The sequence below is a fragment of the Pseudomonas peli genome (genome assembly GCF_050563605.1).
Classification (GTDB): Bacteria; Pseudomonadota; Gammaproteobacteria; order Pseudomonadales; family Pseudomonadaceae; genus Aquipseudomonas; species Aquipseudomonas peli_A.
Genome location: NZ_JBNXUH010000004.1, coordinates 1 through 57,209 on the forward strand (window position 1 = coordinate 1; position 57,209 = coordinate 57,209).

50 protein-coding genes and 1 pseudogene (1 of these 51 running past the window's edge) are annotated in these 57,209 nt (G+C 62.6%); 25 read left to right on the plus strand and 26 right to left on the minus strand.

The genetic code is table 11. The features are described 5' to 3' along the window. Nucleotides 1-134 precede the first annotated feature (134 nt). From ACQ4LH_RS05980 to ilvD, 7 genes and pseudogenes are all read left to right on the plus strand, one after another. Nucleotides 135-326: pseudogene (locus tag ACQ4LH_RS05980) on the plus strand (TOBE domain-containing protein); the annotation flags it as partial. A 26-nt stretch (nt 327-352) separates the two neighbouring features. Further along, nucleotides 353-1,426: an ABC transporter substrate-binding protein gene (locus ACQ4LH_RS05985; protein ID WP_430696376.1), complete on the plus strand. Its 1,074-nt coding sequence runs from the start codon at nt 353-355 to the stop codon at nt 1,424-1,426. A gap of 54 nt (nt 1,427-1,480) precedes the next feature. Beyond that, nucleotides 1,481-2,713, plus strand: a complete 1,233-nt coding sequence (locus tag ACQ4LH_RS05990; protein ID WP_430696377.1) for an ABC transporter permease — start codon at nt 1,481-1,483, stop codon at nt 2,711-2,713. A 10-nt stretch (nt 2,714-2,723) separates the two neighbouring features. Then, nucleotides 2,724-3,578: an ABC transporter permease gene (locus ACQ4LH_RS05995; RefSeq protein WP_430696378.1), complete on the plus strand. Its 855-nt coding sequence runs from the start codon at nt 2,724-2,726 to the stop codon at nt 3,576-3,578. Nucleotides 3,579-3,855: 277 nt separating this feature from the next. After that, nucleotides 3,856-5,202, plus strand: coding sequence for a magnesium transporter (gene mgtE / locus ACQ4LH_RS06000; RefSeq protein WP_430696379.1), 1,347 nt, complete (start codon nt 3,856-3,858; stop codon nt 5,200-5,202). Nucleotides 5,203-5,273: 71 nt separating this feature from the next. Further along, complete coding sequence (locus tag ACQ4LH_RS06005) at nt 5,274-5,966, plus strand: MgtC/SapB family protein (RefSeq protein ID WP_430696380.1); 693 nt, start codon at nt 5,274-5,276, stop codon at nt 5,964-5,966. Nucleotides 5,967-6,235: 269 nt separating this feature from the next. Further along, a complete protein-coding gene (ilvD, locus tag ACQ4LH_RS06010) occupies nt 6,236-8,083 on the plus strand; it encodes a dihydroxy-acid dehydratase (RefSeq protein ID WP_430696381.1) in 1,848 nt (615 codons plus the stop codon). Between the two features lie 50 nt (nt 8,084-8,133). Here the strand turns inward: ilvD and ACQ4LH_RS06015 are convergent, their stop codons facing one another. From ACQ4LH_RS06015 to ACQ4LH_RS06025, 3 genes are all read right to left on the minus strand, one after another. Further along, nucleotides 8,134-8,781: a YitT family protein gene (locus tag ACQ4LH_RS06015; protein ID WP_305589039.1), complete on the minus strand. Its 648-nt coding sequence runs from the start codon at nt 8,779-8,781 to the stop codon at nt 8,134-8,136. Nucleotides 8,782-8,938: 157 nt separating this feature from the next. Continuing rightward, entirely contained in the window at nt 8,939-9,451 is a 513-nt protein-coding gene (locus ACQ4LH_RS06020) for a dihydrofolate reductase (RefSeq protein ID WP_430696382.1), read from the minus strand. A gap of 71 nt (nt 9,452-9,522) precedes the next feature. Beyond that, entirely contained in the window at nt 9,523-10,698 is a 1,176-nt protein-coding gene (locus ACQ4LH_RS06025; RefSeq protein ID WP_430696383.1) for a diguanylate cyclase, read from the minus strand. A gap of 171 nt (nt 10,699-10,869) precedes the next feature. On the opposite strand from ACQ4LH_RS06025, the gene ACQ4LH_RS06030 reads away from it, so the two are divergent. Both ACQ4LH_RS06030 and ACQ4LH_RS06035 read left to right on the plus strand, forming a co-directional pair. Further along, nucleotides 10,870-12,264 (plus strand): DUF2868 domain-containing protein, encoded by a 1,395-nt coding sequence (locus ACQ4LH_RS06030; RefSeq protein WP_430696384.1) that lies wholly within the window; start codon nt 10,870-10,872, stop codon nt 12,262-12,264. Then, nucleotides 12,257-13,624: a DUF3482 domain-containing protein gene (locus ACQ4LH_RS06035; protein ID WP_430696385.1), complete on the plus strand. Its 1,368-nt coding sequence runs from the start codon at nt 12,257-12,259 to the stop codon at nt 13,622-13,624. Before ACQ4LH_RS06030 ends, ACQ4LH_RS06035 begins: the two co-directional genes overlap by 8 nt. Before the next feature lie 37 nt (nt 13,625-13,661). Here the strand turns inward: ACQ4LH_RS06035 and ACQ4LH_RS06040 are convergent, their stop codons facing one another. Genes ACQ4LH_RS06040 through ACQ4LH_RS06050 form a run of 3 tightly spaced genes read right to left on the minus strand, consistent with a single transcriptional unit; the run spans nt 13,662 to nt 16,048 of the window. Next, nucleotides 13,662-14,456, minus strand: coding sequence for a thymidylate synthase (locus ACQ4LH_RS06040; RefSeq protein WP_430696386.1), 795 nt, complete (start codon nt 14,454-14,456; stop codon nt 13,662-13,664). Next, entirely contained in the window at nt 14,453-15,256 is an 804-nt protein-coding gene (lgt, locus tag ACQ4LH_RS06045) for a prolipoprotein diacylglyceryl transferase (protein ID WP_430696387.1), read from the minus strand. The genes ACQ4LH_RS06040 and lgt overlap by 4 nt, the downstream gene beginning before the upstream one ends. A 9-nt stretch (nt 15,257-15,265) precedes the next feature. Then, nucleotides 15,266-16,048 carry a sulfite exporter TauE/SafE family protein gene (locus tag ACQ4LH_RS06050; RefSeq protein WP_430696388.1) on the minus strand — a complete coding sequence of 261 codons (783 nt, stop codon included), beginning with the start codon at nt 16,046-16,048 and terminating at the stop codon, nt 15,266-15,268. A 122-nt stretch (nt 16,049-16,170) separates the two neighbouring features. On the opposite strand from ACQ4LH_RS06050, the gene ACQ4LH_RS06055 reads away from it, so the two are divergent. Both ACQ4LH_RS06055 and ACQ4LH_RS06060 read left to right on the plus strand, forming a co-directional pair. Continuing rightward, nucleotides 16,171-16,539: a hypothetical protein gene (locus ACQ4LH_RS06055; protein WP_430696389.1), complete on the plus strand. Its 369-nt coding sequence runs from the start codon at nt 16,171-16,173 to the stop codon at nt 16,537-16,539. A gap of 3 nt (nt 16,540-16,542) precedes the next feature. Continuing rightward, entirely contained in the window at nt 16,543-17,289 is a 747-nt protein-coding gene (locus ACQ4LH_RS06060) for an NRDE family protein (protein WP_430696390.1), read from the plus strand. 6 nt (nt 17,290-17,295) lie between these two features. Here ACQ4LH_RS06060 and ACQ4LH_RS06065 read toward each other — a convergent pair whose 3' ends face one another. From ACQ4LH_RS06065 to ACQ4LH_RS06075, 3 genes are read right to left on the minus strand one after another with little or no spacing between them, the layout of a single operon-like run. Further along, complete coding sequence (locus tag ACQ4LH_RS06065) at nt 17,296-18,165, minus strand: DUF6929 family protein (protein WP_430696391.1); 870 nt, start codon at nt 18,163-18,165, stop codon at nt 17,296-17,298. A gap of 13 nt (nt 18,166-18,178) precedes the next feature. Continuing rightward, a complete protein-coding gene (gene ptsP / locus ACQ4LH_RS06070) occupies nt 18,179-20,458 on the minus strand; it encodes a phosphoenolpyruvate--protein phosphotransferase (RefSeq protein WP_275960325.1) in 2,280 nt (759 codons plus the stop codon). An 18-nt stretch (nt 20,459-20,476) separates the two neighbouring features. After that, a complete protein-coding gene (locus tag ACQ4LH_RS06075; RefSeq protein ID WP_339408998.1) occupies nt 20,477-20,956 on the minus strand; it encodes an RNA pyrophosphohydrolase in 480 nt (159 codons plus the stop codon). A gap of 155 nt (nt 20,957-21,111) precedes the next feature. Here ACQ4LH_RS06075 and ACQ4LH_RS06080 point away from each other — a divergent pair, with 155 nt between their 5' ends. Continuing rightward, nucleotides 21,112-21,765: an HAD family hydrolase gene (locus ACQ4LH_RS06080; protein ID WP_430696392.1), complete on the plus strand. Its 654-nt coding sequence runs from the start codon at nt 21,112-21,114 to the stop codon at nt 21,763-21,765. Nucleotides 21,766-21,895: 130 nt separating this feature from the next. Here the strand turns inward: ACQ4LH_RS06080 and ACQ4LH_RS06085 are convergent, their stop codons facing one another. Both ACQ4LH_RS06085 and ilvA read right to left on the minus strand, forming a co-directional pair. Further along, on the minus strand, nt 21,896-22,336 hold the full coding sequence (locus tag ACQ4LH_RS06085) for a DUF2269 family protein (RefSeq protein WP_430696393.1): 441 nt from the start codon (nt 22,334-22,336) through the stop codon (nt 21,896-21,898). 17 nt (nt 22,337-22,353) lie between these two features. Further along, on the minus strand, nt 22,354-23,868 hold the full coding sequence (gene ilvA / locus ACQ4LH_RS06090; RefSeq protein ID WP_430696394.1) for a threonine ammonia-lyase, biosynthetic: 1,515 nt from the start codon (nt 23,866-23,868) through the stop codon (nt 22,354-22,356). A 158-nt stretch (nt 23,869-24,026) separates the two neighbouring features. Between ilvA and rpiA the strand changes: the two genes are divergently transcribed. Together rpiA and ACQ4LH_RS06100 are read left to right on the plus strand one after the other, a co-directional pair. Beyond that, nucleotides 24,027-24,701, plus strand: a complete 675-nt coding sequence (gene rpiA, locus ACQ4LH_RS06095; RefSeq protein ID WP_233683340.1) for a ribose-5-phosphate isomerase RpiA — start codon at nt 24,027-24,029, stop codon at nt 24,699-24,701. Between the two features lie 116 nt (nt 24,702-24,817). Beyond that, nucleotides 24,818-26,602: a GspE/PulE family protein gene (locus tag ACQ4LH_RS06100; protein ID WP_430696395.1), complete on the plus strand. Its 1,785-nt coding sequence runs from the start codon at nt 24,818-24,820 to the stop codon at nt 26,600-26,602. A 16-nt stretch (nt 26,603-26,618) separates the two neighbouring features. On the opposite strand, the gene ACQ4LH_RS06105 is transcribed toward ACQ4LH_RS06100, so the two are convergent. Further along, nucleotides 26,619-27,338: a murein L,D-transpeptidase catalytic domain family protein gene (locus tag ACQ4LH_RS06105; protein ID WP_430696396.1), complete on the minus strand. Its 720-nt coding sequence runs from the start codon at nt 27,336-27,338 to the stop codon at nt 26,619-26,621. Nucleotides 27,339-27,447: 109 nt separating this feature from the next. On the opposite strand from ACQ4LH_RS06105, the gene ACQ4LH_RS06110 reads away from it, so the two are divergent. The 5 genes from ACQ4LH_RS06110 to ACQ4LH_RS06130 all read left to right on the plus strand — a co-directional run bounded on the left by ACQ4LH_RS06110 (nt 27,448) and on the right by ACQ4LH_RS06130 (nt 32,231). Continuing rightward, the gene (locus ACQ4LH_RS06110) at nt 27,448-29,034 is read left to right on the plus strand and encodes a L,D-transpeptidase family protein (RefSeq protein ID WP_430696397.1); all 1,587 of its coding nucleotides are present in this window, start codon (nt 27,448-27,450) and stop codon (nt 29,032-29,034) included. A 124-nt stretch (nt 29,035-29,158) separates the two neighbouring features. Then, complete coding sequence (locus ACQ4LH_RS06115; RefSeq protein WP_090250305.1) at nt 29,159-30,079, plus strand: SPFH domain-containing protein; 921 nt, start codon at nt 29,159-29,161, stop codon at nt 30,077-30,079. Between the two features lie 3 nt (nt 30,080-30,082). Further along, nucleotides 30,083-30,538, plus strand: a complete 456-nt coding sequence (locus ACQ4LH_RS06120; RefSeq protein WP_430696398.1) for an NfeD family protein — start codon at nt 30,083-30,085, stop codon at nt 30,536-30,538. Nucleotides 30,539-30,556: 18 nt separating this feature from the next. After that, nucleotides 30,557-31,840: a lipase family alpha/beta hydrolase gene (locus ACQ4LH_RS06125; protein WP_430696399.1), complete on the plus strand. Its 1,284-nt coding sequence runs from the start codon at nt 30,557-30,559 to the stop codon at nt 31,838-31,840. Between the two features lie 82 nt (nt 31,841-31,922). Then, nucleotides 31,923-32,231: an EthD family reductase gene (locus ACQ4LH_RS06130; RefSeq protein WP_430696400.1), complete on the plus strand. Its 309-nt coding sequence runs from the start codon at nt 31,923-31,925 to the stop codon at nt 32,229-32,231. Between the two features lie 85 nt (nt 32,232-32,316). Here the strand turns inward: ACQ4LH_RS06130 and ACQ4LH_RS06135 are convergent, their stop codons facing one another. From ACQ4LH_RS06135 to ACQ4LH_RS06175, 9 genes are all read right to left on the minus strand, one after another. Then, on the minus strand, nt 32,317-33,231 hold the full coding sequence (locus tag ACQ4LH_RS06135; protein WP_430696401.1) for an amino acid ABC transporter substrate-binding protein: 915 nt from the start codon (nt 33,229-33,231) through the stop codon (nt 32,317-32,319). 46 nt (nt 33,232-33,277) lie between these two features. Beyond that, entirely contained in the window at nt 33,278-34,606 is a 1,329-nt protein-coding gene (gene potE / locus ACQ4LH_RS06140; RefSeq protein ID WP_430696402.1) for a putrescine-ornithine antiporter, read from the minus strand. Nucleotides 34,607-34,686: 80 nt separating this feature from the next. Continuing rightward, nucleotides 34,687-36,987, minus strand: a complete 2,301-nt coding sequence (locus ACQ4LH_RS06145; protein WP_430696403.1) for an Orn/Lys/Arg decarboxylase N-terminal domain-containing protein — start codon at nt 36,985-36,987, stop codon at nt 34,687-34,689. Nucleotides 36,988-37,057: 70 nt separating this feature from the next. After that, entirely contained in the window at nt 37,058-39,364 is a 2,307-nt protein-coding gene (locus ACQ4LH_RS06150; protein WP_430696404.1) for an Orn/Lys/Arg decarboxylase N-terminal domain-containing protein, read from the minus strand. Between the two features lie 333 nt (nt 39,365-39,697). Then, nucleotides 39,698-40,087 carry a glycine cleavage system protein GcvH gene (gcvH, locus tag ACQ4LH_RS06155; RefSeq protein WP_430696405.1) on the minus strand — a complete coding sequence of 130 codons (390 nt, stop codon included), beginning with the start codon at nt 40,085-40,087 and terminating at the stop codon, nt 39,698-39,700. Between the two features lie 142 nt (nt 40,088-40,229). Then, nucleotides 40,230-41,312 (minus strand): glycine cleavage system aminomethyltransferase GcvT, encoded by a 1,083-nt coding sequence (gcvT, locus tag ACQ4LH_RS06160; RefSeq protein ID WP_430696406.1) that lies wholly within the window; start codon nt 41,310-41,312, stop codon nt 40,230-40,232. Between the two features lie 171 nt (nt 41,313-41,483). Continuing rightward, a complete protein-coding gene (locus tag ACQ4LH_RS06165) occupies nt 41,484-43,100 on the minus strand; it encodes an ABC transporter permease (RefSeq protein ID WP_430696407.1) in 1,617 nt (538 codons plus the stop codon). Between the two features lie 122 nt (nt 43,101-43,222). Then, nucleotides 43,223-44,224: an extracellular solute-binding protein gene (locus tag ACQ4LH_RS06170; RefSeq protein ID WP_430696408.1), complete on the minus strand. Its 1,002-nt coding sequence runs from the start codon at nt 44,222-44,224 to the stop codon at nt 43,223-43,225. Between the two features lie 110 nt (nt 44,225-44,334). After that, nucleotides 44,335-45,984: an acyl-CoA synthetase gene (locus ACQ4LH_RS06175; RefSeq protein WP_430696409.1), complete on the minus strand. Its 1,650-nt coding sequence runs from the start codon at nt 45,982-45,984 to the stop codon at nt 44,335-44,337. Nucleotides 45,985-46,228: 244 nt separating this feature from the next. On the opposite strand from ACQ4LH_RS06175, the gene ACQ4LH_RS06180 reads away from it, so the two are divergent. Further along, entirely contained in the window at nt 46,229-48,139 is a 1,911-nt protein-coding gene (locus tag ACQ4LH_RS06180; RefSeq protein WP_430696410.1) for a beta-ketoacyl synthase, read from the plus strand. A 96-nt stretch (nt 48,140-48,235) separates the two neighbouring features. Here ACQ4LH_RS06180 and cysQ read toward each other — a convergent pair whose 3' ends face one another. Together cysQ and nudE are read right to left on the minus strand one after the other, a co-directional pair. After that, nucleotides 48,236-49,057, minus strand: a complete 822-nt coding sequence (gene cysQ / locus ACQ4LH_RS06185; protein WP_430696411.1) for a 3'(2'),5'-bisphosphate nucleotidase CysQ — start codon at nt 49,055-49,057, stop codon at nt 48,236-48,238. Beyond that, a complete protein-coding gene (nudE, locus tag ACQ4LH_RS06190) occupies nt 49,054-49,620 on the minus strand; it encodes an ADP compounds hydrolase NudE (protein WP_430696412.1) in 567 nt (188 codons plus the stop codon). Before nudE ends, cysQ begins: the two co-directional genes overlap by 4 nt. A 133-nt stretch (nt 49,621-49,753) precedes the next feature. Between nudE and yrfG the strand changes: the two genes are divergently transcribed. Beyond that, nucleotides 49,754-50,416, plus strand: a complete 663-nt coding sequence (gene yrfG, locus ACQ4LH_RS06195) for a GMP/IMP nucleotidase (RefSeq protein ID WP_430696413.1) — start codon at nt 49,754-49,756, stop codon at nt 50,414-50,416. Between the two features lie 42 nt (nt 50,417-50,458). On the opposite strand, the gene lysM is transcribed toward yrfG, so the two are convergent. Further along, on the minus strand, nt 50,459-50,899 hold the full coding sequence (gene lysM, locus ACQ4LH_RS06200) for a peptidoglycan-binding protein LysM (protein WP_430696414.1): 441 nt from the start codon (nt 50,897-50,899) through the stop codon (nt 50,459-50,461). A gap of 193 nt (nt 50,900-51,092) precedes the next feature. Between lysM and ACQ4LH_RS06205 the strand changes: the two genes are divergently transcribed. The 4 genes from ACQ4LH_RS06205 to ACQ4LH_RS06220 all read left to right on the plus strand — a co-directional run bounded on the left by ACQ4LH_RS06205 (nt 51,093) and on the right by ACQ4LH_RS06220 (nt 55,866). Then, nucleotides 51,093-51,986: a LysR family transcriptional regulator gene (locus ACQ4LH_RS06205; protein ID WP_430696415.1), complete on the plus strand. Its 894-nt coding sequence runs from the start codon at nt 51,093-51,095 to the stop codon at nt 51,984-51,986. Nucleotides 51,987-52,099: 113 nt separating this feature from the next. Further along, nucleotides 52,100-52,948 (plus strand): formate dehydrogenase accessory sulfurtransferase FdhD, encoded by an 849-nt coding sequence (fdhD, locus tag ACQ4LH_RS06210; protein WP_430696547.1) that lies wholly within the window; start codon nt 52,100-52,102, stop codon nt 52,946-52,948. Further along, nucleotides 52,945-55,266 (plus strand): FdhF/YdeP family oxidoreductase, encoded by a 2,322-nt coding sequence (locus tag ACQ4LH_RS06215; RefSeq protein WP_430696417.1) that lies wholly within the window; start codon nt 52,945-52,947, stop codon nt 55,264-55,266. The genes fdhD and ACQ4LH_RS06215 overlap by 4 nt, the downstream gene beginning before the upstream one ends. A gap of 174 nt (nt 55,267-55,440) precedes the next feature. Beyond that, a complete protein-coding gene (locus ACQ4LH_RS06220) occupies nt 55,441-55,866 on the plus strand; it encodes a glycine zipper domain-containing protein (RefSeq protein WP_430696418.1) in 426 nt (141 codons plus the stop codon). 106 nt (nt 55,867-55,972) lie between these two features. On the opposite strand, the gene ACQ4LH_RS06225 is transcribed toward ACQ4LH_RS06220, so the two are convergent. After that, nucleotides 55,973-56,416, minus strand: coding sequence for an acyl-CoA thioesterase (locus ACQ4LH_RS06225; protein ID WP_430696419.1), 444 nt, complete (start codon nt 56,414-56,416; stop codon nt 55,973-55,975). A gap of 28 nt (nt 56,417-56,444) precedes the next feature. Then, nucleotides 56,445-57,209: the 3' portion of an iron-containing alcohol dehydrogenase gene (locus tag ACQ4LH_RS06230; protein ID WP_430696420.1), read on the minus strand. The gene runs 399 nt beyond the window's last position; only the last 765 of its 1,164 coding nucleotides appear in the window; its start codon lies beyond the right edge, outside the window; it ends in the stop codon at nt 56,445-56,447.

Consider the following 57,209-nt stretch of genomic DNA (forward strand, 5'->3'; position numbering starts at 1 on the left):
GGTTGTTAAAAAGAGMCGGGCAAAGGCCCAACCGCCGCGGAGGCCGCCCMCCCCCCCGGGGTGYCGNACNCCGCCGGRAAAACCCCCCCTTNCCCCCCCCCCCGNGGSCCCCSCCGNGCACNCCRGGTCNSKGGCGCTTTTNCACCCCCCGCCACTATGTCGGCGAATACATCCGCTACCACTTCGAAACCGCTGACGGCACCGAGCTGGTGGTGAAGAACATGAATGACAGCAGCGCCCCGCAACTCAGTGCCAAGGAAGAAGTCGCCCTGGCCTGGCTGCCGCAAGACAGCCAGGCCCTGGATCGCCCCGTAACAACCCCCTGACCTATAAGAAGCAATGGAGCACAGCAATGGCTAGAACACTGACTACCCGCTTTTCCACCTTCGCTTTAGCTGCCGCGCTAGGCACGGCAAGTTTCGCCGCCAGCGCCGAGGAAACCCTGACTGTAGTGTCATGGGGCGGTGCCTACGGCGCGGCCCAGCAGAAACACGTTATCGACCCGTTTATGAAAGACACCGGCAACAAGGTGCTGTTCGAGGATTACACCGGCGGTGTAGCCGAGATCAAAGCTCAGGTCGAGTCCGGTAATATCCAGTGGGACGTGGTCGACTTCGAGGTGATCGACCTTGAGCGCGCCTGCTCCGAAGGCCTGCTGGAAAGCATTCCACGCGACATCCTGCCGGCCGGTATCGACGGCGTTCCGGCTGAGAAGGACTTTATCCCCGAAGCCCTGGCCAGTGAGTGCGCGGTCGGCAACATCGTCTGGTCGGTGGTCTTCGCCTACAACGAGAAAACCATCGGCGGCACCAAGGCCGCGAGCATCACCGACTTCTTCGACACCAGCAAAATCCCTGGCAAGCGCGCCCTACGCAAACGCCCACAGGTGAACATGGAGTGGGCGCTGCTGGCTGATGGCGTACCGCCGGCTGAAGTCTACGACGTGCTGTCCACTCCAGAAGGCCAGGCCCGTGCCTTCGCCAAGTTGGACACCATCAAGAAGGACATCGTCTGGTTCGACTCCTGGTCGCAGGCCCCACAACTGCTCAACGATGGCGGCGCGGTGCTGGTGCAATCGGCCAACGGCCGCTTCTATGACGCCATCCGCCAGGAAAACAAACCTTTCGTTATCGTCTGGGACGGCCACGTCTACGACCTCGACGCCTGGGCCATCGTCAAAGGCTCGCCGAAAAAAGACCTGGCACTGAAATTCATTGCCTACGCCACTGGCTCCACCCCACTGGCCGGCATGCCGGACGTGGCCTACGGCCCGACGCGCAAATCCTCCATGCCGCTGGCCGACCAGAGCGCCACACCGCACCTGCCGACCGCTCACCTGAGCAAAGGCATCCAGGCCGGTTCGGACTTCTGGGCTGACTATGGCGAATCCCTCGGTGAGAAATTCAACGAGTGGCTGTTGAAGTAACCCGCTATGACCCCTCTCCTGCCGGAGAGGGGTCAGGATTTTCGGAGTAACGCCTTGTCCTCCCTCACGTCTACCGAAGCCAGCCAAGCCTCCAGCGCCCGCAACAAGAAGCGCCTCACGGCCTTTCTGTTTGTCGTGCCACTGCTGGTGTTTATTCTGCTGACCTTCGTCGCACCGATTGCCAGCATGCTCTGGCGCAGCGTCCACCACCCGACGGTGGCCGCCCTGATTCCGCTGACCCTGAGCGAGCTGCAACGCTGGGACGGCAAAGCGATTCCTGATGAGAAAACCCTGAGTGTGTTCGCCCAGGAGCTGCATAGCCTGGCCAAAGAGCGCCAGTCCGGCAAATTGGCCGAAGAGTTCAACCGCGCCTCGGCGGGCATGTCCAGCGTGGTCAAGGCCAGCGCGCGCAAACTCAGCCGGCTGCAAGATGCGCAATTGCAGCAAGAGGGCGCCGACATCCTGCTCAAGTCGCACCGCAACTGGAGCAAGCCGGAAATCTGGTACGCCATCCAGCGCGCGGGCAAACCCTACACCTATGACTATTACCTGACCGCGCTCGACCTGGAGCTGCACCCCGAGCAGGGCATTCAGGTGCGCGAAGACACGCAGATCTACCTGCAGCTGTACAGCAAGACCCTGACCATGGCGCTGGTCATCACCATCTTCTGCGCGCTGCTCGGCTACCCACTGGCCTACTACCTGGCCGGCCTGCCGGAGAACCGCGCCAATCTGCTGCTGGTGCTGGTGCTGCTGCCGTTTTGGACGTCGCTGCTGGTGCGCACCACGGCCTGGATCGCCCTGCTGCAGACCAACGGGGTGATCAACTCCTTCCTCCTCGGCATCGGCGTGATCGGCCAACCCATCGAGATGCTCTACACCTCGTTCGCCACCGTGGTGGCGATGACCCATATCCTGCTGCCGTTTATGATTTTGCCGCTGTACAGCGTGATGCGAGGCATCGACCCCAGTTACCTTCGCGCGGCGCTGTCGCTCGGCGCGCGGCCGATTCCGGCATTTCTGCGCATTTATTTTCCGATGACCCTGCCCGGCCTAAGCGCCGGCGCGCTGCTGGTGTTTATCATTTCCGTGGGCTACTACATCACCCCGGCACTGGTCGGCGGCACCGATGGGCAGATGATCAGCAACATCATCGCCTTCCATATGCAGCGCTCGAACAACTGGGAACTGGCCGCCGCGCTGGGCTCCCTGCTGCTCGGCCTGATTCTGCTGCTGTACTGGCTGTACGACCGTTTTGTCGGCGCCAGCAATATCAAACTGGGCTAAGGAACAGACGATGAAGATTCCCGCCTACTACGGCTTCTGGCATCACCTCGGCGCCTGGTTCTTGAAGACCAGCTCCTGGCTGGTGCTGCTGTTTCTGATCCTGCCGATCCTGGTGATCATCCCGCTGTCGTTCAACGTCGAGCCGTTCTTCAGCTTCACCGAAGGCATGCTCACCCTGCAGCCCGAGGCATACTCGCTGCGCTGGTATAGCGCCATCTTCAGCGACGACAAATGGCTGCTGGCAATCAAGAACAGCTTTCTGATCGGCATCTTCGCCACCCTGATCGCCACCGTGCTGGGCACCTGCGCCGCGGTCGGCCTGGCTCGCGACGATATGCCGATGCGCCGGCTGATCACCGCCCTGCTGCTGTCGCCGATGATCGTGCCGCTGATCATCACCGCCGCCGGGATGTTCTTCTTCTATTCGGATCTGGGTTTGGCCGGCAACTACCTCGGCGTGATCATCGCTCACGCCGCGCTGGGCACGCCGTTCGTGATCATCACCGTGACCGCCACCCTCACCGGTTTCGACTACAGCCTGGCGCGCGCTGCACTGAATCTGGGGGCTACGCCGCTGCGGGTGTTCTTTGACATCATCATGCCGCTGATCCGCCCCGGGGTGATTTCCGGCGCGCTATTCGCCTTTATCACCTCGTTCGACGAGGTCGTGGTGATCCTGTTTATGGCCGGCCCGCAGCAACGCACCATCCCCCGGCAGATGTTCTCGGGCCTGCGCGAGCAGATCAACCCGAGCATCCTGGCCATCGCCACCCTGCTGATTCTGGTGTCCATCGCCCTGCTGGTGACCATCGAACTGCTGCGCCGCCGCGCCGAGCGCATGCGTGGGATTGAGCTGATCGAGTAAACCCTACCCCGAGTCGTTCAGGCCAGCTGAACCTGACCTGAACGACTGCGCCAAAACCTCTCCAGCCGGTTGACCGGCTACCCCTCGCTGCCTACCATCGCGCCGCCGCATAAGCGGTATCAGAGATCAGACCTTAATGGACCTTCCCAGTTATTGCCCCTTAGTGGCTACAACTTGGCAACCGGCGTACCCGTCAACGGCACGTCTGCGGGCCCGTATCAGCACGTTCTGATCACGGCTCTCCAGGCACGCATGGCGTGTGCCCAGGAGAGCAACAATGAATGTCTTCACCCTTGCGCAGAACCTGCGCGTCGCCCTGCTGCAGAACGACCCAGGCAACGCCTTGGCAGCCGTGCACAGCCTGCAGCCGGCCGACCTCGCTGACACCCTCGACCTGCTGGAAACCCACCTGGCCTGGCGTATACTCGAGCAATTGCCGGCCAAGCGTCGCGCCGACGTCTTCGGCTACTGCGCCACGCCCCAACAACTGGCGCTTAGTCATCACCTGCAACGCACAGAACTGGTGGAGCTGGTCGCCGCCATGTCTGCCGACGAGCGTGCCGATCTGTTCAATCAGATGGATGACGAATTGCGCGCCACCTTGCTACCGGCCCTGGCCCAGGCTGAACGCGAAGACCTGTGCAAGCTGGCCGAATACCCCGAAGGCTGCGCAGGTGCGCTGATGACCTCGGCCTATGCCACCCTGAGCGCGGATATGCGCGCAGACCAAGCCATCGACGCCTTGCGCCTGGGTGCGCCGGATGCGGAAACCCTGTACCAGAGCTATGTCATCGACAGCCAGCGACGGCTGCTCGGCACCGTGTCACTGCGCCAGCTGATCCTCGCACCGGCCGACACACCGATCAGCCAGCTGATGGTGCGCGAGGTGATCAGCGCCCAGGTCAACACGTCCCAGGAGCAGGTGGCCAAACTGATCGAGCGCTATGACCTGCTGGCGCTACCGATCACCAATGGCGGCGCGCAACTGGTGGGTATCGTCACCTACGACGACGCCATGGATGTGGTAACCGCAGAAGCCACGGTGGACTTCCACAAAGGCGCGGGCGTCAGCACTCTGATCGGTAATCTGAAGGACGCCAGCGTCAGCCTGCTCTACCGCAAGCGGGTGTTCTGGCTGGTGCTGCTGGTATTCGGCAATCTGTTTTCCGGGGCCGGCATCGCTGCCTTTGAAGACGTGATCGCCGCCAATATTGCCCTGGTGTTCTTCCTCCCGCTGCTGGTCGACAGCGGCGGCAACGCCGGCTCGCAATCGGCCACCCTGATGGTCCGCGCCCTGGCCACTGGCGAGGTGGTGCTGCGTGACTGGCTCGGCTTGCTGCGCCGCGAATGTGTGGTGGCGTTGGCGCTGGGCATCACCATGGCTGTTGCCGTATCGCTGCTCGGCCTGCTGCGCGGCGGCCCGGAGATCGCCCTGGTGGTCGCCAGCAGCATGGTGGTGATTGTGCTGATCGGCAGCCTGATCGGCATGAGCCTGCCTTTTGTACTCAACCGCCTGGGCCTCGACCCGGCCACCGCCAGCGCCCCACTGATCACCTCAATCGCCGACGCCTCGGGCGTGCTGGTGTACTTCGCCATCGCCAGCCAGGTGCTGAGCCTGAACTGAGCCCACAGACAGCTGGCCGCAATCGGCCAGCTGTTTGCCTTGGCATGTCCTGTGGCATGCCGGAGCACGTTATGGATCACCTATTAATAGTCGCCAACCTGCTCACGGCCTTGTTGCTCGGCGCGCTGATCGGCATCGAACGGCAGTGGCGTCAGCGTCTTGCCGTGCTGCGCACCAATGCGCTGGTGGCACTGGGCGCAGCCAGCTTTACCGTGTTTGCCAGCCTCAACCCCGCAGACGCCAGCCCGTCTCGAGTCGCCGCCCAGGTGGTCTCCGGTATCGGTTTTCTCGGTGCCGGCGTGATCATGCGCGAGGGCCTGCATATTCGCGGCCTGAACACCGCGGCCACGCTCTGGTGCGCGGCCGCCGTTGGCTTGCTCGCTGGTGCCGGGCAGCTGCTGGTCGCTGCCCTGGTCAGCGCGCTGATCCTCATTGCCAATGTGCTGCTACGGCCACTGGCGGGGTTTATCAACCGCCAGCCCGAGGCGCACCGCGAAGACGATCAGCAGTATCTGATTACCGTGGTCTGCCGCGCCGAACAGGAAGCGCATATCCGCGCCCTGCTGTTACAGAGCGCCAGCGGCGGTGGATTACGCCTGCAGCGCCTGGACAGCCGCGATCTCGAAGGCGGCGACCGGGTCGAAGTCAGCGCCCTGCTGCTGTCGACACAGCGTAGCGATCAACTGCTTGAGCGCAGCGTCGGCCGCCTCAGCCTGGAACCCAGCGTCAGCGCCGCGCGCTGGCGGATCGCCGCCAGCGACTGACAAGACCCACACCGCTGGGCATACCGGCCTTCCTTGCGAGCGCGCCGAAGGATTAGAATCGGCGCTCTCCTGCCCTATCCAGGCGGACCTTGTAGCCCGGCCACGCCAGCGCCCACCCCGCGCCAGGCAGCGCCCCGGCCCGGTAAATGCGCACATGCGTTTGCCTTGGGCCTGAACCCGGCTCAACATACGCACCAACAGCCCGTTGCCCGCACAGCGCCCTCGCCTGTGCACGCGTGACCTGAATAGCCTTTGCAGGATTTATCGCCATGCCTGATTACCGCTCGAAGACCTCCACCCACGGCCGCAATATGGCCGGCGCTCGCGCCTTGTGGCGTGCCACCGGGATGAAGGACGAAGACTTCAAGAAGCCGATCATCGCCATCGCCAACTCCTTCACCCAGTTCGTGCCCGGCCACGTCCACCTGAAGGATATGGGCCAGCTGGTAGCCCGCGAGATCGAGAAACACGGCGGCGTGGCCAAGGAATTCAACACCATCGCAGTCGATGACGGCATCGCCATGGGCCACGACGGCATGCTCTATTCGCTGCCGAGTCGCGAGATCATCGCCGACTCCGTGGAGTACATGGTCAACGCCCACTGCGCCGACGCCATCGTGTGTATCTCCAACTGCGACAAGATCACCCCCGGCATGCTGCTGGCATCCTTGCGCCTGAATATCCCAGTGATCTTCGTTTCCGGCGGGCCGATGGAAGCCGGTAAAACCAAGCTGGCCAGCCACGGCCTGGACCTGGTCGATGCCATGGTGATCGCCGCCGACGATTCGGCCAGTGACGAAAAAGTCGCCGAATACGAGCGCAGCGCCTGCCCAACCTGCGGCAGCTGCTCTGGCATGTTCACCGCCAACTCGATGAACTGCCTGATGGAAGCCCTTGGCCTGGCCCTGCCGGGCAACGGTTCCACGCTGGCCACCCACAGCGACCGCGAGCAGCTGTTCCTGCAAGCCGGCCGCACTGCCGTCGAGCTGTGCAAACGCTACTACGGTGAAGGCGACGAGTCGGTGCTGCCGCGCAATATCGCCAACTTCAAGGCGTTCGAGAACGCCATGACCTTGGACATCGCCATGGGTGGCTCGACCAACACTATCCTGCACCTGCTGGCCGCCGCGCAGGAAGGCGAAGTCGATTTCGACCTGCGCGATATCGACCGCCTGTCGCGCAAAGTGCCTCAGCTGTGCAAAGTCGCACCGAACATCCAGAAGTACCATATGGAAGACGTGCACCGCGCCGGCGGCATCTTCAGCATCCTCGGCTCGCTGGCCCGTGGAGGCCTGCTGCACACCGACCTGCCAACCGTGCACAGCAAGACCATGGCCGAAGCCATCGCCAAATGGGACATCACCCAGACCGACGATGAGGCCGTGCACACCTTCTTCCGCGCCGGCCCGGCCGGTATCCCGACCCAGACCGCGTTCAGCCAGAGCACCCGCTGGGATACCGTGGATGACGACCGCGAAAACGGCTGCATCCGCAGCGTCGAGCATGCGTATTCGCAAGAGGGCGGCCTGGCCGTGCTCTACGGCAATATCGCCCTCGACGGCTGCGTGGTGAAAACCGCCGGTGTGGATGAATCGATCCATGTCTTCGAAGGCACCGCGAAAATCTTCGAGAGCCAGGACAGCGCCGTGCGCGGCATCCTCGCCGACGAAGTGCAAGCCGGCGATATCGTCATCATTCGCTACGAAGGCCCGAAAGGCGGCCCGGGCATGCAGGAAATGCTCTACCCGACTTCCTATCTGAAGTCCAAAGGCCTGGGCAAAGCCTGCGCCCTGCTCACCGACGGCCGCTTCTCCGGTGGCACCTCGGGCCTGTCGATCGGCCACGCTTCGCCGGAAGCCGCTGCAGGCGGCGCCATCGGCCTGGTGCGTGACGGCGACAAGGTGCTGATCGACATCCCCAACCGCACCATCAACCTGCTGGTCAGCGATGAAGAAATCGCCCATCGCCGCCACGAGCAGGACAAGAAGGGATGGAAGCCAGTGGAACAGCGTCCGCGCAAAGTCACCACGGCGCTCAAGGCCTACGCCCTGCTCGCCACCAGCGCCGATAAAGGCGCGGTACGCGACAAGGCGATGCTGGACAAACTGATGCCGTAAACCAGCGCGCAGCACACAAAAAGCCCGGCCTAGTGCCGGGCTTTTTGTTGTTAGCTCACGCCCATATAGCGCCCGGCGCGGTGATTGATCGCCAGCACCATATTCAGCGCCAGCGCACCGAGGATCGACAGCGCCACCTTGTCCAGCGGTACGACCATTACCGCGCCCAGTACGATCAGCACATCGATGCCCATCTGCACCTTGCCGGCACGCAGGCCGAAGCGCTCCTGCAGGTACAGCGCGAGGATATTCACCCCGCCGAGGCTGGCGCGATGGCGGAACAGCATCAACAGCCCCAGGCCCATGGCGAAACCACCAAACAGCGCGGCATACACCACGTTCAGGTGGGTGAAGCCAATCCACTGCGGGGTCAGTTCAGCCAGCAGCGAAACCAGCCCCACCGCACAGAAGGTGCGCAGGGTAAACGGCCAGCCCATGCGCCAAATGGCCAGGGCGTAGAACGGCAGGTTGATCAGAAAGAACACCAAACCGAACGGCCAGCCGAGCAGGTACTTCATCAGAAAGGCCAAGCCAACGGTGCCGCCCGTCAGCAAGCCCGCCTGGCTGTAGAGGGTGATCCCCAACGCCACCATGGCCGTACCCAGCAGCAGCGCCAGACCATCTTCCCAGAGGGGGTGGCGAATAAAGATCGCAGCAATACGATCCGGCTCGGCGTGATCGGCATCAGCGTCATGCATGGGGAACAACCTGTAGAGGGCAAACGACAATAGACAGCGTAGCGGCCAGCAAGGCATGCGTTAACGCTACGCAACAACGACCCGCAGAGTGGCACGCCATACCGGCGCCCACCTTGGCGGAGATCAATGCAGCACTGAAAAACTCAGCCCGAACGGGCTATTTGCGATCCCACACCTCAAACACATAGCCCGGCGTTTCCAGCCCCTCCGGGTGTTCGATGGCGGAAGACAGGTGCCAGTCAGCATCGGCCACTTCGGGGAAGTAGGCATCGCCCTGGGGGCTGATACCGACGCGGGTCAGGTATAGACGGTCGGCCTGGGTCAGGCCCAATTCGTACAACTGTGCGCCGCCGATCAGCATCAGCTCCTCGGCATCCTCTTCGCGCGCCCAGACCTCGGCACGCTCCAGTGCAGCGTCGAGGCTGGCGAACACTTCCGCGCCTTCCAGCTGTAACCCGGGTTGACGGCTGACCACCAGATTAAGCCGGCCCGGCAACGGTCGACCGAGCGAGTCCCAGGTTTTGCGACCCATGATGATCGGCTTACCGAGGGTCAGCGCCTTGAAGTGCTTGAGGTCCGCAGGCAAGTGCCAGGGCAGTTGGTTATCGCGGCCTATTACGCGGTTTTCCGCGAGGGCGGCGATCAGGCAGAGGGGTAGGGAATTTTTCATAGCCGCGAGAATACCGTCTGCGTGGCGATCATTGAAGCCTTCCCGCCGAACCGGTTCTCCGTTCAGTTCGCTCACCCATCCTGCCGCTTACCCACCACGCGGTTGCGCCCCTGCTCCTTGGCCAGGTAGAGCGCGACATCCGCCAGGCGCAGGGCATCGCTCAAACTCTGATGGGGATACGGCGACAGGTAGGCCATGCCAATGCTCAGCGTGACCACGCCGGCCGCATCCGAGTGGGCATGCGTCAGACCCAAGGCTTCGATGGCGCTGCGGATGTCCTGCAGAATCGCCAGCAGCTGTGCTTCATCCAGGCCATACCAAACCCCCACAAACTCCTCGCCGCCATAACGCGCGGCGCAATCCAGCGGCCGCCGCGCATGCTCGCCGATCACTCGGGCAACCTGGCGCAATGCCTCGTCACCGGCCGCGTGGCCATAGTGGTCGTTGTAACGCTTGAAGAAGTCGACATCCATCATCACCACGCCCAGGGTCTGCTTTTCCCGTTGTGCCTGGCGCCAGCTACGTTCGGCACGCTCGGTAAAGGCGCGGCGATTAAGCAGCCCGGTGAGAAAGTCCTTCTCGGCAAGATCCTGCAGCAGGCCATGGGCGAGGAAGTTCTGCCGCGTGGCATATTCCAGGGAATAGCAGCCCACCGAGCCGATGATATTGGCCAGGGCGAGAAACAAGGCATTGTTCAGCAGCATCTCGCCTGCCAGACCGATGCTCAGTTCTACCGCCAGATACGCCACAAAAGTCAGCCAGCCGCACAACACTGCAGTGGTAAAACGCAGACCAGTGAGGAAATAGAAGAACACGGTAACCAGGATGATGCCCTCGTAGGGCAGCGCAAAACCGTGATAACGGGCCAGACCGATGATGCCCGCCACGGCCAGCCCGGAGAGCAACGCCACAATGCCGCCGATCAGCTGCAGGTGATCACGTAAGCCCGGTCGATAGGTGGCCAGCCAGGCCAGCAGCAGCATCGGCTGGATTATCCCCAGGCGCAGGGCGAGTATCCGGCCGCGCAGTGGGTCCGGCAGATTGATCGCATCCAGCAGGACAAACAGTAGCGCCAGCAGCGTGGCCACCAGCAATGACCAGCGCATACGCCGCAGGAACACGTTGGCGTGATAGCGCTTGAACGCCTGCTCCAGTTCATCGTCAAAACTCAGCGAGCGAAAGCCCTGCTGATGCTGACGCAGGTACGGCGAATCCTGATTGACCCACTCCAGGTGAGGTAACTTCACGATGGCACTCGCTTTTATTGTTATGCGTTCAGAGGCTGCTGACCGAGGCACACGGCCGTTCACTACCAGCAGCCTAGCTGGACTGGCCAGCGGAGTACACGCGAGCGCAACTGTGCCATGTGCCGGCCGCTGCGGTTATGCTCTGGCTTCCACCCGTTTATGGAACACCGCGTGAGCCCACTTGATAAACCCACGCCCAGCCGCCTGCAGCGCCTCTGGCTCAGTGAAACCATCCGCCTGCGCGAGGAACATGCCGGCCCACTGGAAGACAGCGAAGCCAACCGCCGCGCCCAGGCCCAGGGCGGCGCACTCGGCGAACGCATCCAGGCCCGCGCCTGGCTGCTGGGCGAACGCGACGGCCAGGTACAGGCGCTGCAGCACTGGCTGCAGGGCGCACGCCTGGCCGGGCTGCTGCTGGTACTGCTGGCAATCCTCAGCGGCAGCGGCCTGGCAGTGGCGGCGCTGGGCGATGGTTTACGCCCGGTCAATGTGTTCTGGGCCCTGGGCAGTCTGCTCGGGCTAAACCTGCTCCTGCTGCTGGGTTGGGCGCTGGGGCTGCTGCTAAGCCGCGACAGCGCGGGTGCCCTCGGCCATCTGTGGTTATGGCTGAGCGCCAAGCTCGCCCGCGATGCCCAGGCCGCACAGCTGGCCCCCGCCCTGCTGTTGATGTTGCAACGCCAACGCCTCAGTCGCTGGGGGCTGGGCGTGCTGGTGCAGGGCTTCTGGCTGCTGACCCTGCTTACCGCGCTGCTGACTCTGCTGGCTCTGCTGGCTACCCGCCGTTATGGCTTTGTCTGGGAAAGCACCCTGCTCGGCGGCGACAGCTTTATCGCCATGACCCAAGCCATCGGCAGCCTGCCGGCGCTGCTGGGTTTCAGCCTACCTGATGCTGAACTGATCCGCGCCAGCGGCGACAGCGCCCTGGCCAACGAAAACGCGCGACTAAGCTGGGCCGGCTGGCTGGTGGGCGTGCTGGTGGTCTACGGCATACTGCCGCGCCTGGGCCTGCTGCTGCTCTGCCTATGGCGCTGGCGCCAGGGTTCTGCGGCGCTGAGCCTGGACCTCAGCCTGCCCGGCTACAGCCTACTGCGCGAACGCTTGCAACCGAGTAGCGAACGCCTCGGCGTATGCGATGCAGCGCCAACGCAGCTGCATCAACCGCGGGCCGGCAACCACACCGAAGGCAGCCAGGGCGCGCTGCTGGTGGCAGTCGAACTGGACCCACAGCGCAGCTGGCCACCCGTTCTACCCAAGGGCATCGGCGATGCCGGGGTGATCGACAGCCGCGAACAGCGCAACCAGCTGCTCGACCAACTCAACCGCTTCCCACCGGCACGCCTGCTGATTGCCTGCGACCCACGCCGCTCGCCGGATCGTGGCAGCCTGGCGCTGCTCGGCGAACTAGCACGCAGCGCGGCCGCCACGCGCATCTGGCTGCTGCCACCGCCACCCGGCGAAGCACTGGACAGCGCGCGCCTGGGTGACTGGCATCGCGCGCTGGAGCAACTGCAACTGAGCTACAGCGACAGCGCGCCGTTCAGCTGGCTGGAGCATGGTCATGACTAAAGCCCTCAAGCTGGCCGTGGTCGGCCACACCAATGTCGGCAAGACCTCACTGCTGCGCACCCTGACCCGCGATGTCGGCTTCGGCGAGGTGTCCCATCGCCCCAGCACCACTCGCCACGTCGAAGGCGCACGGCTGTCGGTGGACGGCGAGGCGCTGCTGGAACTGTACGACACCCCCGGCCTGGAAGACGCCATCGCCCTGCTGGATTATCTGGAACGTCTTGATCGCCCCGGCGAACGCCTGGACGGCCCGGCGCGGCTAGCGCGCTTTCTCGACGGCAGCGAGGCACGGCAGCGTTTCGAGCAGGAAGCCAAGGTACTGCGCCAGCTGCTGGCCTCGGACGCCGGCCTCTATGTGATCGATGCGCGCGAGCCGGTGCTGGCCAAATACCGTGATGAGCTAGCCGTGCTGAGCATGTGCGGCCGGCCCTTGCTGCCGGTGCTGAACTTCGTCAGCAGCAGCCAGCACCGCGAACAAGACTGGCGCGACGCCCTCGCCCGCCTTGGCCTGCATGCTCTGGTGTGTTTCGACAGCGTGGCGCCACCACTGGATGGCGAGCGCCGCCTATACGACAGCCTGGCGTTGCTGCAGGAAAAGGCCCGCCCGCAACTACAACGGCTGATTGACGATCACCTGGCGCAACGCCAATTGCGCAAAAGCAGCGGCGTGCGACTGATCTCCGAACTGCTGCTGGACTGCGCTGCCTGCCGGCGTAGCGTGGCGGCGCAAGCCGTGCTGGAACAAGGCGCCATCCGCGACCTGCATCAAACCATTCGCCAACGCGAGCAACGCTGCGTGGAAGCCCTGCTGCGCCTGTACGCCTTCCGCCAGGACGACGCCAAGGCCGGCGACCTGCCCTTGCTCGACGGCCGTTGGGGCGACGACCTTTTCAACCCGGAAACCCTCAAGCAGCTCGGCATCAATATCGGCGGTGGCATGGCGGCAGGTGCGGCCACCGGGGTGGGCGTCGACTTGCTGGTCGGCGGCATTACCCTCGGCGCAGCCGCGCTTATCGGCGCCGTGCTCGGCGGCAGCGCGCAGACCCTGCGCGGCTATGGCGCACGGCTGAAAGGCAAACTCAAGGGCCAGCGCGAGCTGACCGTGGACGACGCCGTGCTGCGCCTGCTCGCCCTGCGCCAGCAGCTGCTACTACAAGCGCTGGAAGCCCGCGGCCATGCCGCCGTCGACGCCATCAATCTGAGCACTCCGCAGGACGCCAGCTGGCGCGAAGGCAAACTGCCGGACGCGCTGCACAAGGCCCGCGCCCACCCCGAATGGTCCTCACTCAACCCCAGCGCACAACTGGAAGATGGCGAACGGCAAGAGCAGGTGCAGCAGTTGGCGGCGGAATTGCTCTAGCTTTGAAGGCATCGCGGCCATGGGCCGCGATTGACGATCAGACCGCGACGGGCGCCGGGATATGCGGATGGGCTTGGTAACCAACCAGCTCGAAGTCCTCGAACTTGAACGCCAGCAGATCCTTCACGTCGGGATTGAGCTTCATCACCGGCAGCGGCAGCGGCTCGCGGCTCAGCTGCAGGTCGGTCTGCTCGATATGGTTGGCGTACAAGTGGCAGTCGCCGCCGGTCCAGACAAAGTCACCCGGTTGCAGACCGCAGACCTGGGCCACCATCAACGTCAGCAGCGCGTAACTGGCGATGTTGAATGGCACGCCGAGGAAGATATCGGCCGAGCGCTGATACAGCTGGCAGCTCAGCTTGCCGTCAGCCACGTAGAACTGGAACAGCGCGTGGCAAGGCGGCAGGGCCATCTGCTCGACCAGCGCAGGGTTCCAGGCCGAGACGATCAGGCGGCGCGAATCCGGGTTCTTCTTGATCATCTCGATCAGCTTGCTGATCTGGTCAATCGACTCGCCGTTCGGCGCCGGCCAGCTGCGCCACTGGTAGCCATAGACCGGGCCGAGGTCGCCGTTTTCGTCGGCCCACTCATCCCAGATACGTACGCCGTTGTCCTTCAGGTACTTGATGTTGGTGTCGCCCTGGAGGAACCACAGCAGCTCATGAATGATCGATTTCAGGTGGCACTTCTTGGTGGTCACCAGCGGGAAGCCGTCAGCCAGGTTGAAGCGCATCTGATGGGCAAAAATGCTGTAGGTGCCAGTGCCGGTGCGGTCGCTCTTGAAGGTGCCGGTGTCGCGCACCAGGCGCATCAGGTCGAGGTACTGTTTCATTGCACGGCCTCCTGCGCAGCCTGGCGTTTGTAGGCATAGGCGATCAGACCCAGGCCGCCGAGCACCATCGGTACGCAAAGCACCTGGCCCATAGTCAGCCAGCCGCCGGCCAGGTAACCGAGCTGGGCATCCGGCACGCGGACGAACTCAACGATAAAGCGGAAGATCCCGTAGCACACGGCAAACATGCCGGACACTGCCATGGTTGGCCGCGGTTTACGCGAGTAGAACCAGAGGATGGCGAACAGCGCCACGCCTTCCAGGGCGAACTGATACAGCTGCGAGGGATGGCGTGCCAGCTGCTCGGGGTCGGTGGGAAAGATCATCGCCCACGGCACGTCGGTGGCCTTGCCCCACAGTTCGGCGTTGATGAAGTTGCCGATGCGCCCGGCGCCCAGGCCAATCGGCACCAACGGGGCGATAAAGTCCATCAGCTCGAAGAAGCTCTTGTTATTACGCTTGCCGAACCACCAGGTGGCCAGCATCACGCCGATCAACCCGCCGTGGAACGACATGCCGCCCTCCCAGATACGCAGCATGCGCACCGGTTCGGCGATATAGGCCGCCAGGTCGTAGAACAGCACATAGCCCAGACGGCCGCCGAGGATCACGCCCATGGCCACCCAGAACACCAGGTCGGAGAGCTTCTCCTTGTTCCAGCTTGGCGCAAAGGCGTTGACCCGGCGCGAGGCCAGCCACCAGGCGCCGCCGATGCCGATCAGGTACATCAGGCCGTACCAATGGATTTTCAGCGGGCCGAGGGCCAGTGCAACCGGGTCGATCTGCGGGTAAGGCAGCATTTCAATTCCTCAAATCAGAAAACTCAGGCCCACGCTAAACAGCAGCAGGGCAAACAGACGCTTGAGCAGGCGCGGCGACAGCTTGTGCGCCAGGCGTGCGCCGACACGGGCAAAGTACATGCTGGGAATCGCGATCCCCAGCAGCGCAGGCAAGTAGACAAAGCCCAGGCTCCACTCCGGCAACGCGGGCTTATCCCAACCCAGCCAGATAAAACTCAGGGCACTGGCCACTGCAATCGGCAAACCGCAGGCCGAAGAGGTAGCCACCGCCTGCTGCATCGCTACGCTGCGCCAGGTCAGGAATGGCACGGTCAGCGAACCGCCGCCAATCCCGAAAATCGCCGAGGCCCAACCAATCACGCCACCGGCCAGGGTCAGCGCCGGCTTGCCTGGGACAGTGCGGCTGGCTTTGGGTTTCAGCTCCAGGGCCATCTGCACGGCGATGATGATTGCGAATACGCCGATGATCTTCTGCAGCAATGGCCCCTGAATCGCCGCTGCAGTCATCGCGCCAAGCCCCGCGCCAAGCAGAATCCCCAGAGTCATCCAGGCAAATACCGGCCACAACACGGCACCTTTACGCTGATGTTCGAGCACCGAGTTGATCGAGGTAAAGATGATGGTCGCCAGCGAAGTACCCACCGCCAGATGCGTCAGAATCATCGGATCAAAGCCCTGCGCGGCAAAACTCAGCACCAGCACCGGCACGATGATAATGCCGCCGCCCACGCCAAATAACCCGGCAAGAGTTCCAGCTGCAGCCCCCAGGGCCAAATACAGCAGCAGTTCCATCAGCACCCCCGCAAACAATCCGGCATGGTAACGGATGCACAGGGCCGGACTCTACTTTGGGCGATGGATGTCAGCCCTGGCTTTGCGTAAAGTGCCTTCCATCGCCTGTGGAATAGACCAACATGCGCCCGACCCTGTACCTGAAGCTGAGCTGTAACCAGATGCACCTAACGCATCTGCAAAGTGGCCGCGTGCTGCACCTGCAGGCCGACCCTGCGTTCAGCAATCAGCGCCTGCTGGTGGCGGACTTTGCGGCAGCGCAGCAACTGCTGCAGCGCGGCGTCGAGGAAATCCTGCCCAAGCGTTTTCTGCGCCTGAGCCGGCCGCCGCAACTGCTGATTCAACCGCTGGAGCGCCTGGAAGGCGGCCTGTCGCAGGTCGAAGAACGCATATTGCTGGAACTCGGCCTCGGCTGCGGCGCGCGCAAAGTACGCCTGCACCTGGGTAACGAGCTGGACAACGCCGGCGTGCTGGCGAAGTTAAGGAGCTAACTCATGTGCCTGATCGTCCTGGCCTGGCGACCGGGCCATGCCCAGCCGCTGCTGCTGGCCGCCAACCGCGATGAGTTCTATGAACGTCCGAGCCAACCGTTGGCCGAATGGCCCGATGTACCGGGGGTAATTGCCGGACGCGATCTGCAGGCCGGCGGCACCTGGCTAGGCGTCGGCCCCGGCGGGCGCTTTGCCGCCCTGACCAATATTCGCGACCCCGGCCAGGCTCAAGGCAGCCGCTCACGGGGCGAACTGCCGGTGGCTTTTCTCGCCGGCAGCCACGGCGTCGAAGATTTTCTGCATCACCTGCACGAGCAGCGCCGGCACTACAGCGGCTTCAACCTGCTACTCGGTGACAGCCAGCAACTCTGGCACTTCAACTCCCTAACCGGACGCGCCAGGCCATTGGCGGAAGGCGTGCATGGCCTGTCGAATGCCGATCTGGATACGCCCTGGCCCAAGCTGCAGCGGGCCAAGCAGGCGTTGCACAACGGATTACATGAGCCGCATCCGCAAATGCTGCTCAAGCTGTTGGCCGACCCCACACGCGCAGCGGACGCTGAGCTGCCGCAAACCGGTATCGGCCTAACCGGCGAACGGCTGCTCTCCAGCGTGTTTATTGCCAGCGTCACCTACGGCACCCGCGCCAGTACTGCCTTGATCGTTAATGCCGACGGCAGCCGCGTGCTGGCCGAGCGCACGTTCGGCAGCCATGGCAGCTGTTTGGGTGAGATTGTGTTGCAGTGTTGATGCCGCTCAGTTGCTGAGGGCGAGTTCGCTGAATTCATCAAGGGTGAACAGCGGTGAGGCAATCGTCGGATCATCGGCATCGGCCACCAGCAGCGGCCGGCCATCGGCCTGGAAAGCCAGCCCTTCGATCTTTACCACAGGCGCCAGACGGTTCAGCTCAACGACGGTCAGCTGCGCATCGAGCCGCCCAAGCACACTACCGACGCAGGCACCGTCCAGGTAACTGGAGTCGGTAGCCTCCGCCGTCGCGGTGAAATACATCGCTCCACTGGGCGCCACGCTGAGATCGGTGAGGCTCAGTAGCACGCCGTCCAGCTCCGGCAATTGCAGCGGCACAATCCGCTGCAGCGCGGCAGCGCTCAGTTGTCCGTCCTGCAGATCGCGCAGCACCTGCGGCAAATCGAGCAGCACCAGAGCATTTTCCCGGCCGCGGCCATTGCCGCGCTGCGCCAGCAGTAACTGCCCGCCACAGACCACACCGCCTTCTATATTCAGATCCTGAAAGCGCTCAGCGAGCGCCCCATACAAGGGGCTGAGGTCGAGAACGCGCACACTGCCCGACTCAACCAGACAACCGCGACAGCGCCGTTTGGTCGACCCGGAGCCCAATGCCAGCAGGCTGCCTTCGGGCAATAACAGCAACGCTTCGAAATCCGGCTTAAGGCGTTTGCGCTGCTTGGCATCGGCGGGTAGCTCGCCAGGGAGCAGGGTCTGTTCGGCCTGCCAGTCGCCATTCAGGTTGTAGCGCTGCAGCACCAGCGCATCGTCAGCCAGTACCCAGAGGCTCTGGCCCTGACACACCAGCGCACTGGCCGCTGACAAGCGCAGGGTGGCGAGTTGGCGCAGCTGCAGAAAGTTATCCGCGAGGTTCAGCACGAGCGGCGCGTGCTCACGCCTGGATATCCGACGCGGGATTGATCATGCGGCCCAGGCCGAGGTTGCGCAGGGCCAGTTGCAGGGTGCTGTGAATCACCTGCGGGTTGTCGATGCTCATCACCTGGCCGAGCAACTCCTGGGCCTTGCCCATACTGATCTGGCGTAGCAACCACTTCACCTTGGGCAGGTTGGTGGCGTTCATCGACAGGCCGTCGAAGCCCATGGCCATCAGCAACACGGCGCACGCCGGGTCGCCCGCCATCTCACCGCAGATACTTACCGGCTTGCCTTCGGCATGGGCACCGGCAACTACAAGGCGCAGCGCTTGCAGCACCGCCGGATGGAGGAAGTCGTAGAGGTCGGCGACACGCGGGTTGTTACGGTCCACGGCCAACAGGTATTGGGTCAGGTCATTCGAACCAACCGAGAGGAAGTCGACTTGGCGCGCCAGTTCGCGCACCTGATAAACCGCCGCAGGAATCTCGATCATCACCCCAACCGGTGGCAGCGGCACGTCGGTGCCTTCGTCGCGCACTTCGCCCCAGGCACGGTGAATCAGGTGCAGCGCTTCTTCCAGCTCCTGAATGCCGGAAATCATCGGCAGCAGGATGCGCAGGTTGTTCAACCCTTCGCTGGCCTTAAGCATGGCGCGGGTCTGCACCAGGAAGATTTCCGGGTGGTCGAGGGTGACGCGGATGCCGCGCCAGCCGAGAAAGGGATTGTCTTCCTTGATCGGGAAGTAGCTCAGCGCCTTGTCGCCGCCGATATCCAGGCTGCGCATGGTCACCGGCAGCGGGTGGAAGGCGGCCAGTTGCTCACGATAGATCGCCAGCTGCTCCTTCTCGCTGGGGAAGCGCTCCTTGATCATAAACGGCACTTCGGTGCGATACAGACCAACGCCTTCGGCACCGCGCTCCTGAGCGCGCTTTACATCAGCGAGCAGGCCGGTGTTGACCCACAGCGGCATACGGTGGCCATCGAGGGTTTCGCACGGCAAGGCACGCAGCGCGTCGAGGCCCTGGGCCAGCTGGCGTTCTTCCTCGACCACTTCGGCGTATTGCTTGCGCAACACTTCGCTGGGGTTGGTGAACACCTCACCGTGGTAGCCGTCGACGATCAGCTGAATGCCGTCGATCTTCGAATACGGCAGGTCAACCACGCCCATGACCGTGGGAATGCCCATGGCGCGAGCGAATATGGCCACATGGGAGTTGCCCGAGCCCTGCACCGAGACCAAGCCGACCAGTTTGCCTTCCGGCACTTCGCCAAGCATCGCCGGCGACAGCTCTTCGCTGACCAGAATGCAGTTGTCCGGGTACACCAGGGTCTGCTGACGCGCCTGCTGCAGATAGGCGAGCAGGCGCCGGCCGAGGTCTTTGACGTCGCTGGCGCGTTCGCGCAGGTAGGCGTCGTCCATCAACTCGAAACGGTTGATGTGCTCGCCAATCACCTGACGCAGTGCACCCTGGGCCCACTGGCCGGTGCGGATGACCTTGACCACCTCGTTACCCAAGGCGGCGTCTTCCAGCATCATCAGGTAGACGTCGAACAGCGCGCGCTCTTCGGGGCGCAGCTGGGTGGCCATCTTCGCCGACAGCGCGCGCATGTCAGAGCGCACGCCTTCCAGGGCATTATTGAACAGAGTCAGCTCGGCGGCGATGTCGTCGACAGTCTTATCCGGCACCACTTCCAGATCGGCCGGCGGCAATACCACCACCGCTGTACCCACGGCCGCGCCAGGCGAGCCTGGCACGCCGACGAACTTGGCTTCCTGAATGCCCTTGCCCTGACGGCCCAGGCCGCGAATCGAGCCGGTGGCCTCGGCGTGGGCGATAACCCCGGCGAGCTGCGCGCTCATGGTCACCAGGAAGGCTTCTTCGCCCTCGTCGAACTGGCGCTGCTCTTTCTGCTGGATAACCAACACACCCATCACCTTACGGTGGTGAATGATCGGCGCGCCGAGGAAGGAGGCGTAACGCTCCTCGCCGGTCTCAGCAAAGTAGCGATAGCGTGGGTGTTCGGAGGCGTGTTCGAGGTTGAGCGGCTCTTCGCGCGTACCAACCAGGCCAACCAGGCCCTCGTTGGGTGCCATGCTGACCTTGCCGATGGCCTTCTTGTTCAGACCCTCGGTGGCCATCAACACAAATCGATTGGTTTCCGGGTCCAGCAGGTAGACCGAGCAGACCTGGCTGCCCATGGCCTCGCGCACCCGCTGCACGATAATGCCCAGCGCCGCCTTGAGGTCCTTGGCGGCATTTACTTCCTGGACAATCTTGCGCAGCGTATTGAGCATGCTTGGCTCTAGCCTGTGTCAGTCCCGCGCCAAGAGGCGCGGAGCGAGTTCCTTGAGGGCGCGACGGTAAACCTCGCGCTTGAATGTCACCACCTGGCCCAACGGGTACCAATAACTGACCCAGCGCCAGCCATCGAACTCCGGCTTGCCGGTCAGGTCCATGCGCACGCGGTCTTCTGTACCGGTCAAACGCAGGAGGAACCACTTCTGTTTCTGCCCGATACACAGCGGCTGGCTGTGCGTGCGCACCAGGCGCTGAGGCAGACGATAACGCAACCAGCCCCGGGTGCAGGCGAGAATTTTCACATCCTGCTGTTCCAGGCCAACTTCTTCGTTCAATTCGCGGTACAGCGCTTCTTCCGGCGACTCATGGTCATTGATCCCGCCCTGCGGGAACTGCCAAGCGTCCTGGTTTATCCGACGCGCCCACAGCACCTGGCCGACATCATTGGTCAGAATGATGCCGACATTCGGGCGAAAACCATCGGAATCGATCACGGCACACAACCTCGTAAACGCCTGAATTTAAGACATGCGGGCATTGTTCCACAAAGGCCGCGGCAGCAGCAACGCGAGCGGGGCGCGTAATAGGAATGACCTATAAAAGCCGTTATTCTGGCCGCCTTTCGTAGCTGGCAATCAAAGGTGCTCCCGTGCGTTTGGCTTTATTCGATCTCGACAACACCCTGCTCGGCGGCGACAGCGATCACGCCTGGGGCGATTACCTGTGTGAGCGCGGCATCCTCGACGGCATCGCCTACAAGGCACGTAACGATGCGTTCTATCAGGACTACCTGGCCGGCCGCCTGAACATCACCGACTACCTGAATTTCAGTCTGGAAATCCTTGGTCGCACGGAAATGGCCCAACTGGAGCAGTGGCACCGCGAATTTATGCGCGATTGCGTCGAGCCGATCATCCTCGCCAAAGGCGAAGCGCTGCTGGCCGAACACCGCGAAGCTGGCGACAAGCTGCTGATCATCACCGCCACCAACCGTTTTGTTACCGCGCCGATTGCCGCGCGCCTGGGGGTCGACACCCTGCTGGCCACCGAATGCGAAATAGCTGACGGCCGCTATACCGGGCGCACCACCGATGTGCCGTGCTTTAAGGAAGGCAAGGTCACCCGCCTCAATCGCTGGCTCGGCGAAACCGGCCTGAGCCTGACTGACAGCAGTTTCTACAGCGACTCGATGAATGACCTGCCGCTGCTGGAACAAGTCACTCGCCCATTCGCCGTCGACCCTGACCCAAACCTGCGCGCCGAAGCAGAGAAGCGCGGCTGGCCGGTTATCTCGCTGCGCTAAATCCGCTGCAATGAAAAAATGACCGGGAGACATTTTTAACGTCGCGCAGCGACGGCCCGAAGGGTGACCGCCAGGGATGGCGGGTCATAAAAACGCCGCCTCATAGGCGGCGTTTTTGTTTGGGTGTTGGTCAGACCGGCTTGGCGCCCATCAGCCCCATGATAACCAACAACAGCAATACGATCAGCCCGGCATACACCGCACAAAAACGCAGCAACTTGATCGGCGCAGGGCTACCACCCAAGGCCTGCCAGGCGGCCAGACGCCCATTGAGCAGTAGGCCAAACAGCACCAGCACACCGAACAGCACGCTACTGGCCAGCAGCCAGGTCTGCCCTAGCGGGAAGCCGGCCAAATTGACCAGCCACCAGCCACTGACCGGCAAGCTCAGAGCAAGCAGGCCAAATACAGGCAAACTGATCAGTTGGGTGCGTTTGAGCTTGCGCTGCAGCACAGCGCCATCGCCGCTGCGCGACGCCTTCCACAGCATAAACACGTGCGCCAGCACGCCCAGCAGCAATAGCACGCCCGGTGCACTGTGGAGAATTTTCAGCAGTTGGTAATGTTCCATCGATCAGCTCCTGCCGATTAACCTAAAAAGAGTTTGTATGCGGGGTTATCGCTTTCGTCCCAATAGGGGTAGCCGATGGCTTCCAGCGCCGCCGGTACAAGGTGACGTTCCGCCTGTGGCACTTGCAGGCCCGCCACCACGCGACCATCGGCAGCGCCGTGGTTACGGTAATGGAACATCGAGATATTCCAGCGCCCACCCAATTTCTGTAAGAAATTGAACAACGCACCCGGCCGCTCAGGAAACTCGAAGCGATATACACATTCATCCGGCACCGCTGCGGCATGACCGCCGACCATATGGCGGATATGCAGTTTGGCCAGCTCGTTATCGGTCAGATCCAGCACCGGGAAGCCCTGCTCGCGCAGGCCCTGCACCAGCGCCGCACGCGGGTCGTTTTCCGGGTGGGTCTGTACGCCGACGAATATGTGCGCTTCCTTGTCTTCGTGGTAGCGGTAGTTGAATTCGGTGATCTGCCGCTTGCCGATGGCTTCGCAGAACGCCTTGAAGCTGCCCGGCTGCTCGGGGATGGTCACGGCAATGATCGCCTCGCGCTTCTCGCCCAACTCGGCGCGCTCGGCGACATGGCGCAGGCGGTCGAAGTTGACGTTGGCACCCGAGTCGATGCCTACCAGCACCTGGCCGCTGCAGCCTTCGCGCTCGACGTACTTCTTGATCCCGGCCACGCTCAGCGCGCCGGCCGGCTCGGTGATCGAGCGGGTGTCGTCGTAGATATCCTTGATCGCCGCACAGATCTCATCCGTGCTGACGGTGATCACCTCGTCGACATGGTCCTTGCACACATCGAAGGTGTGCTGACCGATCTGCGCCACGGCCACGCCATCGGCAAACAGCCCGACCTGCGGCAATACCACGCGCTCGCCAGCGGCCATGGCGGCCTGCAGGCAGTTGGAGTCGTCCGGCTCAACACCGATGACCTTGATCTCCGGTCGCAGGTATTTCACATAGGCGGCGATACCCGCAATCAGCCCGCCGCCACCCACCGGCACGAAGATCGCGTCGAGCTTGCCCGGCTGCTGGCGGAGGATTTCCATGGCCACCGTGCCCTGACCAGCAATAGTGTGCGGGTCATCGTAGGGATGGATATAGATGTAGCCTTTCTCGTCCACCAGTTTCAGCGAATAGGCCAGCGCCTCGGGGAAGCTATCGCCATGCAGCACCACCTTGCCGCCCCGCGAGCGCACACCCTGCACCTTGATCTCCGGGGTGGTCTTGGGCATCACAATAGTGGCCTTGACCCCCAGCACCTTGGCCGCCAGCGCCAGACCTTGGGCATGATTACCGGCCGAGGCGGTGACCACACCGCGCGCCTGCTCTTCAGCGGAGAGCTGCGCCAGCTTGTTGTAGGCGCCACGAATCTTGAACGAGTACACCGGCTGCAGGTCTTCACGCTTGAGCAGAATCTGGTTGCCCAGACGCTCGGAAAGCTGGTTGGCGGCTTGCAGCGGAGTTTCCACCGCCACGTCATAGACGCGCGAGGTGAGGATCTTCTTGACGTACTGTTCGAGCATGGCGTGATCGCAGGCGGCTTTTCAGGGAGTCCGCGAGTCTACCCCAGCCCAGCGCCGAACGACCATACAAGGCACGGGGTTTTCCCGGCCGAAGGTCCGCTGGCTGCCCAGCCGCGCTATAATTCGCGCCTTTCCTCACTCCCACGCCAGGCCCCATGATGAACCAGGATCAACTCAAGCAAGCCGTCGCCCAGGCTGCTGTCGACTTTATTCTTCCCAAACTCGACGCCAAGAGTGTGATCGGAGTCGGCACCGGCTCCACCGCCAACTGCTTTATCGACGCCCTGGCCAAGCACAAGATGGAATTCGATGGCGCCGTCGCCAGTTCCGAAGCCACCGCCGCACGCCTCAAAGGCCATGGCATTCCGGTGTATGAGCTGAACACCGTCAGCGACCTGGAGTTCTATGTCGACGGCGCCGACGAGAGCGACGAGCACCTCAACCTGATCAAGGGCGGCGGCGCAGCCCTGACCCGCGAGAAAATTGTCGCCGCCGTGGCGCAGACCTTTATCTGCATCGCCGACGCCAGCAAGCTAGTGCCGGTACTGGGTGCCTTCCCACTGCCGGTGGAAGTGATCCCGATGGCGCGCAGCCATGTCGCCCGCCAGTTGGTCAAGCTTGGCGGCGATCCGGTGTACCGCGAAGGTGTGGTGACCGACAACGGCAATATCATCCTTGACGTGTTCAACCTGTCGATCACCAACCCGGCCGAGCTGGAAAGCCAGATCAACGCCATCGTCGGTGTGGTCACCAATGGCCTGTTCGCTGCCCGCCCAGCCGATCTGCTGCTCCTCGGCACCGCTGAAGGGGTAAAAACCCTCAAGCGCGCCTGACGTCTGGGCGGCAGAAGCTGGCGGCTGTGCAAAAATGGATCAAGTCGGCAGACAGCCCGCATACCAGGCGTCATGCTACCGGCATTGCTTAGTTTTCAGGATCGTCAGGGAGTTTTATGTCCGCATTCGTCTCGTCCGCCCATGATCGTCAGCTCGACCTCGGCGATCTGTTGCGTGAGCTGGTCGCCCAGGGCCGGACCAATCAGGACAATGCCGAACAATGCCTGGCAATCCGCCGCAGCGCGGTGAACAACCAGCAGCACCCGCTGGAGTTTCTTGCTGCTCAACAACTTGATGACCTGAAAAATCCAGGCAAAAAGCTTGAGCTGGAGGGGTTGACCAGCTGGCTGGCGGAACAATGCGGGCAACCCTTTCTGCGCATCGACCCGCTGAAGATCAATGTCGCCGCCATCACCCCACTGATGTCCTACGCCTTCGCCCAGCGCCACAAGATTCTCGCTGTGGCGGTGGACAACGACAGCGTGACCATTGCCAGCAGCCAGCCACTGGTAAACAGCTGGGAAGCCAACCTGATTCATGTGCTCAAGCGCCCGATCAAACGCGTGGTGTCCAGCCCTGCGGATATCCAGCGTTTTACCGTGGAGTTCTACCGCCTGGCCAAATCGGTCAGCGGTGCCTCGGCCGGCGACACTAAGATCAGCAGCATGGGCAACTTCGAGCAGCTGCTCAACCTAGGATCCCAGGACCAAGAGCCCGACGCCAACGACGCGCATATCGTTAATATCGTCGACTGGCTCTTCCAGTACGCCTTCACCCAGCGCGCCAGTGATATTCATATCGAGCCACGTCGCGAGCAGGGTAGCGTGCGTTTTCGCATCGACGGCGTGCTGCACACCGTTTACCAATTCCCGCCCCAGGTGACCATGGCCATCGTCAGCCGCCTGAAAAGCCTGGGCCGGATGAACGTTGCAGAAAAGCGCAAACCGCAGGACGGCCGGGTCAAGACCAAGACCCCGGACGGCGGCGAGGTGGAGCTGCGCCTGTCGACCCTGCCCACCGCCTTTGGCGAAAAGATGGTGATGCGGATTTTCGACCCGGAAGTGCTGCTGAAAAGCTTCGACCAGTTGGGTTTCTCCGCCGATGACCTGAAACGCTGGAAGAGCATGACCAGCCAGCCCAACGGTATCATCCTAGTCACCGGTCCCACCGGCTCGGGCAAGACCACAACGCTGTACACCACGCTCAAACAGCTGGCCACGCCGGAAGTAAATCTCTGCACCATCGAAGATCCGATCGAGATGATCGAAGGGGCCTTCAACCAGATGCAGGTGCAAAGCAATATCGACCTAACCTTCGCCAGCGGCGTGCGCGCACTAATGCGCCAAGACCCGGACATCATCATGGTCGGCGAAATCCGCGACCTGGAAACCGCCGAGATGGCGATTCAGGCGGCGCTCACCGGCCACCTAGTGCTCTCGACGCTGCACACCAACGATGCGCCGAGCGCCATTACCCGCTTGCTGGAGCTGGGCGTGCCGCACTACCTGCTCAAGTCCACCCTGCTCGGCGTGATGGCACAGCGCCTGGTGCGCACCCTATGTCCGCATTGCAAGGCGCCGCAGACCCTGGACGAAGACGGCTGGCAGAGCCTGACCAAACCTTGGAGTGCGCCGCTGCCAACTCAGGCCTGCAGCGCCGTCGGTTGCCTGGAGTGCCGCGACACCGGTTACCGCGGCCGCGCCGGGGTGTATGAAATCATGCTGATCAATGATGCGATGAAGCCGCTGATCACCGCCGACACCGACCTGGTTGCGCTGCGCCGGCATGCCTTCAAGGAAGGTATGCGCAGCCTGCGCCTGTCCGGCGCGCAGAAGGTCGCCGCTGGCCTGACCACTATCGAGGAAGTGCTGCGGGTCACTCCGCAAAGCGAGCAGAAATAGCCTTAGAGCGCGAGTTTCAGCTGCGAGGCAAACGCTGCTGACGGGCGAGGATGCTCGCCACTCGCTGCGGCTTGCAATCCAGGTAGGCGGAGGCTTTCAACCAGCGCTGATTGGAATGCCAGGCGAAGAGAAACTGCCCGCCCTTGAGTTGATCGACTACCATCCGCGCCACTTCCGGGCGCACCGCCGGGCAACCCAGACTGCGGCCGATACGGCCATGCTTCTGCGCCCAACGCGGGTTCACATAGCCGGCACCGTGAATCACGATGGCACGCTCGCGGGCCAGATCATTCAGCCCAGGCTCCAGGCCATCCATGCGCAGGGAGTAACCATGCTTACCACGGTAACTTTCCGCCGTACGGAACAGGCCCAAACTGGACTGATGGCTACCCAGGCGATTGGAAAACACTTCGGCGAAGTTCTCCCCGGATTTGCGCCCATGAGCGACAAAATCGCGTAGCAGCAAACGTTTGCGCTGCAGGTCGAAGATCCACAAACGGCGTTCGGTAGAAGGCCGCGAATAATCTATTACGGCCAGGCGGCGCGCAGGGTCAGCGCCATGATTGACCGCGCACTGCATGGCCGCCAACGCATGCTGCAGCGCCTGCTGATTAAGACCGGGGGCAATCCGCGCCAGATCCCTGAGCAAGCCATCCTGCTCTGTCGCCGTCGCCGACAAGGGCATGCAAGAAAGCCAAAATCCGATCAGGCAGAACCTGCCAAGACGTCCAAACATTGCGCAAATACCTCTAGTACCTTCAGACGTCCTGTCACAAGATCGAACCACCACAGGCCTATACTGGCTGCGGCTAACCCGCATTTCGGCCAAGGACTGGAGCAGTAGATTGTTCAAAAAACGCACACTCTACCTGAGCGCTGCCCTGCTCACCCTGCCATTGGTCGCCAACGCCACCGATGCGCCCTTCGCCACCAGCGTCGATTTGCGCCCATTACTGGCTCAATTGACGCAGCACTGCAGCGCATTACCGACAAGCCTAGACGAGAATGCTCAGCGCCTGCTGCAGGCTTTTTATGCGCAACGCGACGGCCGACCCGCCTGGCAGAGCGGCGAACAGCTGCTGCAATTGCGCGAGCAGCTGGCGCAATTGGCCGATGACGGTCTGCAGCCAAGCGACTATCCGTTGCCCAGCCTGGTTGCGGAAAGTTTTGTCGAGCAACGCGACTGCGCGGAACTGCTGACTAGCCACAGCTACCTGCAGGCCCTGCTGCACCTGCGTCGCGGCCGTTTGCTGCAACAGCGCCTGGAACCGCTGTGGCAGGCGCCAGGGCAAACCAACCCGGACCCGCAACTGGCGACCCTCTCACTGGCCCTACTGCATCTGCACACGCCGTCTCTGGCCTTTGCCAGCGCACGACCGGCCACCGTGCAATACCAGCGACTGCGCAGCGTTTATGCGCAACAGCGCCTGCAGCCGCTGCAGGAGTGGACGACGCTCGCCAGCGGCCCACAGCTCAAACCCGGCGGTAAGGATGCGCGACTACCAGAATTGCGCGCACGCCTGATCGCCCAAGGCTACCTGGCCGTACCGTTAGAAGAACTGGGCAGCACGTATGATCTGGCCACACAAAGCGCCCTGGAGCATTTTCAGCGCGACCACGGCCTTAACCCGGATGGCATTCTCGGCCCCGCCAGCCTGACCGAGCTGAATATCAGCCCACAGATGCGCCGCGAGCAGCTGCGCGCCAACCTTGAGCGCCTGCGCTGGCTGGCCGACACCATGCGCGATGCCGAAGTGCTGATCAATGTCGCAGCCGCCGAAATCCAGGTGCGGCGCAATAACCAGCTGCTTTGGCGCACCCGTACCCAGGTCGGCCGCGCCGAACGGCAAACACCGCTGCTCGCCTCCAGCATTGTGCGGCTTACCCTCAACCCGACCTGGACCGTGCCGCCGACCATTCTGCGCGAAGACAAACTGCCGGCCATTCGCGACGACATCAGCTACCTGGAACGCCACCAGATGAGCGTGCTCGACCGCGACGGCAACCTGCTCGACCCACACAGCATCGATTGGGATAGCCCCGGGGCGATCCGTCTGCGGCAGTCGGCCGGCAGCCATAACCCGCTCGGCCGGGTAGCCATGCGCTTCGACAATCCATTTGCGGTCTATCTGCACGATACGCCCAGCCAGCAGCTGTTCAGCAAGGCCCCGCGTGCATTTAGCTCGGGCTGCGTACGGGTCGAGGCGGTCGACACTCTGCTCGCCTGGCTGCTCACCCCGGATGAGCTGAGCAGCGTGCAAACGCGCATCGCCAGCGGCGAAACCCAGCAGTACCGCCTGCAACATCCGGCGCCGCTGCTGATTGCCTACTGGACAGTCGAGGCCAGCAAGGACGGGGCCCTGCGCTATTACCCGGACATTTACGCGCGCGACGCGCGCCTGGTCAAAGCCCTGGCGCCAAGCGTGCACTGATCGGCACCCATGACCGTTGATCGGCGCACTCTGCAACGGCATCGACAGCAGCGCCAACGCCAACTGTGCTTAGATACTTGAACAGCTAATCCGCAGACTAAAAACCGCCAAGGAGCTACACCACATGGAAATCGGCAGCGTCATTTTTCTATTTGTCGGCCTCGCCGTCGCCATCGTCTTTATGGGCTTCAAGGTCGTACCGCAGGGCTTCGAGTGGACAGTGGAGCGCTTCGGTCGCTACACCAACACCCTCAAGCCGGGCCTGAACATCATCGTGCCGGTGATGGACAAGGTCGGCCGCAAGCTCAACGTGATGGAAAACGTGCTGGATATTCCGCCACAGGAAGTGATCACCGCCGATAACGCCACGGTGCAGATCGACGCCATCTGCTTTTTCCAGATCATCAACTCGGCCCAGGCGGCTTACGAGGTGAACAACCTTGAGCACGCCATCCGCAACCTGGTGATGACCAATATCCGTACCGTGCTCGGTTCCATGGAACTGGACGCCATGCTCGGTCAGCGCGATGCGATCAACGAAAAGCTGCTGCGCACCGTCGATGAAGCCACCGCACCCTGGGGCATCAAGATCACCCGCATCGAAATCAAGGACATCAGCCCGCCCGCCGACCTGATGGCCGCCATGTCCGGGCAGATGAAAGCCGAACGGATCAAGCGCGCACAGATTCTCGAAGCCGAAGGCCTGCGCGCCGCGGCCATTCTCACCGCCGAAGGGCAGAAGCAGGGCGACATCCTCAAGGCCGAAGGCCAGCGCCAGGCCGCTTTCCTCGAAGCCGAAGCGCGCGAACGTGCCGCCCAGGCAGAAGCCGAAGCCACGCGGATGGTTTCCGAAGCCATTGCCCAGGGTAACGTGCAGGCGGTCAACTACTTCGTTGCGCAGAAATACATCGAAGCCCTCGGCCAACTGGCCAGCGCCAACAACAGCAAGGTCATCCTGATGCCGCTGGAAGCCAGCCAGGTGATTGGTGCAGTGGGCGGCATCAGCGAAATTGTCAAAGCCACCTTCGGCGAGAAGAAGGGTTAAACCATGTGGGACTTTTTACAGCACCTGTCGTACTGGAACTGGCTGGCGTTCGGCACCCTGCTGCTGATCCTCGAAGTGTTCGGTGCCGGTGGCTATCTGCTGTGGATCGGCCTGGCCGCCGCCAGCGTCGGCCTGCTGACCTTTATCTTTCCGGGGCTGCCGTGGGCTGCGCAGTTCATCCTGTTTGGCCTGCTGTCGATACTCACCGCAGTGTTCTGGTGGCAGCGCCAGCGTAGTGCAGCCAAGCCTTCCGACCAGCCAGGGCTGAACCAGCGCGGCAGCGAATTCGTCGGTCGCACCTTTGTCCTGCACGAAGCGATCAATGGCGGGCGCGGCAAGATCAAGGCCGGCGACAGCCTCTGGCTGGTAATCGGCAACGACCTGCCAGCCGGCACGCCAGTGCGCGTAGTCGGTCAGGATGGCGTGCTATTGCGAGTTGAGGCCGAACAAGCAAGTTAAAGCCCGCGAGGTGGCCGGATGATCGGATGGCGTGTGTTACTGGCCACTGCGCTGCTGCTCAGCAGCGGCTGCAGCCTGCTCAAGCTGGATAAGGAGATGCAGCAGGCCCGCCAGGAGCTGCTGCTGATCGCCGGCCAGCTGCAGGTCTCGGACTCGGGGCGCAGCGCGCTGGTCGCACTGCTCGATGCGGACAGCAAACTGATCGCCTACCGTATCGCCGCTCCCGGCGAGACCTTTTACTTCACAGCCGCGCCGGCCGCTTACCAGTTGCTGGGCTTCGATGATCGCAACGGCAACTTTATCCTGGATAACGACGAGCCCCGTCACTGGCTGAGCAATGCCCAAAGCGCACCGCTGAGCGTGCAGCCAGAGCCGGATGAGCGGGCGCGCCTGAGCCAGCTCAACCCGCTACGCCTCACTACCAATGACCTGCAGCAAGCACCTGCGCTGGATCTCAGCCTTGAAGTGCTCTACCACGAACAGCCGCGCATGCAGAGCAACTACCTGCAGCCCGTGAGTTTCGATGATGCGCGCTTCAACGATAAAAATGTGCGACTGGGTGCCTGGGAGCCGCTGACCTTTATGCGCGAGTTGGGCTATGGCCTGTACCTGCTCGCGCCCTGGGATGAGGACAAGGAACCAATCGTCCTGGTACACGGCATCAACTCCTCACCGCGCGTCTGGCAGGAACTGGCCGCCAGCCTCGACCTGCAACGTTATCAGTTGGTGCTCTACCACTTCCCCAGCGGCCTGCCATTGAACAACAGCGCCTATATGCTCAGCGTCGCCATCCGTGACCTGCAACTGCGCCACGCGCCAGAGCGCCTGCATGTATTTGCCCACAGCATGGGCGGTCTGGTCGCGCGGCGGGCCGTGCAGCTGCTGAGCGAGGGCGATAACCAGCGCCTCTGCCTGTTTATTACCCTGTCGACGCCCTGGGATGGCCACCCCTCGGCGGCCAGCGGGGTACGCGACGTGCCGTTGGATATTCCGGTGTGGCGCGATATGGCGCCGGGCAGCCGTTACCTGCAAAGCCTGTTCACCACGCCACTGCCGGCGCATATGCGCCAATGGTTGCTGGTCAGCTATGCCGGCAACACGCGCATGCTGCCCGAGCCCAACGACGGCACGGTGCCACTGGCCAGCGAACTGCGCGCCGCCGCCCAGGATGAGGCCGAACGCCTGTACCTGCTCGACGAAACCCACACCAGCATCCTCAGCAGCCCACGCAGCAACGCTCTGCTTGAGCGTGCGTTAAACAGCCTGCCCGCGCAGGGCTGTAAACCCGCAAGCGGCCACTAAGCCGCTGCCAAACTGGCGATGGCAGGAAGTCAGGGCAAACCGTTGTTGGCAACCCGAGCCCACACACCACAGGAGAGCAATCATGTACTGCATGTCCATCGCCTACCCACAAACAGCGGGGGCCAGCTTCGACTTCAGCTATTACCTCGAACAGCACATGCCCATGGTCACCCGCCTGCTCGGCGACAACTGCCTGAAAAGCCAGGTGCGCAAGGGCATTAGCGCACCGGATGGCTCGCCTGCAGCGTTCGTTTGCCTGGCTACTATCTGGATAAATTCGATTAGCGAGTTTCAGGCGACCCTGACGCAGCACGGCGCGACCATCATCGGTGATGTCGCCAACTTCACCGATATCCAGCCGCTGCTGCAGATGGATGAAGTGCTCGCCTAGCGCTGCGCCCAGGCGCCATAGCCAGACACTCAACAATTAAAAGGCCGCCCATGGGCGGCCTTTTTACCCAACGCGAATGCGGCCGCTACTGGGGCAGCGCGTAGACCTTGAACAGCATCTTCACCGAATCGCCGGGAGCCCCGAGGTGTTGAGTGTAGATCTTTTCCAGGTCACCGGAGCGGTACGCCTCGCTCAATGCCGTATCCACCAGCAAGCGGAAGTCTTCATCGCTGCGCTCCAGAGCCATGGCTACCGGGGCGAACTCGAAGATGCGCTCCAGCACCATCATCTCGCCGGCCTCTTTGTTCTTCGCCAGGTAGTTCTGCAGCAGGATGCGCTCGGAGAAGAAGGCATCGGCCTTGCCCTCGGCCACCAGTTCCACGCCCTCTTCATGGGTGTCGACCGTGACCAGAGTCGCGATCACGCCCAACAGACGCATCTTGTCGAGCACCCAGGCCTCGGTGGCACCACCCTTGGTCACCACATAAGTGTGATTGGCCAGGCCGCGATTGATGGTTGCACGCCAGGTTGGACCACTATGGGCCACCTCGCCGTTGAGCACCCTGAGCAGGGTTTCATTGGCATCCTCGCGCACCAGCGCCGCCAGGCCGGCGGTATAGATCGGTAGCGAAAAGCTGACCTGCTTGCGCAGGGTGAGGGTTTCCGGGGCTGGCGTGCAGAGGATGTCGACCTTGCCGGAGCTGACCGCACTGATGCTCTCGGCCTCCTCAAGTGGCTGATAGCGCACTTGCAGATCGGCCAGGCCCAGTTCGGTTTTAACCTGCGCGGCCACCTTCAGGCACAGGTCGATGGCATAGCCGCCGGCCTTGTCGCCTTGCTGGCTGCTGAACGGCGCCATATCCGGCAGGTAGCCGAGGGTCAGGCTATTGCTGGCGCGTACCCGCTCAAGGGTGATCGAGCTGGCGCTGGCCAGCACGGGTGACAACATGAGCAGAGCGGCGAGCAGCAGGCCTAGGGTTTTGCGTGGTTGTTCGTTCATATCCTGTTCCCCACATTCAGATGTCTTGGCAATCCTGAAGACACACCTAGGCCCGACCGGCCGCAGGCTGCTTATCGACAAAGTTCTTGGCGATAAAGCCGTAGAGCAGGTAACCGACGGCTAGCACGATCATCGCGCCGAACACCGCGTCTTTGCCGGAGGCGTAGAGGGCGTAGAACGAATAGAGCATCGCCACCATCAGAGCCACCACATTGCGGGTGAAGATCGCCGGACTGACCTGGGCCTTGTACATGATGACCAGCAGGCCGGAGAGCGCCGTGACATAGGGAATCAGGTTGGTCACCACCGCCAGGTTGACCAGCTTGCTGAACTGCTCACTGGCATTCGGCGAGATGGTCGACATCGCCAGCAGAGTCTGCAGCACGCCGCAGACGATCATGCCGATAACCGGCGCATTCATCGCCGTGACCTTGCTGAACAGCCTCGGAAACAGCCCCTGGTCCGCAGTCATCTTGGCCGTCTGCGCCAAGGTGAACTGCCAGCCGAGTAGCGAACCGATACAGGCCATAACCGCCAACGCCATGATGATGTTGCCGATAAAGGGGTTGAACATCTGCGCGTAGACGAAGGCGAACGGCGCAGTGGAATTGGCCAGCTCGGCGTTGGGCACGATGCCCTGAATCACTGTGGTCGACAGCACGTACACCACTGCCGCACCGAGGGTACCGAACAGACAGGCCAGCGGTACATTGCGCTTGGGATCCTCCACCGCATCGGAGGCCTGCGCCGCCGACTCCATGCCGAGAAAGGCCCACAGGGTCAGCGGGATACTCTGCGCGATGGCATCGCTGATCTTCAGGCTGTGCGGGTTCCAGGCATCCTTCAACACCGCCGGATCGAACCAGAACCAACCGATCACACAAAGCCCCGCCACCGGGATGATCACCCCCCAGACGGTTATCGCGCCAATCTTGCCGGTGATGCTCGGGCCACCGAAGTTGGCGACAGTAGTCAGCCACAGCAACCCGACCGTGCCGACAAACAGCGGAATCGCGCCACTACCCAGCCAGGGGAAGAATGGCGTCAGATAACCCACCGCCGAAATGCCGATGGCCACGTTGCCGATCGCCAGCGAGAGAAAATAGAGGAACGAACAGAGGAAGAACGCCGACTTGCCATGCGCCTCCTCGGTATAGGCCGACATCCCGCCCGTGCGCGGGCCATAGATGCCGCATTGCGCAAAGCAGTAGGCGATGGCCATGGAGCCGACTGCGGTGATGATCCATGACAGCAGGGATACGGCCCCCAACTGGGCCATGTTCGCCGGCAACATGATGATGCCGGAGCCCATCATATTGACCGACACCAGAGTAGTGAGCCCCATCAGGCTCATCTTCTTGCTTGACTCAGCCATCGACCTCTCCTTGCGCGGTTTAAACCATTACCTTGGTCTGACGGCAGGCAACCTGCCGCAGAGCAGGGGCTGGCTAAGCGTTACTGTTTGACCACATACACCATGTAGGTGAGATTGCCGGCTGCATCGTGTTGATTTTCAACGCCATGGTTGTGGTGTCCGAAGCCTGGGAAACGGTTGTCGAACACTTCCATCGCCAGCAGATAATCAATGATGGCCCGCTTGTCAGCGCCAGCCTTCTCGCCCGGCATCATCAACGGGATACCCGGCGGATAGGGCACCACCTGAACGGCCACCGTGCGGTCCTGCATGTCGCGCACCGGGATCTGTTCGATCTCGCCTTTGACCAGGCGGGCGAAGGTGTCCCGTGGCGAAGCGGCCTGATCCGGCAAAACGGTAAAGGCAGCATCCATGTTCTGTAGCAGCTTCGAGCTGAGCATGTCCTTGTGCATCACCTCGGCCAGGTCCTTGATGCCCATGCCGGCGTAACGCTCACCGTAGCTGGCTACCAGGTCGGGCATCACCAGCTCCAACGAAGCGTTGCTGTCGTAATACTTCTTGAACTCCATCAAGCCGGCGACCAGCGAGCCCCACTTGCCCTTGGTCACTCCCAGGCTGAACAGCAGCAGGATGGAATAGGGCTCGGTCTTCTCCACCACGATGCCGCGGCTGGCGAGGAACGACGACACCAGCGGGGCCGGAATGCCACTGCTCTCCATCTGGCCTTCCAGGGTCTGCCCCGGCGTCAGCACGGTGACCTTGATCGGGTCGAGCATGCAGTAGTCGCTGCCCAGATCGCCGAAACCGTGCCAGCTGGCGGTCGGTTTGAGAACCCAAGCGTCGCCATGCTGCAGCACCTTCGGGTCGAGGTCGGCAAAGGGCACACCGTTGACCTCGTCCGGCTGCCACACGCCAAACCACCAGTCCTGCGAATTACGCTGGCGTATCTCGTTGCCGAGGCGAACCATGGCCTGACGGAAGGCGATGGCTTCGCTGATGGACTCATCGGTGAGGTACTCGCCCGCGTCATCCATCATCTTCGCCGACACATCAGTGGAGGCGATGATGCTGTACTGCGGCGAGGTCGAGGTGTGCATCATGAAGGCTTCATTGAACAGCTCCGGCTTGACCGGCACCTTGCCCGAGCGGATATGAATCATCGACGCCTGCGACAGCGCCGCCAGCAACTTGTGGGTGGAGTGAGTGACGGTCACCGTGGCGTCGTCGGCATGCCGCTCGCCGCGGTGCATGCCGTAGCGCCCTTCATACAGCGGATTGAAGCGCGCGTAGGCATACCAGGCTTCGTCGTAGTGAATGCGATCAACACTCTGGCTCAGCACCCGCGTGGTGGTCTGCACGTTGTAGCAGAGGCCGTCGTAGGTCGAGTTGGTGAGCACCGCCAGTGCCGGCTTGGCCGATTTGTTCTTGGCCAGCGGGCTGTCGGCGAGTTTCTGCGCCACTGCTTCTGGCGTCAGCTCACTTTTCGGCACGGGACCAATCAGGCCGCGGGCGTTGCGTCGAGGACGCAGATACAGCGGCGCGGCACCCGACATGTTCAGCGCGTAGTTAAGCGATTTATGGCAATTGCGGTCGACCAGCACGGAGTCGCCATCGATTACCGCTGAATGCAGAACGATCTCGTTACTGGCCGAGCTGCCACCCACCGAGAAGAAGGTGTAATCGGCACCAAATACCCGCGCAGCGTACTTTTCCGCCTCGCCAATGGGCCCGGAATGGTCATTCAGCGAGCCCAGTTGATCGACCGATACGCTGAGGTCGGAACGCAGCATCTGCTCGCCATAAAAATCGACAAAGCTGCGCCCCACTGCGGTTTTCATAAAGGCGGTGCCGCCCGTATGGCCAGGCGTGTGCCAGGAGTATTCGTGGGTGTCGGCGAAGTTGACCAGGGCGCCAAAGAACGGCGGCATAATGCTGTCCAGGTAACGCCGAGCGGCAGCTTCGATGCGCCCGGCGATAAATTCGGGGCTGTCTTCCGGCTGCCAGATAAAACCGTCGATATTTTCGACGAACTCCAGCGGTACCCGACTCTGGTGTAAATGGCTCATGCCCAACAGGATCGGCAGCTGCGCCGTGCGGCGGCGGATCAACTGGAGCAGGTTCAACGCCAGCGCCAGATTCTCCTCGCACAGCCCCCACCCAAGGATCACACAGCAATAAGACGGATCGGCGCGGAAGGCAATTTCGGCATCATCCAGTGAACTGACGCGCTGAATCTCCAGCCCATGCTGCTGCAAAGCCTGGCCGACAGCCTCGGCGCTGCGCAAAACGATACTGTCCGGGTTTTCCTGAGTATTGATCACGGTCAGCACGGGGTAGCGCTTGGCCATGGCGGCGGGCAACGGCACTTTCGAGTAACTCATAGATTAACTCCTTGTCATAAATCGGCCGGACGCTTGCCAAGCAGGGCTAACCCCGTCGGCAAGCCAATCCTTAGGGCTTGAGGCACCAGAAGTGGTAGTCGCCGTCCTTGTGCACGGTGCCCTCCACCTCCTTCTCAAAGCCAGGGAAGTTGTTGCCCCAGTCCTGCAAGGCCCTGATATAGCTGATCCACGGGCCATCCAGTGGCCCCAGGTTCTCGCCGGGCATGACAATCGGGATGCCCGGCGGATAGGGCATGATGCCGACCCCGGTAACCCGGCCCGCCGCCTGTTTAAGCGGCAACAGCTCCACCTCGCCGGCCTGCAACGCCTGGAAGGCCGCACGCGGAGGTTTCTCGATCAGCGGCAGGTTGCCGAAGGCCTCGGCCTGCAGAGCGTCCATGCGGCGGCTGCGCATGTACTCGAACATCTGCGTGCTCAAATCGCGCAGGCCCATGCCGCGATAACGCTCGGGGGCATTGGCGAGCAGATCGGGCAGCACCCGCTCCAGCGGTGCATTGCTGTCGTAGTGGCGCTTGAAGGCCAGCAGCACATTGATCAGCGTGCCCCACTTGCCCTTGGTCACGCCGATGCTGAACAGGCACAGCACCATAAAGTCGGTGATACGCGACGGCACGATGTTGTTGCGGTAGAGAAAGGCACCGAGGATTGGCGCGGGGATGCCCTGCGCCAGGAGATGGCCGTCGGCGCCCATGCCCGGCACCATGATGCCGACCTTGATCGGATCAAGCATGCACCAGCCCTTCTCCAGACCAGCAAAACCGTGCCATTCGGCACCTGGCTCCAGCTCCCAACAGCTGGGGTCGCTGGCCAGTTGTTCGGCATCGGCATCGGCGAAGTCGACCTGCTTGCCGGTTTTGCCATCCTTAACCTGGGGCGCGTTCCACGGCTGGAAGAACCAGTCACCACGGCTGGCAAATTCACGGTGGGTACGCGCCAGGGCCTGACGGAAATCCACCGCCTCGCGGATCGAATCCTGGGTCAGGTTGTAGCCACCCTTGCCGTCCATCATCGCCGCGCCCATCTCGTTGGACGCGAACAGCGAATACAGCGGCGAGGTACTCGCCTGAATCACAAAAGACTCGTTGAAGCGGCTGTGCTCAATCGGGTTACGGCCGTTACGGATATGGATAAACGAGGACTGCGACAGCGCCGCCAGCAGCTTGTGGGTCGAGTGGGTGGCGAACACCGTGGGCGCGTCGGCCTTGTGGCTGGACGGGTCGCCGCGCATGGCGAAACGGCCCTGGTAAAACGGATTGAAGCGCGCGTAGCCGTACCAGGCCTCATCGAAGTGAATGCGATCGCTGTTCTGTGCCAGCAGGCCCTCGGCACGTTCCGCATGCAGGCACATGCCGTCATAGGTGCAGTTGGTGACGACAGCGTAAACCGCCTTGTTGCCCTTGGCCTGAGCCTTCAGCGGGTGGTTGGCGATCGCTGCCGCGACCCGCTGCGGATCGAACTGACTCGGCAGTAGCGGGCCGATAATGCCGTAGCGGTTGCGCGTTGGCGTCATATAAACCGGCAGGCCGCCGCTCAGCACCAGGCCCTGCTCGATGGACTTGTGGCAGTTGCGGTCGCACAGAGCAAACTGGTTCTCGCCGACGCAGGCCATAAAGATCGCGCGATTAGAACCGGAGGTGCCATTGAGCACCGAGTAGGTCACGTGAGAGCCGAAGATCCGCGCCACATAGGCCTCGGAATCACCGACCGGGCCGCTATGGTCGAGTACCGAGCCGAGGTTGCCGCGTTCGATACCGCTGTCTGTACGAAACAGGTTTTCGCCGAAGAAATCGAAAAACACCCGGCCCACCGGCGACTTGGTAAAGGCAATGCCGCCCTGGTGCCCCGGCGCAGCCCAGGAGTGCTCGTCCTTCATGCTGTAGCGCAGCAGCGCATCGGTAAAAGGTGGCAACAACTGCTGCAGGTAGCGCTCAACTGCCGCAAGCACCCGCCCGGCAATAAAGGGCGCAGTGTCTTCCAGCATCCAGACAAATTCATCGGCCAGCTCCATGGCTTCCACCGTAATGCTGCGCTTGGCATTACGGTCGGCCATCAGGAATACCGGGACGTTTTCGTTGCGCTGGCGAATGCTGCGCAACAACTCCAGAGCTTGGGCGTGGGAGCTGTCGTCGTTCTTGCCCAGGGTCCAATCGACGCAGATGCAATGCAGTGCCGCATCGGACATCACCGCGGCCAGACCGTCCTCATAGGAAGTGGCCTGGATCAGTTCGGCATTGCGCCCGGCAAATTCATCCACCAGTTCGTTAAGCACTCGCCCACGCATGCTGCCGGGACTGCCGAGGTCATCATCGACCATCAGCACGCGCATCTTCATGGGTTTGTTGGTTCGTCCAATCATCAAACTGCCTCCATCATCCTTTAGCGGAAACGCAGTCGCACTACCCTTAGCGCATCTTGGAAAATCACCAAAAAATGCAGGTTCCTGTGCACAACAACTGAAGTGCGCGGCCACAACATGCCGCCCACTATGAACCCAGCGAGGAAACATCTTGTGACATGAATCAACAGATTAGACAGGGGGCTTAGCCGCGCAAAGTTTCTGATCTGGCAAAACGCACGATTTGACGAACGGTCGTGCCAGAACGGAACAGGACATTCCGCGAGACAGGTAAAGGCGCAGAAACAACAAAGCCCCGCAAGGCGGGGCTTTGTGTGCAGCTAAGCGAAAGACTTAAGCGTCGCTGTCAGCGGTGGCCTTGTAGGCGGCCGCGTCGAGCAGCTTGTTCAGCTCGCTGGCATCACTTGGCTTGAGCTTGAAGAACCAGCTGCCGTACGGATCGCTGTTAACGCTTTCCGGGCTGTCGGCCAGGCCGTCGTTGATCGCGATCACTTCACCGGACACCGGTGCATAGATGTCGGATGCGGCCTTGACCGATTCCACCACCCCAGCTTCCTGGCCGGCATTCAGGGTCTTGCCGACTTCCGGCAGCTCGATGAACACGACATCACCCAGGGCTTCCTGCGCGTGATCGGAAATGCCTACGGTAACGCTGCCATCGGCTTCCAGGCGCGCCCACTCGTGGCTGGCGGCGTAACGCAGATCGGCGGGGATATTGCTCATGTGTCGTTCCTCATCTGACATGACGGCGACCACGCCGTCATGGAAATTTAGCAGGCCTTGGCCATACCGAAAGAAAGTCTTTAAAAACCTAGCGAGCCGCTCCAAAACGGGCGCTCTCGACCATCCATGGCCAAATCAAAACTCAGATCAGGGCCTTGCCGTTACGCACAAACGTCGGCTTGACCACCCGCACGGGGTACCACTTGCCGCGAATCTCTACCTCGGCACGCTCACTGGTCGCCGCCGGCACGCGGGCCAGAGCGATGGATTTACCCAGGGTCGGCGAGAAGCTGCCGCTGGTGATCTCACCTTCACCCACCCCTGCAACCCGCACCACTTGGTGCGCGCGCAGTACGCCGCGCTCTTCCAGCACCAGGCCAACCAGCTTGGAGCCGACGCCTTCAGCCTTTTGCTTCTGCAGTGCAGCACGGCCAACGAAGCCACGGCTGGCCGGCTCCCAGGCGATGGTCCAGGCCATATTGGCCGCCAGCGGGGTAACGCTTTCGTCCATGTCCTGACCGTACAGGTTCATCCCGGCTTCCAGGCGCAGGGTATCGCGCGCCCCGAGGCCGATCGGGGAAATCCCGGCACCCACCAGCTCATTAAGGAAGGCCACCACTTCGCTGGCCGGCAGCATGATTTCCAGGCCGTCTTCGCCGGTATAACCGGTGCGGGCGATAAACCACTCGCCATCGGGCTGGCCTTCGAACGGCTTGAGGCTCTGAATCAGGTTGGCGCGCGATTGGCTGACCAGTTCGGCGGTCTTGCTGCGCGCATGCGGGCCTTGAATGGCCAGCATCGCCAGCTCGGCGCGTTCTTGCAGCTGCACGTCAAAGTCGACGCTCTGCAGGTGCATCCAGGCCAGGTCCTTGTCGCGGGTCGAGGCATTCACCACCACGCGGTAACCAAAGTCGGTGAGGTAGACGATCAGATCATCCACCACCCCGCCCTGCTCGTTGAGCATGCCGCTGTAAAGCGCTTTACCGATGCTTTGCAGGCGCTCGATGTCGTTGGCCAGCAAGTGTTGCAGATAGGCCTTAGCCTGACTGCCGCTGACATCCACCACGGTCATGTGCGACACATCGAACACGCCGCAGTCGCGACGCACCTGATGGTGCTCCTCGACCTGCGAGCCATAGTGCAACGGCATGTCCCAACCGCCGAAGTCGACCATCTTGGCACCCAGGGCTAGGTGCAGGTCGTAGAGAGGTGTGCGCTGTCCCATAAGTGTCTCCTTGCGGGCTGGGCAGTGCAGCGGCAACCCGGCTGAGCCCACAAAATCGGGCACTGGCACGGGCTATCAAAATGATCGGCCGCTGCGAATGGCGCGCATTGTAGCCGCAACACCGGGGGCGGTCATCCCAACGCGGCAGCCTGTCGCTCCAGGCCGGCTTTGCTAGCCGTGGCGACGCGCCGAACGGCGGATCAGCAGAATCACCGGCAACAGCCCCACCAGTACCAGGGTCAGGGCCGGCAGCGCGGCGCGCGCCCACTCGCCTTCACTGGTCATTTCAAACACCCTTACCGACAGCGTGTCCCAACCAAAGGGACGCATCAGCAGGGTGGCAGGCATTTCCTTGAGCACATCGACAAACACCAGCAGCGCCGCCGATAGCGCACCCGGCACCAGCAACGGCAGATAGACCTTGAAGAACAATCCGACGCCGCCGACACCGAGGCTGCGCGAGGCTTCCGGCAAGGACGGGCGAATGCGCGCCAGGCTGTTTTCCAACGGGCCGTAGGCCACCGCCATAAAGCGGATCATATAGGCCAGCAGTAACGCCGACAGGCTACCAAGCAGCACCGGCTTGCCCGCACCGCCCAGCCAGCTGGAGAGCGGAATCACCAGCTCGCGGTCCAGATAACTGAACGCCAGCATGATCGCCACCGCCAGCATCGAGCCTGGCAAGGCATAGCCGAGGTTGGCCACGCCGACGGTGCCGCGCATCAAACGGGTCGGGGTCAAACGTCGAGAGAACGCCAGCAGCAAGGCCACGCTGACGGTGATCAGCGCCGCCATCGCGCCCAGATACAAGGTGTGCAGGATCAAGGCGCTGTAGCGTTCATCCAGATCGAAACGACCGCGCTGCCAGAACCAGACAATCAGCTGCAGCACCGGAATGACAAAGCCGCAGGCGAATACCAGGCCGCACCAGGCGGTGGCGGCCAGCGCCTGGCCACCCTTGAGGTGATACAGCGCCTTGCCGCGTGGCCGCTCATTTACCGGGCGCACCGCACCACGGGCGCGGCGCTCGCCATAGAGCACCAGCATCACCGCCAGCAGCAGCAGGCTGGCCAGCTGGGTAGCGCTGGTCAGGCTGTAGAAGCTGTACCAGGTCTTGTAGATGGCCGTGGTAAAGGTGTCGAAGTTGAACACTGAGACCGCGCCGAAATCCGCCAGGGTTTCCATGATCGCCAGGGCCAGGCCGGCGCCAATCGCCGGGCGTGCCATTGGCAGGGCTACGCGCCAGAACGCCCGCCAGGGGCTCAGACCAAGTACCCGCGCGGCTTCCATCAGGCCCTTGCCCTGGGCCAGAAAGGCATTGCGCGCGAGCAGGTAGACGTAGGGGTAGAACACCAGCACCAGAACGATGATCACCCCGCCGGTGGAGCGCACCCGGGGAAAGCGCACGTCACTGCCGAACCACTCGCGCAGCAGGGTCTGCAGCGGGCCGGCGAAATCCAGCAGACCGACAAACACGAACGCCAGCACATAGGCGGGAATGGCAAACGGCAGCATCAGCGCCCAGTCCAGCCAGCGCCGGCCAGGGAATTCACAGAGGCTGGTAAGCCAGGCCAGGCTGACGCCGAGCAGCGTCACGCCAATACCAACGCCGAGAACCAGCACCAGAGTATTGCCGAGCAGGCGCGGCAACTGGGTTTGCCACAGGTGCGCCCAGATCTGCTGGTCGACCTCGTGCCAGCTAAACATCAGCACGCTCAGCGGCAGCAGCACCAGCAAGGCAACGGCAAAGGCGATGGGGTACCAGCGGCGCTGGGCAGGATGGGCCACGCAGAGTCCTCTACAGCGGAAAAGACAACGCCCCGCAAATGCGGGGCGTCGGCAGTATAAAGCCAGCGCGTTGCAGGGTGGAAAACCGTGACGGCTTTTCCAGCTGCCGGCTTAGCCCTGGCTTAGTTCCAGCCAGCGCGATCCATCAGCATGGTCGCTTCGGCCTGGCGCTTGCCAGCCACTTCAGTGGCGATGGTGTCGGCCTTGAAGGTACCCCAGGCAGCCACTTCGGCAGAAGGCTCAACGGCCGGATTGGCCGGGAACTCCTGGTTAACGCCGGCGAAGATGGTCTGCGCTTCAGCAGTGGTCATCCACTCCAGCAGCTTGCGGGCGGCTTCGGCGTTTGGCGCATACTTGGTCACACCGGCACCGGCCAGGTTGACGTGCACGCCACGGTCATTCTGGTTCGGCCAGTACGGCTTCACTTTCAGATCAGGCTGCTGCTTGTGCAGACGGCCGTAGTAGTAGGTGTTGGTGATGCCCACGTCGCACTGACCGGCGTCGATGGCCTGCAGCAGCGCGGTGTCATCGGCGAACACGTCGGTCGCCAGGTTGCTCACCCAGCCTTTGACGATTTCTTCGGTTTTAGCTTCGCCATGGGTTTCGATCAGGGTGGCGGTCAGCGACTGGTTGTAGACCTTCTTGCTGGTGCGCAGGCACAGACGGCCTTCCCAGTCCTTGCCGGCCAGGGCTTCGTAGGTGCTCAGCTCGCTCGGTTTAACCCGCTCGGTGGAATAGAAGATGGTCCGCGCGCGCAGCGACAGGCCAGTCCAGCTGTCGGTGCTGGAGCGGTACTGGGCTGGGATATTGGCGGCGATCAGCTCGGATTTGGTCGGCTGCAGCACGCCTTCCTGCTCGGCTTGCCAAAGGTTGCCGGCGTCCACGGTGATCAGCAGGTCGGCCGGGGTGTTGGCACCTTCGGCTTTCAGACGGGCGATCAGCGGCGCTTCCTTGTCGGTGATGAACTTGACCTTGACCCCGGTTTTGGCGGTGTAGGCATCAAACACCGGCTTGATCAGCTCGTCGATACGTGCGGAGTAAACCACCACTTCATCGGCGGCCTGCGCAGTGCTGGCCAGCGCTGTAAGAGAGAGTGCGGCGAACAAACCTTTGCTTACCTGCATGGATAGTGCCTCTTGGTATAGACGAGTTAAGGTGCCAAATACTAGTGAATGGCATTTAGGTTCTCAACTCGTTATCCATTTAAACCTGTAACAAGTGCCTTCAATCCTCCTTAGGCCACCGCCTGCTGCGCGGCCAACTGCTTGGCCTGCTCACGCAACACAAACTTCTGCACCTTGCCGGTGCTGGTCTTTGGCAGGCTGGTAAACACCACGCAGCCCGGCACCTTGAAACGCGCCATACGCTGCTGACAGAAGGCGATTACTTCCTCGGCCGTCAGCTCGGCACCCGGTTTGAGGGTGACAAAGGCGCACGGCGTTTCGCCCCATTTGGCGTGGGCCATGGCCACCACAGCGGCTTCGAGGATCTGCGGATGGCGATACAGCACGTCCTCCACCTCGATAGAGGAGATGTTCTCGCCGCCGGAAATGATGATGTCCTTGCTGCGATCCTTGATCTCGACATAGCCGTCGGCATGCCAGACCGCCAGGTCGCCGGAGTGGAACCAGCCACCGGCAAAGGCCTCGGCGGTGGCCGAGGGGTTCTTCAGGTACCCCTTCATCACCACGTTGCCGCGCATCATGATCTCGCCAATGGTCTGGCCGTCTTTCGGCACCGGTTGCAGGGTGTCGGGGTCGGCCACCATCAGGCCGTCGAGCAGCGGCGCACGCACGCCCTGGCGGGATTTCAGGCGGGCGCGCTGCTGCGGGCTTTCACTATCCCACTCGCTTTTCCACTCGCAGGCCACGCTCGGGCCATAGGTTTCGGTCAGGCCGTAAACGTGGGTCACGCGAAATTCCAGGGCTTCCATGGCTTCGATCACCGCGGCGGGTGGTGCGGCGCCAGCGGTAAGCACTTTTACCGGCTGGGTTTTCAGGGCTTTCAGCGCCTCATCGGCGTTTGCCAGCATATTCAGCACGATCGGCGCACCGCAGAAATGGTCGACGCCATGCTCGGCAATCGCCGGGTAGATGGCTTCGGCGCGCACATGGCGCAGGCACACGTTGACGCCGACGTAGGCCGCCAGCGCCCAAGGGAAACACCAGCCGTTGCAGTGGAACATCGGCAGCGTCCACAGGTACACCGGGAAGCGGCTCATGTCCCAGCACATGGCGTTGGACAAAGCATTCAGGTGCGCGCCACGGTGGTGATAGACCACGCCCTTGGGGTTGCCGGTGGTGCCGGAGGTGTAATTGAGGGAGATCGCCTGCCACTCGTCGGCCGGTAACTGCCAGGGGTAATCGGGGTCGCCTTCGGCCAGCAGCGCCTCGTAATCCAGCTGACCGATCAGCAGACCTTCGGCATATTCCGGGTCGTCGATGCCGATCACCAGCGGCGGCTGCGGCAAGTGGCCGACCACGCGCTGGGCCAGTTCGCCGAACTCCTTGTCCACCAGCAGCACCTTGGCTTCGCCGTGCTGCAGGATAAAGGCGATGGCTTCGGCATCCAGGCGGGTGTTGATGGCATTCAGCACCGCGCCGCACATCGGCACGCCAAAATGCGCCTCGAACATCGCCGGGCCGTTGGGCGCGATCACCGCCACTGTGTCGCCCAGGCCGATGCCGCGCTGCGCCAGCGCCGAGGCCAGACGAATACTGCGGCTATAGGTTTCGCCCCAGGTCTGGCGCAGGCTGCCATTGATCAGCGCCAGGCGTTGCGGGTAAACGCTGGCAGCGCGCTCAAGAAAGCTCAGCGGGCTGAGCGCCTGAAAATTTGCCGCATCGCGGGGCATGCCGTATTCGTATGGATTGACGCTGTGCATTGTTGTTCTCCAGCTGGGCCGTTGTACGCAGAAACCATAACAGTCGTAAGGTTTTAGCGATGCGCTACCTTGGTCGAAACCGTGACTTGCAAGTCAGCAATCACGTCAGCATAGGCATCCGAACAGCCATGCTGGGCGCTTGATCGCGGCGTAATAACCGCCGCAGAGCGGCTTCGGCCTGTATGACAAGCCTCCATAGCCTTATCTCGGTTTGTCTGGCGTTATCTTTTCAAGGAGTTATCGAGTGACTTCACGTTTACCTGTGATCGTTGGTTTTGGTGGCTATAACGCGGCTGGGCGCAGCTCTTTCCACCACGGCTTCCGCCGTACCGTAATCGAGTCAATGGACACGCCGGCGCGCCAGCAGACCCTGGCGGGCCTGGCGGTGATGATGAAGCTGGTCACGGTGGTCGATGGCGGCTATCAGGATGACGCCGGCACTGCCCTGAGCCTGGCCGAGATCGACAGCCGCTTCGCCGAGCAGATTCTCGCCTCGACCCTGGTGCGCCGCATCGAGAAGCAGCATCTGGATGTCGACGCGGCGCACTGGCAGAAGACCATCGATATCAGCGCCACAGCCGGTCAGCCCCTGAGCTTTATCACCCTGCGCAAGCACCTGCCTGAGCCACTGCCATCCGACTGGACGGTGGACGAGTTGAACGCCAGCGAAGTGCTGGTGACCCTGCACGACAACTGCGAATTCAAGGTCGACAGCTACCGCGCCCTGCCTGTGAAATCCGCCGGGCAGCTGCCCAGCGGCTTCGAGCCGAGCGAGTTGTACAACGCGCGCTTCCATCCGCGCGGCCTGGCCATGACCATCGTCGGCGTCACCGATGCGCTGCGCGCCACCGGCATCGACTGGCAGACCATCATGCAGCACGTGGCTCCGGACGAAGTCGCGGTGTTCTCCAGTTGCATCATGAGCCAGCTGGATGAAAACGGCTTCGGCGGCCTGATGCAGTCGCGCCTCAAGGGCGGACGCGTCACCGCCAAGCAACTGGCCCTGGGCCTCAACACCATGTCGGCGGACTTTATCAACGCCTATGTGCTGGGCAGCGTTGGCACCACCGGCGCCATCACCGGCGCCTGCGCCACCTTCCTCTATAACCTGCAGAAGGGCATCGAACAGATTGCCAGTGGCAAAGCGCGGGTAGTCATAATCGGCAGCAGCGAAGCGCCAATCAATCAGGAATGCATCGAGGGTTACGGCGCCATGGGCGCGCTGGCCACCGAAGACGGCCTGCGCCAAATCGAAGGCAAAGAACAAGTGGATTTCCGCCGCGCCAGTCGCCCATTTGGCGAAAACTGCGGCTTTACCCTGGCCGAAGCCTGCCAGTTCGTCGTGCTGATGGACGACGCCCTGGCCCTGGAGCTGGGCGCAGATATCCACGGCGCGGTGCCGGATGTATTTATCAACGCCGACGGTTTCAAGAAATCCATCTCCGCCCCCGGACCCGGCAACTACCTGACCGTGGCCAAGGCCGTGGCCAGCGCCGTGCAACTGCTGGGCATCGACGCGGTGCGCGAGCGCAGCTTTGTGCATGCCCACGGTTCCAGCACCCCGGCCAACCGGGTGACCGAATCGGAAATTCTCGACCGCATTGCCAGTGCTTTCGCCATCAAGCAGTGGCCGGTCACGGCGGTGAAGGCCTTTGTCGGCCACTCCCTGGCCACCGCCAGCGGCGATCAGGTGATCTCCGCCCTGGGCAGTTTCAAGTACGGCATCATCCCGGGGATCAAGACCATCGACGCGGTGGCCGAAGACGTGCACCAACAGCACCTAAGCTTCGCCACCGCCGACCGTACGCGCGCACCCGAGCAGCTGGATCTGTGCTTTATCAACTCCAAGGGTTTTGGCGGCAACAACGCCAGCGCCCTGCTGCTGGCCCCGCATGTGGCCGAACGTATGCTGCGCAAGCGCCATGGCGAAGCGGCCTTTGCCGCCTACCTGCAGCGCCGCGAAGCCACCCGCAAGGCGGCACAGGCCTACGACGCGCAAGCGCTGCTGGGTGATCTGGGGATTATCTATAACTTCGGCAACGACCTGATCGACGACCAGCAGATCGAGATCAACTGCGAGCAGATCACGGTGCCGGGCTTCGCCCAGCCGCTGGTGTTCAAGAAGGACGAACGCTACGGCGATATGCTCGACTAAGCCGAGCCACCGCCGAATATGTAGGAGCGGGCTTGCCCGCGATCAGCGACGTAGGATGGGTGGAGCGCAGCGATATCCATCATCCGAGCAAAGTATTTATTCCAGCGCGCGAGCCAGCTGAATCAGCTCTGCGCGCCAGGCTGCAGCAGCAGGCAGAGCCAGAAAGTACGGATTAAGTAGCGACTCGCGCGCCTCATAGGTCAGCGCCTCGCCCTTGAGCGTCAGCACCTCGCCGCCCGCCCCTTCCAGCACGCCCTGCGCCGCTGCGGTGTCCCATTGCGAGGTCGGCGCCAAACGCGGGTAGCAATCGGCATTGCCCTCGGCCAGCAGGCAGAACTTCAGCGAACTGCCGACACTGGCCAGTTGCAGATCACCAAAGCGTTCACTCAAACCGGCCAGCAACGCCTCCTGCGCCGGGCTGGAGTGGCGACGGCTGGCCACCAGGGTAAAGGCCTCCTGCGGGGCCAGACGCACACGAATCGGCTCAGCTTTGCCCGCCGCATTGGCGCGCCAAGCACCAAGACCGGCACCACCGTAATAACACTGACCGGTGGCCGGAATGCCCACCACGCCAAACACCACGCGACCCTGCTCGATCAGCGCGACGTTAACGGTGAACTCTTCGCTACCGGCGATAAATTCTTTGGTGCCATCCAGCGGGTCGACCAACCACCAGCGGCTCCACTGCCCGCGCTCGCTCAGGGCAATATCCGCCGCCTCTTCAGACAGCACCGGAATATCTGCGGCAAGGGCCAGCAAGCCATCGTTAAGGATATGGTGCGCGGCCATATCGGCGGCGGTCACCGGCGAGGCGTCGGCTTTTTCATTAACCGTCACGTCGGCGCGCCAATGCGGCAGCGTCGCCGTGCCGGCCTGACGCACCAGTTCAATCACAGCGGGGATCAGTGGATGGCTCATGGCTTAAAGATCCCACGCTGAGTCAGCACATCGCGGGCCAGGTACAGCGCGGCCAGGGCGCGACCTTCGGTAAATTGCGGATGCTGGATCAGGCTCGACAGCTCGCGCAGGCTGGTCTTGTCGACGCGCATCGGCTCCGGCTCATCGCCCGGCAGACGCTCTTCATACAGACCCGAGGCCAGCACCACCTGAATCTTCTGGCTCATATAGCCCGGCGACAGGCTCAGCTCGGCCAGCAGCTCCAGGTGCTGCGCGCCAAACCCAGCTTCTTCCTTGAGTTCGCGGTTGGCCGCTTCCAGCACGTCCTCGCCCGGCTCGATCAGGCCCTTGGGTAGCGACAGCTGGTAGTCATCGGTACCGCCGCAATATTCCTCGACCAGCAGCGCGTGCTCGTCATCGACCATCGCCACCACCATCACCGCGCCATAGCCGGAACCCTTGCCCACCAGTCGCTCGTAGGTGCGCTCCACGCCGTTGCTGAAGCGCAGTTGCAGCTCCTCGACACGGAACAGGCGGCTGCTGGCGACGATTTCGCGGGCGAGTACGGTGGGTTTCTGACGCATGGGGCGGCTCCTGGGCAGGACATAGCGGGTTATCATAACGCGGCTTTTCCTATTATCTGCGTAGGAGATTGCGCGATCACGACGCCGATGGTGCAAATCGCGACTCCCTGCGCATCAGCCCGAAGAACTGCGCATGCCCTCGTTGCCCTGGAACGCCATCGACACCGTCCTGCTGGATATGGACGGCACCCTGCTCGACCTGCACTTCGACAACCACTTCTGGTTGCAGCACCTGCCGCAGCGCTATGCCGAGCATCACGGCATCAGCCGCGCGCTGGCCGAAGCCGAGCTGCTGCCGCTGTTCCGCGAACACGCCGGCACCCTCAACTGGTACTGCACGGATTTCTGGAGCCGCGAGCTGAAGTTGTCGATCCGTGACCTCAAGCGCGAAGTGGCGCATTTGATCGCACTGCGCCCGGACGCTGACACCTTTATTCAGGCCCTGCGCCAAGCCGGCAAACAGGTGGTGCTGATCACCAACGCGCACCGCGATTCGCTGTCGTTGAAACTGGAGCGCATCGAGCTGGCGCCCTACTTCGACCGGCTGATCAGCTCCCACGACTATGGCTTCCCCAAGGAAGACCAGCAGTTCTGGCACGCCCTGCAGCAGGACATCAGCTTCGAACCTGCGCGCAGTTTGTTTATCGATGACAGCCTACCGATCTTGCGCAGCGCCGGACATTTTGGCGTCGGCCACCTGCTCGCCGTGCGCCAGCCCGATAGCCAGACGGGGCCGAAGGACACCGAGGAGTTTGCGGCGGTGGAGGATTACCAGGAGTTGCTGCAAGGGCTATAAACCCATCGGGCGGCCATTGCAGCCGCCCGACACGCAAGCCGTTTATTCCTCGGGAATACGCAACACCTGCCCCGGATAGATCTTGTCCGGGTGGCTGAGCATCGGTTTGTTGGCTTCGAAGATTTTCGGGTAGGCATTGGCGTTGCCGTATTCGGCCTTGGCAATCGCGCTGAGGGTGTCGCCCTTCTTCACCGTGACAAAGCGCGCCGCCGGGGCCGGCGTAGTCACGCTAATATGGTCCTCCACTGACGCCACACCGGCGACGTTACCCAGGGCCAGCAGGATTTTCTCCTTCTCTTCCTGGCTGGCCACCTCACCGCGAGCGGTGACTTTATCGCCCTCGACGCTGACCTGAATATTCGGGTTACCCAAGCCCACTTTGGCGACGTGCGCCGTCAGTGATTCGGCCGCCTGGGCCTCTTGGCCGACCAGCGACTCCCAGAGCTTGGTCCCGGCTTCTTTGACAAAGGCAAACAGACTCATAAGGCTTCCTCTTGATTCCTTGGAAAGTGGCCGGGCGACGCCGCCCGGAGCCAGAAGTCTAGACCCGGATTCGTGACAAAGGTGCCAGGCCCGGTGCTGTCGCTGCAGGCCGCGTTATAGGCCGCATTCCGCGCCTAACCGCCCGCAACTGCCTGCTAGAATCGGCGCAACCCAGGGATTTGAAGGATTCATCGTGGATATCAAACAGCTGAAATTCCTCATCGCCCTGGATGAAACCCGCCACTTCGGCCAAGCCGCCGCGCGCTGCCATATCACCCAGCCGACCCTGTCGATGCGTTTGCGTCAGCTGGAGGACGAGCTAGGCCTGGAACTGGTCCGGCGTGGTCAGCGCTTCGAGGGTTTCAGTGCCGAAGGCGAGCGCATTCTGGCCTGGGCGCGCAGCCTGATGGCCGCCCACGATGGCCTGTATGCAGAAGCGGCCGCCTGCCGTGGCCAGCTGGTTGGCACCCTGCGTCTGGGTGTGGTGCCGCTGGCCGGCTTAGATCCGATGCGCCTGGTGCAGTTTTTCGCCGAGCAGCATGCCGGGCTGCGCTTTCAGCTGTTTGCCCTGAGCAGCGAGGAAATTCTCGAACGCCTCGGGCGTAATCAACTCGACCTCGGCCTGTCCTACCTCGACCGCCTTAACCCCGAGCATTTCGATAGCCTGGAGTTGGCGGAAACGCGCATGGGCCTGCTGTATGACCGCCGGCATTTTCAGTTCACCCGCCCGGCGCTGCGCTGGGAAAGCCTGATCGACCTGCCGCTCGGGCTGCTCTCGGCCGGCATGCATTTTCGCCAGTCAATCGACCACAGCTTTCGTTCCCGCGGCCTGACGCCCAACCCACGGTTGGAAACCGATGCCGTGCATCAACTGCTGCAAGCAGTCAGCGCCGGGCTGTGTTGCGCGATCATGCCGCTCAATGGCGGCCTGGCCGAGTTCACCGAACACCTGGCGTTAACGCCCATCGAAGACGCCCACACCCTCGCCCCGCTGGGCCTGATCCTGCGCCGCAGTGCGCCGCGCTCGGCCCTGGCCGAAGCCTGCTTTGCCGAAGCGCAGAAACTCTTGCCGCCTGCCGCAGAGTGAAAGCCTGCACTTGACGCCTTGATAGAGAGCATCGATCACAAGATCAGTAACAGCGATTAGACGCCCTCGGCCGAGCGGCCTAGGCTGGCGAAGTCACTCCGTCGCCGGGAAGCCTGCCCATGCCACGCCACGCCCCTGCAATCGTCAAAGATGCCGCCCCAGTGCTGCTGCCGGCGCCCACCTACAGCTATGTCGAACTGGCAGAGGCGCAGCTGGATGGCGCCGCCGCGCTGGCCACAGAAGCGGCACTGGCGATCAGTTACAACGGCATCAGCCACAGCGTGATGATGGTCTCTCCCAGCGATCTTGAAGACTTTATCTACGGTTTCAGTCTGAGTGCCGGTCTGATCGATAGCTTCGATGAGATCTACGATATCCGCCTTCAGCAACAGGCCAGCGCCATCAGCGCCGAGGTGCAGGTCAGCAACCGCGCATTCTGGGCGCTCAAACAGCAGCGCCGCACCCTGGCCGGTAACAGCGGCTGCGGCCTGTGCGGGGTCGAAGCGCTGGAGCAAGCCCTGCCACAACTGCAAAGCCTCACGCCCAGTCCGCTACCAGCGGCAGCCCATCTGCAGGGCCTGCGCCAGCGGATTCAATCCGTACAGACCATGGCCCGCCACAGCGGCGCGGTGCATGCCGCACTGTTTGTCGACGGCCAAGGACAGATCCGTCTGTGTCGCGAAGATATCGGCCGGCATAACGCCCTCGACAAACTGCTCGGCGCCCTGCATCGCGAAAGGGAAAACCTGCGCCAGGGCTTTGCCGTGGTCACCAGCCGTTGCAGCCTGGAGCTGATCCACAAGGCCCTGCGCGCCGGTATCGGCACCCTGGTCAGCCTGTCCGCACCGACCACCCTCAGCGTGCAGTGGGCACGCCAGCACAACCTCAACCTGATCCACCTGCCCCAGCAGAGCGCGCCACGGGTTTACAGCCCAGCAGCGCCCGGAGTCGCCCAGCCATGAGCCTGCAACCGATCAATCCGCGCTACCAACCCTACAGCGGGCCGGCCGCCGGCTGGGGCGCGCTGCGCAGCGTGACGCGCTTCTGGCTGGACAGTAAGCAGCCGTTCAAGAACCTGCGCGCCCTGCTCAAGACCAACCAGCACGGCGGCTTCGACTGCCCCGGCTGCGCCTGGGGTGATTCGCCGGAAGACGGGCGCATCAAGTTCTGCGAGAACGGCGCCAAGGCGGTCAACTGGGAGGCCACCAAGCGCCGCGTAGACGCCGCCTTCTTCGCCCGCTACAGCGTCAGCCAGCTGCGTGAACAGAGCGATTACTGGCTCGAATACCAGGGTCGCCTGACCGAACCGATGCGCTATGACGCCACCAGCGATCACTACCTGCCGATCAGCTGGGACGCCGCCTTCGCCCTGATCGCCGAGCGTTTAAAGGCACTGGAAAGCCCCAATCAGGCCGAGTTCTACACCTCCGGCCGCGCCAGCAACGAGGCGGCCTACCTCTATCAACTGTTCGTCCGCGCCTTCGGCAGCAACAACTTCCCCGACTGCTCGAACATGTGCCACGAAGCCAGCGGCGTGGCCCTCGGGCAGAGCGTGGGCGTCGGCAAGGGCAGCGTGACCTTCGCCGATTTCGAGCACAGCGACGCGATCTTCGTGCTTGGGCAGAACCCCGGCACCAACCACCCGCGCATGCTCGAACCGCTGCGCGAGGCGGTTAAACGCGGCGCCCAAGTGGTGTGCTTCAACCCGCTAAAGGAGCGTGGCCTGGAGCGCTTTCAGCATCCGCAACATGCCCTGGAAATGCTTAGCAACGGCTCCGAACCACTCAACACCGCGTTCTTCCGCCCAGCCTTGGGCGGCGATTTAGCCGCCCTGCGCGGCATGGCCAAGTTCCTGATGCAATGGCACCGGGAAGCGCTGACTAATGGCGAGCCAGCGGTGTTCGACCTGGCGTTTATTGCTGAACACACAAACGGCGTGGATGACTATTTAGCGCTGCTGGATGCCAGCAGTTGGGAGTCGCTGGTCGAGCAATCCGGCCTGAGCCTGGACGAGCTGCAACATGCCGCCCTGCTCTACCGCCGCGCCGAGCGAGTGATCATCTGCTGGGCTATGGGCATCACCCAGCACCACAACTCGGTGGCGACCATTCAGGAAATCGTTAACCTGCAGCTGCTGCGCGGTAACCTCGGCCGTTCCGGCGCCGGCCTGTGCCCGGTGCGCGGCCACAGCAACGTGCAGGGCGACCGCACCATGGGCATCAATGAGCGCCCGCCGGCAGCCTTTCTCGATGCGCTGGAGCAACGCTTTAACTTCCAGGTGCCACGCGCACAGGGCCACAACACCGTCGAGGCGATCAACGCCATGCTCGGCGGCCAGGCCAAGGTATTTATCGGCCTGGGCGGCAACTTCGCCCAAGCCACCCCCGACAGCCCGCGCAGCCATGCCGCATTGAGCCGTTGCGCGCTGACCGTGCAGATCAGCACCAAGCTCAACCGCAGCCATCTGACCACCGGAGCCGACGCGCTGATTCTGCCGTGCCTGGGCCGTACCGATATCGACCACCAGGCCGACGGCCCGCAGGCGGTGACCGTGGAAGACTCGTTCAGCATGATCCACGCCTCCTACGGCCAGCTCGAACCGCTGTCGGCACAGATGCGTTCGGAGCCGGCGATCATTGCCGGTATCGCCAAGGCCACCCTGGGCAATCATCCGGTGGACTGGGATGCGCTGATTGCCGATTACCGGCGCATCCGCGAACTGATTGCCGAGACTATTCCCGGCTTCAGTGACTTCAACCAGCGCCTGCAACACCCTGGCGGCTTCTACCTGGGCAACGCCGCCGCCGAGCGGCGCTGGCTCACGCCTAGCCACAAAGCCAACTTCAAAGCCAACCCGCTGCCCGCCGACCTGCTGCCACCGCAGGTGCGCAACAGCGGGCAAACGCCGGACCTGATCCTGCAGACGCTGCGCTCCCATGATCAGTACAACACCACCATTTATGGCCTGGATGACCGCTACCGTGGGGTAAAGGGCCAACGCCAGGTTCTGTTCGTCAACGAAGCGGACATCCTGCGCCTGGGCTTTCAACCGGGGCAGCAGGTCGATATCCAGTCGATCTGGAATGACGGCATCGAACGCAAGGTTGCTGGCTTTACCCTGCTGGCCTTCGATATTCCCGCCGGCCAGGCAGCCGCCTACTACCCGGAGGCCAACCCGCTGGTGCCGCTGCAAAGTTTCGGTACCGGCAGCTTTACCCCGACCTCGAAGTACGTAGCCATCCGTCTGCAGGCGCATCGGGCAGAAGCGCGCATTCTTTAGATGTGTGGCGGCGATCACAGCGGCGACCAGTGGCAGGGAATTTTCCGAGCCGATGAGCTCTAAGCCTATACTGCCGGCCACTGCATCAAGCGGCCTGCAGTGCAGATGTTTCACCCTTGGAAATCAGGGGTTTAAATAAATCTGCATGCCCACTTATCGAAGAAGGTCTGCCGTATGCGTACATTAATTTCTGTGGTGTTGTTCAGCGCCCTGGCCTCTCCCCTCGCCCTGGCGGGTGATACCGGCAAAGTCGCCATTGGTGGCGGTGTGGGTGGCGCCCTAGGCAATGTGATCGGTCAACAGGTTGGCGGCAGCACAGGCGCAGCCATCGGGGCGGGTCTGGGCGGCGCAGCGGGCGGGGTGATTACCGCACGCGACGGTAACAAGACCGAAGCCGCATTGGGCGGCGGCCTGGGCGCAGCCGGTGGCTCGGTACTGGGTAACAAGGTCGGCGGCAGCACCGGTTCAACCATTGGTGCCGGCCTGGGCGGCGCAGCCGGTGGCGCGCTGGCCAATGAATACGCCGGCGGCAGCGAACGTGATCGCGGCCACGACCACCGTAAAAAACACAAGAAGCATAAAAAGCACAAACATCACTAAGTGCCGAGTGCTGACAGCAAAAAGCCGCCTAACAGCGGCTTTTTTGTTTATGTGGCAAGAGCTTTAACCGCGGCTGCAGCCGGGCGGCTCGCCGCTAACGCGCCTCCTACACAGCCGGCTCCATCAGCAGCACCGTCAGCGCTGCGCGCAGGTTCTCGGGAATGCTTACCGGGCGATTGCTGCTGCGGTCGACGAAGACATGCACAAAGCGCCCGGCCGCACAGGCCTCGTCTTCATCTGCCTTGAATACCGCCAGCTCGTACTGCACCGAGCTATTGCCCAGCTTGCCGACCCGTAGGCCGATCTCGATGCGTTCGGGGAAGGCGATAGAGGCGAAGTAATCGCAGCTGGAGCTGACCACAAAACCCACCACCTCACCGTTATGGATATCCAGGCCACCAACCTCGATCAGGTAGGTGTTCACCGCACTGTCGAAGAAGCTGTAGTAGGTGACGTTGTTGACGTGGCCGTAGACATCATTGTCATGCCAGCGCGTGGTGATCGGCTGGAAATGCCGGTAATCGCTGCGCAGGTGCTGGGGTTGGCTCATCGGGAGTCCTTGAGGTTGGCGAAGCGGCTTAATAAGCCACCTGATAGATGGCCAGGGCATGAGCCTCGGTCATTTCCCGCGGGTTGTTCACCAGCAGGCGCTGTTGCTGCATGGCGTCGCGCGCCAGGGTCGGCAGCATGTCTTGCGGCACACCGGCATCACGCAGGCGCGTGGGCAGGCCGCTGCGCACGCTGAAATCGGCCAGTGCGCCAATAAACTGCTCGGTCTGCTGCAAAACACTGCCGGCGCGCAGCTGATCGCCCAGCACCAGCGGCGCCAGCTCGGCATACAACGGCGCGGCCGCATTGCCGTTGAAGCCCAGCACATGCGGCAGCACCAAGGCGTTACTCAGTCCGTGGGGAATATGGAAATGCCCGCCCAGCGGATAAGCCAGCGCATGCACTGCCGCCACCGGCGCATTGGCAAACGCCTGGCCGGCCAGGCAGGAACCCAGCAACATGGCCTGACGCGCCTCGCGGTTGCCGCCGTTGTGCACCACTTCATCCAGATTGGCCGCCAGCAGGCGCAACGCTTCGCGGGCCAGCAGGTCGGACAGCGGATTCTTTTTCAGCGCGCTGGTGTAAGCCTCTATGGCATGAACCATGGCGTCGATACCAGTGGCGGCGGTCACAGCCGGCGGCAGGCCGAGGGTCAGCTCAGCATCGAGCAGCGCCAGGTCCGGCAGCAACAGCGGCGAGACCACGCCCATCTTGGTAGTTTCGCCGGTGGTGATAATGGAAATCTGCGTGACTTCCGAACCGGTGCCGGCAGTGGTCGGCACCAGAATCAGCGG

Bases quoted from the DNA above. Each gene is read 5' to 3' on its own strand.
- ACQ4LH_RS05985 (WP_430696376.1), top strand. From the start codon at position 353: ATGGCTAGAACACTGACTACCCGCTTTTCCACCTTCGCTTTAGCTGCC.
- ACQ4LH_RS05995 (WP_430696378.1), top strand. From the start codon at position 2,724: ATGAAGATTCCCGCCTACTACGGCTTCTGGCATCACCTCGGCGCCTGG.
- mgtE (WP_430696379.1), top strand. From the start codon at position 3,856: ATGAATGTCTTCACCCTTGCGCAGAACCTGCGCGTCGCCCTGCTGCAG.
- ACQ4LH_RS06005 (WP_430696380.1), top strand. From the start codon at position 5,274: ATGGATCACCTATTAATAGTCGCCAACCTGCTCACGGCCTTGTTGCTC.
- ilvD (WP_430696381.1), top strand. From the start codon at position 6,236: ATGCCTGATTACCGCTCGAAGACCTCCACCCACGGCCGCAATATGGCC.
- ACQ4LH_RS06015 (WP_305589039.1), bottom strand. From the start codon at position 8,781: ATGCATGACGCTGATGCCGATCACGCCGAGCCGGATCGTATTGCTGCG.
- ACQ4LH_RS06020 (WP_430696382.1), bottom strand. From the start codon at position 9,451: ATGAAAAATTCCCTACCCCTCTGCCTGATCGCCGCCCTCGCGGAAAAC.
- ACQ4LH_RS06035 (WP_430696385.1), top strand. From the start codon at position 12,257: ATGACTAAAGCCCTCAAGCTGGCCGTGGTCGGCCACACCAATGTCGGC.
- ACQ4LH_RS06040 (WP_430696386.1), bottom strand. From the start codon at position 14,456: ATGAAACAGTACCTCGACCTGATGCGCCTGGTGCGCGACACCGGCACC.
- lgt (WP_430696387.1), bottom strand. From the start codon at position 15,256: ATGCTGCCTTACCCGCAGATCGACCCGGTTGCACTGGCCCTCGGCCCG.
- ACQ4LH_RS06050 (WP_430696388.1), bottom strand. From the start codon at position 16,048: ATGGAACTGCTGCTGTATTTGGCCCTGGGGGCTGCAGCTGGAACTCTT.
- ACQ4LH_RS06055 (WP_430696389.1), top strand. From the start codon at position 16,171: ATGCGCCCGACCCTGTACCTGAAGCTGAGCTGTAACCAGATGCACCTA.
- ACQ4LH_RS06060 (WP_430696390.1), top strand. From the start codon at position 16,543: ATGTGCCTGATCGTCCTGGCCTGGCGACCGGGCCATGCCCAGCCGCTG.
- ptsP (WP_275960325.1), bottom strand. From the start codon at position 20,458: ATGCTCAATACGCTGCGCAAGATTGTCCAGGAAGTAAATGCCGCCAAG.
- ACQ4LH_RS06085 (WP_430696393.1), bottom strand. From the start codon at position 22,336: ATGGAACATTACCAACTGCTGAAAATTCTCCACAGTGCACCGGGCGTG.
- ilvA (WP_430696394.1), bottom strand. From the start codon at position 23,868: ATGCTCGAACAGTACGTCAAGAAGATCCTCACCTCGCGCGTCTATGAC.
- rpiA (WP_233683340.1), top strand. From the start codon at position 24,027: ATGAACCAGGATCAACTCAAGCAAGCCGTCGCCCAGGCTGCTGTCGAC.
- ACQ4LH_RS06100 (WP_430696395.1), top strand. From the start codon at position 24,818: ATGTCCGCATTCGTCTCGTCCGCCCATGATCGTCAGCTCGACCTCGGC.
- ACQ4LH_RS06105 (WP_430696396.1), bottom strand. From the start codon at position 27,338: ATGTTTGGACGTCTTGGCAGGTTCTGCCTGATCGGATTTTGGCTTTCT.
- ACQ4LH_RS06115 (WP_090250305.1), top strand. From the start codon at position 29,159: ATGGAAATCGGCAGCGTCATTTTTCTATTTGTCGGCCTCGCCGTCGCC.
- ACQ4LH_RS06120 (WP_430696398.1), top strand. From the start codon at position 30,083: ATGTGGGACTTTTTACAGCACCTGTCGTACTGGAACTGGCTGGCGTTC.
- ACQ4LH_RS06125 (WP_430696399.1), top strand. From the start codon at position 30,557: ATGATCGGATGGCGTGTGTTACTGGCCACTGCGCTGCTGCTCAGCAGC.
- ACQ4LH_RS06130 (WP_430696400.1), top strand. From the start codon at position 31,923: ATGTACTGCATGTCCATCGCCTACCCACAAACAGCGGGGGCCAGCTTC.
- ACQ4LH_RS06135 (WP_430696401.1), bottom strand. From the start codon at position 33,231: ATGAACGAACAACCACGCAAAACCCTAGGCCTGCTGCTCGCCGCTCTG.
- potE (WP_430696402.1), bottom strand. From the start codon at position 34,606: ATGGCTGAGTCAAGCAAGAAGATGAGCCTGATGGGGCTCACTACTCTG.
- ACQ4LH_RS06145 (WP_430696403.1), bottom strand. From the start codon at position 36,987: ATGAGTTACTCGAAAGTGCCGTTGCCCGCCGCCATGGCCAAGCGCTAC.
- ACQ4LH_RS06150 (WP_430696404.1), bottom strand. From the start codon at position 39,364: ATGATTGGACGAACCAACAAACCCATGAAGATGCGCGTGCTGATGGTC.
- gcvH (WP_430696405.1), bottom strand. From the start codon at position 40,087: ATGAGCAATATCCCCGCCGATCTGCGTTACGCCGCCAGCCACGAGTGG.
- gcvT (WP_430696406.1), bottom strand. From the start codon at position 41,312: ATGGGACAGCGCACACCTCTCTACGACCTGCACCTAGCCCTGGGTGCC.
- ACQ4LH_RS06170 (WP_430696408.1), bottom strand. From the start codon at position 44,224: ATGCAGGTAAGCAAAGGTTTGTTCGCCGCACTCTCTCTTACAGCGCTG.
- ACQ4LH_RS06175 (WP_430696409.1), bottom strand. From the start codon at position 45,984: ATGCACAGCGTCAATCCATACGAATACGGCATGCCCCGCGATGCGGCA.
- cysQ (WP_430696411.1), bottom strand. From the start codon at position 49,057: ATGAGCCATCCACTGATCCCCGCTGTGATTGAACTGGTGCGTCAGGCC.
- nudE (WP_430696412.1), bottom strand. From the start codon at position 49,620: ATGCGTCAGAAACCCACCGTACTCGCCCGCGAAATCGTCGCCAGCAGC.
- yrfG (WP_430696413.1), top strand. From the start codon at position 49,754: ATGCCCTCGTTGCCCTGGAACGCCATCGACACCGTCCTGCTGGATATG.
- lysM (WP_430696414.1), bottom strand. From the start codon at position 50,899: ATGAGTCTGTTTGCCTTTGTCAAAGAAGCCGGGACCAAGCTCTGGGAG.
- ACQ4LH_RS06215 (WP_430696417.1), top strand. From the start codon at position 52,945: ATGAGCCTGCAACCGATCAATCCGCGCTACCAACCCTACAGCGGGCCG.
- ACQ4LH_RS06220 (WP_430696418.1), top strand. From the start codon at position 55,441: ATGCGTACATTAATTTCTGTGGTGTTGTTCAGCGCCCTGGCCTCTCCC.
- ACQ4LH_RS06225 (WP_430696419.1), bottom strand. From the start codon at position 56,416: ATGAGCCAACCCCAGCACCTGCGCAGCGATTACCGGCATTTCCAGCCG.